56 protein-coding genes, 1 tRNA gene and 1 riboswitch (1 of these 58 only partly in view) are annotated in these 54,401 nt (G+C 61.3%); of the genes, 35 read left to right on the forward strand and 22 right to left on the reverse strand.

Annotated features, from left to right (window positions below; genetic code table 11):
* Positions 1 to 380: the 3' end of an alkane 1-monooxygenase gene (locus VFB05_RS27780; protein WP_325018477.1), read on the forward strand. The gene continues 787 nt to the left of window position 1, outside the view; only the last 380 of its 1,167 coding nucleotides appear in the window; its start codon lies off the left edge, out of view; it ends in the stop codon at positions 378 to 380.
* Between the two features lie 7 nt (positions 381 to 387).
* On the opposite strand, the gene VFB05_RS27785 is transcribed toward VFB05_RS27780, so the two are convergent.
* Entirely contained in the window at positions 388 to 1,188 is an 801-nt protein-coding gene (locus VFB05_RS27785) for an SDR family NAD(P)-dependent oxidoreductase (RefSeq protein ID WP_325018479.1), read from the reverse strand.
* A 275-nt stretch (positions 1,189 to 1,463) separates the two neighbouring features.
* Between VFB05_RS27785 and VFB05_RS27790 the strand changes: the two genes are divergently transcribed.
* Positions 1,464 to 2,543 (forward strand): hypothetical protein, encoded by a 1,080-nt coding sequence (locus tag VFB05_RS27790; RefSeq protein WP_325018481.1) that lies wholly within the window; start codon positions 1,464 to 1,466, stop codon positions 2,541 to 2,543.
* A gap of 12 nt (positions 2,544 to 2,555) precedes the next feature.
* Here VFB05_RS27790 and VFB05_RS27795 read toward each other — a convergent pair whose 3' ends face one another.
* Positions 2,556 to 3,614 (reverse strand): polysaccharide deacetylase family protein, encoded by a 1,059-nt coding sequence (locus tag VFB05_RS27795; protein ID WP_325018483.1) that lies wholly within the window; start codon positions 3,612 to 3,614, stop codon positions 2,556 to 2,558.
* Positions 3,615 to 4,017: 403 nt separating this feature from the next.
* Between VFB05_RS27795 and VFB05_RS27800 the strand changes: the two genes are divergently transcribed.
* From VFB05_RS27800 to phoB, 10 genes are all read left to right on the forward strand, one after another.
* Positions 4,018 to 5,424, forward strand: a complete 1,407-nt coding sequence (locus VFB05_RS27800; protein WP_325018486.1) for an OmpA family protein — start codon at positions 4,018 to 4,020, stop codon at positions 5,422 to 5,424.
* On the forward strand, positions 5,421 to 5,717 hold the full coding sequence (locus VFB05_RS27805; protein WP_325018487.1) for a hypothetical protein: 297 nt from the start codon (positions 5,421 to 5,423) through the stop codon (positions 5,715 to 5,717). Before VFB05_RS27800 ends, VFB05_RS27805 begins: the two co-directional genes overlap by 4 nt.
* Positions 5,718 to 6,145: 428 nt before the next feature.
* Positions 6,146 to 7,201: a lysylphosphatidylglycerol synthase domain-containing protein gene (locus VFB05_RS27810; protein ID WP_325018489.1), complete on the forward strand. Its 1,056-nt coding sequence runs from the start codon at positions 6,146 to 6,148 to the stop codon at positions 7,199 to 7,201.
* Positions 7,202 to 7,250: 49 nt separating this feature from the next.
* Positions 7,251 to 8,549 carry an ATP-binding protein gene (locus VFB05_RS27815; protein WP_325018491.1) on the forward strand — a complete coding sequence of 433 codons (1,299 nt, stop codon included), beginning with the start codon at positions 7,251 to 7,253 and terminating at the stop codon, positions 8,547 to 8,549.
* Positions 8,550 to 8,671: 122 nt separating this feature from the next.
* Positions 8,672 to 9,682 (forward strand): phosphate ABC transporter substrate-binding protein PstS, encoded by a 1,011-nt coding sequence (gene pstS / locus VFB05_RS27820; RefSeq protein WP_325018494.1) that lies wholly within the window; start codon positions 8,672 to 8,674, stop codon positions 9,680 to 9,682.
* A gap of 191 nt (positions 9,683 to 9,873) precedes the next feature.
* Complete coding sequence (pstC, locus tag VFB05_RS27825) at positions 9,874 to 10,866, forward strand: phosphate ABC transporter permease subunit PstC (RefSeq protein ID WP_325018496.1); 993 nt, start codon at positions 9,874 to 9,876, stop codon at positions 10,864 to 10,866.
* A gap of 1 nt (position 10,867) precedes the next feature.
* The gene (gene pstA / locus VFB05_RS27830; RefSeq protein WP_325018498.1) at positions 10,868 to 11,713 is read left to right on the forward strand and encodes a phosphate ABC transporter permease PstA; all 846 of its coding nucleotides are present in this window, start codon (positions 10,868 to 10,870) and stop codon (positions 11,711 to 11,713) included.
* Positions 11,710 to 12,546: a phosphate ABC transporter ATP-binding protein PstB gene (gene pstB / locus VFB05_RS27835; RefSeq protein ID WP_414643329.1), complete on the forward strand. Its 837-nt coding sequence runs from the start codon at positions 11,710 to 11,712 to the stop codon at positions 12,544 to 12,546. The genes pstA and pstB overlap by 4 nt, the downstream gene beginning before the upstream one ends.
* 93 nt (positions 12,547 to 12,639) lie before the next feature.
* Positions 12,640 to 13,356, forward strand: a complete 717-nt coding sequence (gene phoU, locus VFB05_RS27840; RefSeq protein WP_325018500.1) for a phosphate signaling complex protein PhoU — start codon at positions 12,640 to 12,642, stop codon at positions 13,354 to 13,356.
* Between the two features lie 68 nt (positions 13,357 to 13,424).
* Positions 13,425 to 14,126, forward strand: coding sequence for a phosphate regulon transcriptional regulator PhoB (phoB, locus tag VFB05_RS27845; RefSeq protein ID WP_072817918.1), 702 nt, complete (start codon positions 13,425 to 13,427; stop codon positions 14,124 to 14,126).
* A gap of 79 nt (positions 14,127 to 14,205) precedes the next feature.
* Here phoB and VFB05_RS27850 read toward each other — a convergent pair whose 3' ends face one another.
* Positions 14,206 to 14,715: a GcrA family cell cycle regulator gene (locus tag VFB05_RS27850; protein WP_325018505.1), complete on the reverse strand. Its 510-nt coding sequence runs from the start codon at positions 14,713 to 14,715 to the stop codon at positions 14,206 to 14,208.
* Positions 14,716 to 15,194: 479 nt separating this feature from the next.
* Between VFB05_RS27850 and VFB05_RS27855 the strand changes: the two genes are divergently transcribed.
* From VFB05_RS27855 to VFB05_RS27875, 5 genes are all read left to right on the forward strand, one after another.
* Positions 15,195 to 16,403, forward strand: coding sequence for an aspartate aminotransferase family protein (locus VFB05_RS27855; protein ID WP_325018508.1), 1,209 nt, complete (start codon positions 15,195 to 15,197; stop codon positions 16,401 to 16,403).
* Positions 16,400 to 17,338, forward strand: a complete 939-nt coding sequence (argF, locus tag VFB05_RS27860) for an ornithine carbamoyltransferase (RefSeq protein ID WP_325018510.1) — start codon at positions 16,400 to 16,402, stop codon at positions 17,336 to 17,338. Before VFB05_RS27855 ends, argF begins: the two co-directional genes overlap by 4 nt.
* A 289-nt stretch (positions 17,339 to 17,627) precedes the next feature.
* Entirely contained in the window at positions 17,628 to 18,641 is a 1,014-nt protein-coding gene (locus VFB05_RS27865; protein WP_325018513.1) for an Hsp33 family molecular chaperone, read from the forward strand.
* 89 nt (positions 18,642 to 18,730) lie between these two features.
* Complete coding sequence (gene dctP, locus VFB05_RS27870; RefSeq protein ID WP_325018516.1) at positions 18,731 to 19,732, forward strand: TRAP transporter substrate-binding protein DctP; 1,002 nt, start codon at positions 18,731 to 18,733, stop codon at positions 19,730 to 19,732.
* Between the two features lie 10 nt (positions 19,733 to 19,742).
* A complete protein-coding gene (locus VFB05_RS27875; protein ID WP_325018518.1) occupies positions 19,743 to 21,746 on the forward strand; it encodes a methyl-accepting chemotaxis protein in 2,004 nt (667 codons plus the stop codon).
* A 374-nt stretch (positions 21,747 to 22,120) separates the two neighbouring features.
* Here VFB05_RS27875 and VFB05_RS27880 read toward each other — a convergent pair whose 3' ends face one another.
* Both VFB05_RS27880 and VFB05_RS27885 read right to left on the reverse strand, forming a co-directional pair.
* The gene (locus tag VFB05_RS27880; protein WP_325018520.1) at positions 22,121 to 22,297 is read right to left on the reverse strand and encodes a hypothetical protein; all 177 of its coding nucleotides are present in this window, start codon (positions 22,295 to 22,297) and stop codon (positions 22,121 to 22,123) included.
* A gap of 70 nt (positions 22,298 to 22,367) precedes the next feature.
* On the reverse strand, positions 22,368 to 22,580 hold the full coding sequence (locus tag VFB05_RS27885) for a hypothetical protein (RefSeq protein ID WP_325018522.1): 213 nt from the start codon (positions 22,578 to 22,580) through the stop codon (positions 22,368 to 22,370).
* Positions 22,581 to 22,797: 217 nt separating this feature from the next.
* Here VFB05_RS27885 and VFB05_RS27890 point away from each other — a divergent pair, with 217 nt between their 5' ends.
* Positions 22,798 to 23,781 carry a L,D-transpeptidase family protein gene (locus VFB05_RS27890; protein WP_325018524.1) on the forward strand — a complete coding sequence of 328 codons (984 nt, stop codon included), beginning with the start codon at positions 22,798 to 22,800 and terminating at the stop codon, positions 23,779 to 23,781.
* Positions 23,762 to 24,856 (forward strand): sensor histidine kinase, encoded by a 1,095-nt coding sequence (locus VFB05_RS27895; protein WP_325018527.1) that lies wholly within the window; start codon positions 23,762 to 23,764, stop codon positions 24,854 to 24,856. Before VFB05_RS27890 ends, VFB05_RS27895 begins: the two co-directional genes overlap by 20 nt.
* 172 nt (positions 24,857 to 25,028) lie before the next feature.
* Here VFB05_RS27895 and apaG read toward each other — a convergent pair whose 3' ends face one another.
* Positions 25,029 to 25,421 carry a Co2+/Mg2+ efflux protein ApaG gene (gene apaG / locus VFB05_RS27900; protein ID WP_325018529.1) on the reverse strand — a complete coding sequence of 131 codons (393 nt, stop codon included), beginning with the start codon at positions 25,419 to 25,421 and terminating at the stop codon, positions 25,029 to 25,031.
* Positions 25,422 to 25,880: 459 nt separating this feature from the next.
* Here apaG and VFB05_RS27905 point away from each other — a divergent pair, with 459 nt between their 5' ends.
* Genes VFB05_RS27905 through VFB05_RS27915 form a run of 3 tightly spaced genes read left to right on the forward strand, consistent with a single transcriptional unit; the run spans position 25,881 to position 28,963 of the window.
* Positions 25,881 to 27,140 (forward strand): OpgC domain-containing protein, encoded by a 1,260-nt coding sequence (locus tag VFB05_RS27905; RefSeq protein ID WP_325018531.1) that lies wholly within the window; start codon positions 25,881 to 25,883, stop codon positions 27,138 to 27,140.
* The gene (locus VFB05_RS27910) at positions 27,137 to 27,925 is read left to right on the forward strand and encodes an SGNH/GDSL hydrolase family protein (protein ID WP_325018533.1); all 789 of its coding nucleotides are present in this window, start codon (positions 27,137 to 27,139) and stop codon (positions 27,923 to 27,925) included. Before VFB05_RS27905 ends, VFB05_RS27910 begins: the two co-directional genes overlap by 4 nt.
* Before the next feature lie 15 nt (positions 27,926 to 27,940).
* Positions 27,941 to 28,963, forward strand: a complete 1,023-nt coding sequence (locus VFB05_RS27915) for an SGNH/GDSL hydrolase family protein (RefSeq protein ID WP_325018535.1) — start codon at positions 27,941 to 27,943, stop codon at positions 28,961 to 28,963.
* Between the two features lie 103 nt (positions 28,964 to 29,066).
* Here the strand turns inward: VFB05_RS27915 and VFB05_RS27920 are convergent, their stop codons facing one another.
* The gene (locus VFB05_RS27920) at positions 29,067 to 30,272 is read right to left on the reverse strand and encodes an O-succinylhomoserine sulfhydrylase (protein ID WP_325018538.1); all 1,206 of its coding nucleotides are present in this window, start codon (positions 30,270 to 30,272) and stop codon (positions 29,067 to 29,069) included.
* A 72-nt stretch (positions 30,273 to 30,344) separates the two neighbouring features.
* Positions 30,345 to 30,424, reverse strand: a riboswitch (SAM riboswitch).
* Positions 30,425 to 30,532: 108 nt separating this feature from the next.
* On the opposite strand from VFB05_RS27920, the gene VFB05_RS27925 reads away from it, so the two are divergent.
* Positions 30,533 to 31,639: a 2'-deoxycytidine 5'-triphosphate deaminase gene (locus tag VFB05_RS27925; RefSeq protein WP_325018540.1), complete on the forward strand. Its 1,107-nt coding sequence runs from the start codon at positions 30,533 to 30,535 to the stop codon at positions 31,637 to 31,639.
* On the forward strand, positions 31,639 to 32,682 hold the full coding sequence (locus VFB05_RS27930) for a hypothetical protein (RefSeq protein ID WP_325018542.1): 1,044 nt from the start codon (positions 31,639 to 31,641) through the stop codon (positions 32,680 to 32,682). Before VFB05_RS27925 ends, VFB05_RS27930 begins: the two co-directional genes overlap by 1 nt.
* A gap of 15 nt (positions 32,683 to 32,697) precedes the next feature.
* On the opposite strand, the gene VFB05_RS27935 is transcribed toward VFB05_RS27930, so the two are convergent.
* Positions 32,698 to 34,029 carry a sorbosone dehydrogenase family protein gene (locus VFB05_RS27935; RefSeq protein ID WP_325018545.1) on the reverse strand — a complete coding sequence of 444 codons (1,332 nt, stop codon included), beginning with the start codon at positions 34,027 to 34,029 and terminating at the stop codon, positions 32,698 to 32,700.
* Between the two features lie 230 nt (positions 34,030 to 34,259).
* Between VFB05_RS27935 and VFB05_RS27940 the strand changes: the two genes are divergently transcribed.
* A complete protein-coding gene (locus VFB05_RS27940; protein WP_325018547.1) occupies positions 34,260 to 35,714 on the forward strand; it encodes an MATE family efflux transporter in 1,455 nt (484 codons plus the stop codon).
* A 31-nt stretch (positions 35,715 to 35,745) separates the two neighbouring features.
* Here the strand turns inward: VFB05_RS27940 and VFB05_RS27945 are convergent, their stop codons facing one another.
* The 4 genes from VFB05_RS27945 to VFB05_RS27960 form a co-directional block, all read right to left on the reverse strand.
* Positions 35,746 to 36,141, reverse strand: a complete 396-nt coding sequence (locus tag VFB05_RS27945; RefSeq protein WP_325018549.1) for an SRPBCC family protein — start codon at positions 36,139 to 36,141, stop codon at positions 35,746 to 35,748.
* Positions 36,142 to 36,252: 111 nt separating this feature from the next.
* Positions 36,253 to 36,612, reverse strand: coding sequence for a VOC family protein (locus VFB05_RS27950; protein ID WP_325018551.1), 360 nt, complete (start codon positions 36,610 to 36,612; stop codon positions 36,253 to 36,255).
* 57 nt (positions 36,613 to 36,669) lie between these two features.
* Positions 36,670 to 37,512: an AraC family transcriptional regulator gene (locus VFB05_RS27955; protein ID WP_325018553.1), complete on the reverse strand. Its 843-nt coding sequence runs from the start codon at positions 37,510 to 37,512 to the stop codon at positions 36,670 to 36,672.
* A 9-nt stretch (positions 37,513 to 37,521) separates the two neighbouring features.
* On the reverse strand, positions 37,522 to 38,100 hold the full coding sequence (locus VFB05_RS27960; RefSeq protein ID WP_325018555.1) for a methylated-DNA--[protein]-cysteine S-methyltransferase: 579 nt from the start codon (positions 38,098 to 38,100) through the stop codon (positions 37,522 to 37,524).
* A 716-nt stretch (positions 38,101 to 38,816) separates the two neighbouring features.
* Here VFB05_RS27960 and VFB05_RS27965 point away from each other — a divergent pair.
* Complete coding sequence (locus tag VFB05_RS27965) at positions 38,817 to 40,385, forward strand: porin (protein WP_325018557.1); 1,569 nt, start codon at positions 38,817 to 38,819, stop codon at positions 40,383 to 40,385.
* Between the two features lie 64 nt (positions 40,386 to 40,449).
* A complete protein-coding gene (locus VFB05_RS27970; protein WP_325018559.1) occupies positions 40,450 to 41,409 on the forward strand; it encodes a hypothetical protein in 960 nt (319 codons plus the stop codon).
* A gap of 120 nt (positions 41,410 to 41,529) precedes the next feature.
* Here VFB05_RS27970 and VFB05_RS27975 read toward each other — a convergent pair whose 3' ends face one another.
* Positions 41,530 to 42,120, reverse strand: a complete 591-nt coding sequence (locus VFB05_RS27975) for a hypothetical protein (protein ID WP_325018561.1) — start codon at positions 42,118 to 42,120, stop codon at positions 41,530 to 41,532.
* A gap of 172 nt (positions 42,121 to 42,292) precedes the next feature.
* Here VFB05_RS27975 and VFB05_RS27980 point away from each other — a divergent pair, with 172 nt between their 5' ends.
* From VFB05_RS27980 to VFB05_RS28005, 6 genes are all read left to right on the forward strand, one after another.
* A complete protein-coding gene (locus VFB05_RS27980; protein WP_325018563.1) occupies positions 42,293 to 42,760 on the forward strand; it encodes a hypothetical protein in 468 nt (155 codons plus the stop codon).
* Positions 42,761 to 42,896: 136 nt separating this feature from the next.
* Complete coding sequence (locus VFB05_RS27985; RefSeq protein ID WP_325018565.1) at positions 42,897 to 43,124, forward strand: hypothetical protein; 228 nt, start codon at positions 42,897 to 42,899, stop codon at positions 43,122 to 43,124.
* A gap of 33 nt (positions 43,125 to 43,157) precedes the next feature.
* A complete protein-coding gene (locus VFB05_RS27990; protein WP_325018567.1) occupies positions 43,158 to 43,634 on the forward strand; it encodes a hypothetical protein in 477 nt (158 codons plus the stop codon).
* A gap of 51 nt (positions 43,635 to 43,685) precedes the next feature.
* Positions 43,686 to 43,997, forward strand: a complete 312-nt coding sequence (locus VFB05_RS27995) for a hypothetical protein (RefSeq protein WP_325018569.1) — start codon at positions 43,686 to 43,688, stop codon at positions 43,995 to 43,997.
* Positions 43,998 to 44,176: 179 nt separating this feature from the next.
* Complete coding sequence (locus VFB05_RS28000; RefSeq protein ID WP_325018571.1) at positions 44,177 to 45,259, forward strand: DUF262 domain-containing protein; 1,083 nt, start codon at positions 44,177 to 44,179, stop codon at positions 45,257 to 45,259.
* Entirely contained in the window at positions 45,256 to 45,921 is a 666-nt protein-coding gene (locus VFB05_RS28005; RefSeq protein WP_325018573.1) for a hypothetical protein, read from the forward strand. Before VFB05_RS28000 ends, VFB05_RS28005 begins: the two co-directional genes overlap by 4 nt.
* Here VFB05_RS28005 and VFB05_RS28010 read toward each other — a convergent pair.
* From VFB05_RS28010 to VFB05_RS28020, 3 genes are all read right to left on the reverse strand, one after another.
* A complete protein-coding gene (locus VFB05_RS28010) occupies positions 45,914 to 47,065 on the reverse strand; it encodes a DNA cytosine methyltransferase (protein WP_325018575.1) in 1,152 nt (383 codons plus the stop codon). The two genes, VFB05_RS28005 and VFB05_RS28010, sit on opposite strands and share 8 nt — an antisense overlap.
* Entirely contained in the window at positions 47,028 to 47,513 is a 486-nt protein-coding gene (locus VFB05_RS28015; RefSeq protein WP_325018577.1) for a very short patch repair endonuclease, read from the reverse strand. Before VFB05_RS28015 ends, VFB05_RS28010 begins: the two co-directional genes overlap by 38 nt.
* A gap of 76 nt (positions 47,514 to 47,589) precedes the next feature.
* On the reverse strand, positions 47,590 to 47,994 hold the full coding sequence (locus VFB05_RS28020; protein WP_325018579.1) for a hypothetical protein: 405 nt from the start codon (positions 47,992 to 47,994) through the stop codon (positions 47,590 to 47,592).
* A gap of 182 nt (positions 47,995 to 48,176) precedes the next feature.
* On the opposite strand from VFB05_RS28020, the gene VFB05_RS28025 reads away from it, so the two are divergent.
* Positions 48,177 to 48,250 (forward strand) — tRNA-Gly (locus VFB05_RS28025).
* 19 nt (positions 48,251 to 48,269) lie between these two features.
* Here VFB05_RS28025 and VFB05_RS28030 read toward each other — a convergent pair.
* Positions 48,270 to 48,701: a nuclear transport factor 2 family protein gene (locus VFB05_RS28030; protein WP_325018581.1), complete on the reverse strand. Its 432-nt coding sequence runs from the start codon at positions 48,699 to 48,701 to the stop codon at positions 48,270 to 48,272.
* A gap of 470 nt (positions 48,702 to 49,171) precedes the next feature.
* Here VFB05_RS28030 and VFB05_RS28035 point away from each other — a divergent pair, with 470 nt between their 5' ends.
* A complete protein-coding gene (locus tag VFB05_RS28035) occupies positions 49,172 to 49,876 on the forward strand; it encodes a DUF1223 domain-containing protein (RefSeq protein WP_414643330.1) in 705 nt (234 codons plus the stop codon).
* A gap of 148 nt (positions 49,877 to 50,024) precedes the next feature.
* Here VFB05_RS28035 and VFB05_RS28040 read toward each other — a convergent pair whose 3' ends face one another.
* The 5 genes from VFB05_RS28040 to VFB05_RS28060 all read right to left on the reverse strand — a co-directional run bounded on the left by VFB05_RS28040 (position 50,025) and on the right by VFB05_RS28060 (position 54,277).
* Positions 50,025 to 50,348: a cupredoxin family copper-binding protein gene (locus tag VFB05_RS28040; RefSeq protein WP_325018583.1), complete on the reverse strand. Its 324-nt coding sequence runs from the start codon at positions 50,346 to 50,348 to the stop codon at positions 50,025 to 50,027.
* Between the two features lie 170 nt (positions 50,349 to 50,518).
* Positions 50,519 to 51,040, reverse strand: coding sequence for a DUF4142 domain-containing protein (locus tag VFB05_RS28045; protein WP_325018585.1), 522 nt, complete (start codon positions 51,038 to 51,040; stop codon positions 50,519 to 50,521).
* A 106-nt stretch (positions 51,041 to 51,146) separates the two neighbouring features.
* Positions 51,147 to 51,830, reverse strand: a complete 684-nt coding sequence (locus VFB05_RS28050; RefSeq protein WP_325018587.1) for an RNA polymerase sigma factor — start codon at positions 51,828 to 51,830, stop codon at positions 51,147 to 51,149.
* A 335-nt stretch (positions 51,831 to 52,165) separates the two neighbouring features.
* Entirely contained in the window at positions 52,166 to 52,516 is a 351-nt protein-coding gene (locus VFB05_RS28055) for a RidA family protein (protein ID WP_325018589.1), read from the reverse strand.
* Between the two features lie 102 nt (positions 52,517 to 52,618).
* Positions 52,619 to 54,277 carry an FAD-binding dehydrogenase gene (locus tag VFB05_RS28060; RefSeq protein WP_325018590.1) on the reverse strand — a complete coding sequence of 553 codons (1,659 nt, stop codon included), beginning with the start codon at positions 54,275 to 54,277 and terminating at the stop codon, positions 52,619 to 52,621.
* Positions 54,278 to 54,401: the final 124 nt, after the last annotated feature.

Here is a 54,401-nt window from a genome sequence, read left to right on the forward strand (position 1 = left end):
GGTACGCGCTCACCCAGGCCAACTACGTCGAGCATTATGGGTTGTTGCGCGAGAAGCTGCCGAACGGCCGCTACCAGGCGGTCGAGCCTCGCCACTCCTGGAACACCAACCATATCGTCTCGAACTTGATGACGCTTCACCTGCAACGTCATTCGGACCATCACGCCAACCCGATGCGGCCCTATCAGTCGCTACGCGATTTCGACGATATCCCGCGCCTGCCGAACGGCTACACCGGCATGTTCGGGCTTGCGGCGATCCCGCCGCTGTGGTTCCGCGTCATGGACCCGAAAGCGCTGGCCTGGGCGGGCGGCGACATCAGCAAGCTGAATCTGCGCGATGGCGTTTTGCCGAGCGGCGGCTTGGCGGCGAACAGCTGAGAACGTGTCATCCTGCGATCTCGAGCCCTGCGCTCGCGTAAACCACGCCGCCATCGATCGCAATGGCGTTGCCCACCACATAGTCGCCGGCACGCGCCGCGAGAAAGATCGCAAGTCCCGCCATGTCTTCGTCGGTGCCGATGCGCCCGGCCGGAATGCGCTTCGACAGCACGTCGCCATGGTCGCGCGCGGCGCGGTTCATGTCGGAGGCGAACGCACCCGGCGCAATCGCGGTGACGTTGATGTGCTCGTTGATCAGCTTGGTCGCCATGCGCCGTGTGAGATGGATGACCGCGGCCTTGCTCGCGGCGTAGGAGTAGGTCTCCATCGGGTTGATGAAAATGCCGTCGATCGAGGCGATGTTGATCACCTTGGCCGGCCGCTCGGCGCTTGCCGCGGCGCGTAGCGGCTTGTGCAACGCCTTGGTCAGGAAGAACAGCGACTTGACATTGAGGTTCATCACCTTGTCCCAGCCGCTCTCGGGAAATTCGTCGAACTCGGCGCCCCAGGCGGCGCCCGCATTGTTGACGAGGATATCGAGTTTGGGCTCGCGCTTCATGACCTCGGTGGCGAGCAACTCGCAGCCGGCATTGGTGGAAATGTCGATCGGCAGCGCGATGCACTCGCCGTCATAGGCCTTGGTCAATTCCTTCGCGGTCTCCTCGCAAGGTCCTGCCTTGCGCGCGGTGATGTAGACCTTGGCGGCGCCCTGGCTGAGGAATCCCGCGGCAATCATCTTGCCGATGCCGCGCGATCCGCCGGTCACCAATGCGACACGGCCATCAAGCGAGAACAGGTCGGTAAACATGGCTAGCGTCCCTCCATTGGCTGCGGACAAGTTTCTGGGCGCGGCCCCCAGGCGAGTCAAGAATGGAGGCGCGTCGCAGGCGCCTTTTGAGGGAGACGAAGGCCGCCAATGGGTTGCGAGCGTTTACCGCGCGCCGGCGCGGATGTTGCGCCTGCACCACACTCCCACGGTAATTGTCTTGCCCACCGATCCGCACAGCGCCGCCAATTGACCTGCGAACGTCCCTTGGGATTAGCTGGCGTTTTATTTCTATCTGTTTCTGGGTGGGGGCACTCATGAAAGCGATTTTCATTCTCGCTGGCCTCGTGGTCGGCATCGCCGTGTTGGCATCTCCTGCATTGGCGCAGGTCGCGCCTGTCTCGGGCGCGGAAGCCGGGCACCTGACGGCAGCCGGCACCGGCGCCATCCGGGAGGTGAGTGCCGGCCGGCGGCACTACGAATATTATAAGGATTTTTGCAAGGTTATCGAACGTGCCTCGCAAACCCTGATCGAGATCAGGGCGGCCTCCGATCGAGCCTTCCTCGCCTCTGATTTCAGCGGTAATTCAGAGGCGATACAGAAGACACAGCGGGCCTATTCCAAGAGCTTCGATAAGCTCGCCGACGAATTGCAATCGACGCTGAATCAATGGGTCTCGTACTACAACGATCCCCGATGCGATCCGCCGTATAATTCTCGTGTCAGCCTACCGAAGGAATGGACCGCACTGTCCGTCGGCACTTACCTCATCGCCATCAACCGCGCCAAGGAAGAGATCGTCGAGACGTCACGCGCCACGGGCGACAAGACGAACTCGTTTGCCCCGGTTGGCGATCCGCAAGGGTTCGGAGTGCAGGCGACCTACCTGTTCGCGCCTTGGAATAATGCGTTGCGTGTCGGTCCCTTTGCGTCGGTCGATGTGATGCATCAGACGGTCAATCAGAATTTTACGGGTGGCCAATTCCTGGGAACGACGACCCATTGGCTCGCCACCGCCGGCGGCAAGTTCGGCGGCGTGGTGACGCCGGATGTTTTCCTTTACGGCCTTGCCGGCGTCAGCTGGTTGAACCGAAACCTGAATGTCAATTTCGCAAGCGCCGCATCCAGCACCGTCAACACGCCGGGTTTCACGGCAGGTCTCGGCGGCGAATGGCATCCGCGCTCATGGCAGCTCGCCGGGCACCCGGTGACGCTGTTTGCGCAGTATCAGCATACGTGGTGGGAGACGGCGAATTTCTACGCTCCCGCCTCATCGCCCGCATTCAACTACGCGTTCACGCGCGGCGACGACACTGTGAAGTTTGGTGTGAACTTCTATTTCGGAGGGGCTCCGGCGACGCCGGACTATCCGGTGAAGGCTCCGATCACGAAGTAGGCGCTCGGCAAATCAAGCCGCGTCGACGCGGCGAAAGCCGTTCCACATTGCGGTGGCCGCGCCCGAGGTGAGCACGGGAAGGATTCGCTCGTCCTGGAAATTGCCGTTGAGCGACACCCTTGGCAGCGCGGTCGGATATTCGGCGCTCTCGGGGAAGATCATGCCGGGCCGCGTCGTCACCGCCGTTTTGAATCCGGCTTTCTTTGCCAGGGCAAATTCTCGCTTACCTGCCGCGAGCCTGTCGCCGTAGGGATAGGCGAAGTGCAGAACAGGGCGCTGGATCGCCTCTTCAATGCGCGCGCGGCTTGTCGTCATTTCCTCGGCCGCAATCTCGTCGGTCTGCAGGGCCAGATTGCAATGCGTCACCGTATGCGCGCCGATGCCAACCAGCGGCTCGGCGGCAAACGGCTTCAATTCGTCCCAGGACATGCAGAGGTCGCGGCAGATCGCTGCGTGATCGACGCCGTGACGCGCACAGAGCGCGCCGATCTCGCGGGCCAGATCGCCTCGACCGGGCAAAGCGCGCAGCCAGTCGTGCAGGCGGGCGAACGCGGCGCGCTTGGCTGAAAGCGTCGATGCGTCGAGACGCATCGCCGCGCCAGCCACTTCAACCTCGATCTGGGAAGCCTTGGCGACCACCATCTCCAGCGCGGTCCACCACAGGATTCCCGTCCCTTCCGCAAAATCGCTGGCGACGTGAACCGTGAACGGTGCGTCAAATTCGCGCATCACAGGAAGCGCGAAATCCCGGTTGTCGCGATAGCCGTCGTCGAATGAAAAGCAGGCGAAACGCCGCGAGAAGTCGCGCTCGGTAAACCTGCGATGCAATTCATCCATGGTGATGATGTCGATGCCGCGCGAGCGCAGATGAGCCAGCACCGCCCGCAGGAAATTCGGCGTGATTTCGAGATGGCTGTTGGGCTGAAAGGCGGCTTCGCGGGCGGGACGCACATGATGCAGCATGAAAACGCTGCCGGCGCCCGCGAAGATCGGGCCAAGCAGGCGATGCGCCCCGGTGAGATAAAACACTTCCAGGCCGGCGCGGATGACGTTGCTGCGTAACTGCTTCATCAGAGGTTTGCAGTGCGGCGTTGAATTTGAAGTTCCTATAACGGACTCGCGGCGAAACTGATAGGAACTTCAAATTCGCCGCATTGGACGGCCGATTGGGAAAGGGGATTTCAGGCTAGCGGCCGACTTCTGAAGAAACGATTAGCGGGCGCTTAGCCGCCCCGTTATTTCGGGTTTGACAGCCCCACAACGGTTTGTTTTCTCTCCTTTTCCCAGCCCGCTTTTGGCGGTTCCGGCGCAGCCTTTGAACGAGGTTCGAAGGAATTGCGCCAAACCAAAAAGCGATAACGGATCAGAGTGTTGCGCCTCCCCCTGTCTACCGAAATTCGCCGAAGGGGGCAGTTTGCAGAATTGTTGCGAATTTCGGAGAAAACGCAGGCAGTCTCGCCTCGTGGGATATCGGATGCGCGGACTAATCAAGTGGAGCAGCAAATGGTGGCCGGGCACGATACCGCTGGCCGTCCTTTGGGCTTTGGCCGCCTGGATCTCGACGCCGCCGCTGGAAGCCGAGCTTGCAAGCCGCTCGACCGCGGCGCTCAAGGACGTTCTGCTGGACAAAAGCCGGATTACCGTTGACGGCCGCGACGTGACGATCGCCGCCGACGCCTTCTCCGAGGAAGGGCGACGTAGCGCCGTAGCGGCGATCGAGGCCGTGCCGGGCGTTCGTCTCGTCAACGACGAAACCCGCCTTATCCCCGAAGCCAAGCCCTTCGTCTGGGCGGCCGAGCGCGACGTGGTCAGGGTCACCTTGAGCGGCAGCTCGCCCTTGCCGGCGAGCAAGGCCAAATTGCTCGAAGCCGCCCACGCCGATCTCGGCGGCGTCGAGGTGGTCGACCAGACCGGCCTGGCGCGGGGTGCGCCGCCGCGTTTCGATGAAGCCGCGCTCCTGCTTCTTCAACAGATCCCGAAGCTGAAAGACGGCAAGATCACCATCACGGACAACAAGGTCAGTCTCGCGGGGATGGCGCGCGATCTCGGCGGGCGGGAGGCGATTGCGACTGCGCTGAAAAGTCTTCCTGAAGGTTTTTCGGTCGCATCGAACGAGATCAAGGCGCCGCCCTATATTTTCCAGGCCTACAAGGATCCGGTGGCGCTGACACTGACGTTGACGGGCAACGTGCCCGACAACAATGCCCGTGCCGCGATCGTGGCGGCTGCGGGGCGCAAATTCTTCAACGAAAAGGTCGTCGACAATCTCAAAACCAGCCTCGGCGCGCCTTCCGGCTTTGCGAGCGCGGTGGCGCCCGCGCTGGGCGCCCTGTCGCGGCTGTCGACCGGGACGCTCGCCGTCACCGATCGCGAGGTCAAACTCTCGGGCGATGCGCTTTACGACTCAGCGCCCGGTCAGCTACGCGCCAACCTGACCAAGGATTTGCCCCAGGGCTTCCAGCTCAAGGCGGATATTTCGGTCAAGCCGGCGGCCGCGCCGGTGGATGCGACGGTCTGCCAGCAGCTGTTCACCGAAGTGCTTGGCAAGGGCACGATCCGTTTCGAATCCGGCCGTTCCAATCTTGACCCGGATTCGGCAGGCCTGCTCGACCACCTGGTCGAGACCGCGCTGCGCTGCCCGACCGTCAATATCGAGGTTGCCGGTCATACCGACGCCGACGGCGACAATGCCGCGAACCAGGCCCTGTCGGAAAAGCGCGCCCAGGCTGTGGTGGATTATCTGGTGAAGGCGGGTCTGCCCGCGAGCCGGTTCACTGCAGCCGGCTTTGGCAGCACCCAGCCGGTGGCCGACAACGACACCGACGAAGGCAAAGCACGCAATCGCCGCATCGAATTTGTGGTGAAGGATCAGCAGCCATGATTTTTCTCGCGACGTTCCATTGGGGCTGGCTGCTCGGCACGCTGCTGCTCGGCTTTGGGATGGGCTGGATTGCAGTGGTTCATCGCGGCCATGGCGTGTCGAAGCAGCTTGCGCGCTCGCTCGGCGCGCTGGTGGCTGTCCTTATCGCGGTCGCACTGGCGCGGGCGGTCCCGGGCCGGCCGGGTTACTGGCTGGACCTTGGCCTGATGATGTTTGCGCTCTATTTGATCGGGTGCCTGATCGGGTCGTTATTGCGCGACCGGGTGCTGCCCGGTCCATCGAGCGCGAGCTGAGGTTTAATATGGCCGGCAGACCCTGCAAGGTTGCGGGCCAATTGTTTTTCGAGCGCAGCGCGAACCGTCCAAAACGGGTGCCTGGATCGCAGGCGATCCGCGCCGCTTTTTAAGGCCTTGGGGCCTTCCAATATGTTGAAGGAGCTAGGCTATTAGTATCAAGCGCATTCCACTTCACCGCAAAACAAGCTACGAAATGAACTAGTGGAGTGGATTTGACATTCGCTACCCACCTGGCCCCGAGCTCGGAGGCGAATGTCAAATCCCAAACTCCACTAGAAACATATATTTGCGAGTGGTCCTCTGGTTCTAACATTCGCAAAATAGGCCGCTGAGAAGGGATGCGAATGTTAGAATTGGACCACTCGGGGACTGACTGGGGTGGGCATCGTATCCGCTCCGCAGGTGTGTGCGAGACCGAGGTCTAGATGCTGGAACCGATACGCCGGGCGATTTCGTTTCTGCGCCACAGGCAAGTTTTGCACAAACTGGGCGTCGCGATCAGCGTCACCGTCATCGGTATCGCGTGCTACGTGCTCTTTCGCATGCTCCGCGACATCGACACGTTCGAGGTCATCGAAGCGATCAAGAGCACCGAAACCCGGTCGATCGCGCTGGCTGCCCTGTTCGTGGCGGCGGGCTATTTCACGCTGACGTTCTACGATCTGTTTGCGGTGCGGGCGATCGGCCACAGTGACGTGCCCTACCGCATCAATGCGTTTGCGGCCTTCACCAGCTATTCGATCGGGCACAATGTCGGGGCCAGCGTCTTCACCGGCGGCGCGGTGCGTTACCGCATCTATTCGGCCTGGGGCTTGAATGCGATCGACGTCGCCAAGATCTGCTTTATTGCCGGCCTGACCTTCTGGCTCGGCAACGCCGCGGTGCTCGGGATCGGCATCGCCGTTCACCCGGAGGCCGCTTCCTGGGTCGATCAGTTGCCAGCGTGGCTCAATCGCACCATTGCGATCGCCCTCATCCTTGGCCTCATCGCCTACGTGGTCTGGGTCTGGAGGCATCCGCGCAATGTCGGCCGCGGGCCCTGGACGGTGGTCTTGCCCGGCGGGCCGCTGACGCTGCTGCAGATCGTGATCGGCATCGTCGATCTCGGTTTCTGCGCGCTCGCCATGTACACGCTGGTGCCGGACGATCCCAATCTCGGCTTCGTCGTGGTCGCGGTCATCTTTGTCTCGGCGACGCTGCTCGGCTTTGCCAGCCACTCCCCCGGCGGGCTTGGTGTGTTCGACGCCGCCATGCTGGTCGGCCTGTGGCAGATGGACAAGGAGGACCTTCTGGCCGGAATGCTGTTGTTCCGGCTGCTCTATTATATTGTGCCGTTCGTCATATCTGTAATCTTACTGACGTTTCGGGAGGTTATCGTCGGCGCCCGGTCGAAACGGCTGCGGCAGGCCGCCGCCAAACTGGCGGTCGAGCCGCCGCGTGAGGCCGTCTATGTCCGGGAGCGCGGGGAAGGCGGCGCCTGACCGGGTGGTCGGGAAGGGATGAGATTTTCGGACTCGGAACTGTAGCCTCATGGCAATAGACGATACGCCCTCGTTCTTCTTCTCGCCGTGGCCGGATCGTTTGCGGCATTCCGCGATCATCCTGCTCGCTGCCGCAATTTCGCTCGCTGTCGTGGTCGTGCTCGGCGAACTGTCGGTGGTGCGGGCGGTCGCGATCTTCGCCTGCATCGCCGCGGCCGCGCTGGTGCCGTGGCGCCTGCACGATAGCACCGCCTCGCGTGAGGAAGTCCGCGGCGTCAATCCGGTGGAATCGGCCGCCGTCGCCGCTGTCGTCGCAGGCATGCCGGATCCTGCGGTGCTGCTCGACCGCGCCGGCCGCGTCATTCACCTCAATGCCGCCGCGGCCCAGCTCGCGCCCGCCTTGCGTAAGAACGAGCTTGCCCAGTTTGCCCTGCGCTCGCCCGAAATCATCACGGCGCTGCGCGAAGCCATCGCCACCACCGAGCCGCGCCGCGCCACCTATCTCGACCATGTTCCGGTCGATCGCTGGATGGAGCTCGAGATCATCCCGGTCTCGGTGCCAACGACCTTCGGCGGCACCGACAAATGCATGCTGATGACCTTCCACGACCAGACGCCGCTGCGCCGGGTCGAGGAAATGCGCGCCGACTTCGTCGCCAATGCCAGCCATGAATTGCGCACGCCGCTCGCGGCGCTGTCCGGCTTCATCGACACGTTGCAGGGGCCGGCCCGCGAGGACGCCAAGGCGCGCGAGCGCTTTCTCGGCATCATGCATACGCAGGCGACCCGCATGGCGAGGCTGATCGACGACCTGCTGTCGCTGTCGCGGGTCGAACTGTCGGCCCATGTCCGACCGGACACGCTGGTCGATATCGTGCCCATTATCCGCCAGGTGGTCGACGGGCTCGAACCGCTGGCGCGGGAGCGCCAGGTCGATGTCGACGTCGATTTGCCGGAGGCGCCGGCCTGGATTGCGGGTGACCGCGAGGAATTGCTGCGGGTGTTCGAGAACCTGGTCGAGAACGCGCTGAAATATGGCGCCTCGGGCGGCAAGGTGATCGTCTCCCTGACCGCGGCGATGTCCAGCGAAGGCCAGGCGGAAATGCGGGTCCAGGTGCGCGATTTCGGCCCGGGCATCGCGCCCGAGCACCTGCCGCGGCTGACCGAGCGGTTCTATCGGGTGGACGTCGGCGACAGCCGCGCGCAGGGTGGAACCGGGCTCGGTTTGTCGCTGGTGAAACATATTGTTAACCGCCATCGCGGCCGGCTTTTGATCGAAAGTGTGCCCAAGAGCGGCGCGACTTTTACCGCCTGCTTTCCCCAGGCCCGGCCGCCGTCTTCGACTTAAGTCGAAGTAATTTCAACGGCTTAGGCCTGTCATCCGACTGTCATCAAACCTTCGTAAAAGCAGCAACGACGGGTCCTAAACGGACCGCGTGAGCGCATTCGCTTACGAGATGGAGACCAGCAATGAACTTCATGAAAACAATCGTCGCTGCCGGCCTGGTCGCCGCATCGACGTCGGCGTTCGCCGCCGACATTACCGGAGCGGGTGCGACGTTCCCGTTCCCGATCTATTCAAAATGGGCTGACGCCTACAAGAAAGAGACCGGAAACGGCCTGAATTACCAGTCGATCGGCTCGGGCGGCGGCATCAAGCAGATCGAAGCCAAGACCGTCACGTTCGGCGCCACCGATATGCCGCTGAAGGTCGAGCAGCTCAACAAGGACGGCTTGGTGCAGTGGCCCATGGTGATGGGCGCGATCGTTCCGGTCATCAACATCGAGGGCGTCAAGCCGGGTGAGGTCGTGTTCGACGGCGATACACTCGCCAAGATTTATCTCGGCACGATCACCAAGTGGGACGATCCCGCGATCAAGAAACTCAACCCGAAAGTGACCCTGCCGGGCGAGGCGATCGCGGTCGTTCGCCGCTCGGATGGCTCGGGTACCACCTTCAACTTTACCGACTACCTTTCCAAGGTCAGCGCGGACTGGAAGAGCAAGGTCGGCTCGGGCACGGCAGTGGAATGGCCGGCCGGCGTCGGCGCCAAGGGCAATGAAGGCGTTGCCGGCAACGTCGCGCAGACGAAAAATTCGATCGGCTATGTCGAATATGCCTACGCCAAGCAGAACAAGTTGACCTATACGGCGCTGGTCAACCAGGCCGGCAAGACGGTGCAGCCGAGCGTGGCAGCGTTCCAGGCGGCCGCCTCCAACGCCGATTGGGCGAAGGCTCCCGGTTACTACGTGATCCTCACCAACCAGCCGGGCGATGCGTCGTGGCCGATCACGGCTTCGACCTTCATCCTGATGCAGAAGGACCCGGTCGACAAGGCGGCCTCCGCGGAAGCCATCAAGTTCTTCAAATGGGCTTTTGCCAACGGCGGCAAGGCGGCCGAGGAACTCGACTACATTCCGATGCCGGCAAACGTGGTCAAGCTGATCGAGCAGACCATGTCGGCCGATATCAAGAGCTGATGCGTCTTGCGTGAGTTCGCTTTTCGCCCGGGTGCATTGCATCCGGGCGAAGGGCAAAAATACCTGCCGCCCGGCAGTTGCTTCAAGTGGCATCGCTTCTGAAACGGTACGTCGCTTCAGAATAAAGACCGCTATCGGCAAGGCGGCCTCGACCAACAGGCGATCAGGCAGAGGGTCTAAGCGTGGCAGAGATGGCGGTTCAAAGCGACGATACGATGGAAGTCGCAGGCCCCTACGACCGCGCCAAGGCCTTGAGCGCCTTCAAGGCCGGCGACGTCACCTTCTACTGGATCACCCGCGCTTGTGCGATCTCGGTCCTGCTCATTCTCGGCGGCATCATCATTTCGCTGATCATCGGTGCGTGGCCGGCGATGAAGGAATACGGCTTTGCGTTCCTGTGGACGCAGCGCTGGGCGCCGTCGGCCGATCCGCCGGTGCTCGGCGCGTTGGGCCCGATGTACGGCACCCTCGTCACTTCTTTCATCGCGATGCTGATCGCGATCCCCGTGGGACTCGGCATCGCGGTGTTCCTCACCGAGCTTTGCCCACAATGGTTGCGCCGGCCGATCGGCATCGCCATCGAACTCCTGGCCGGCATCCCCTCCATCATCTACGGCATGTGGGGATTTTTCGTGCTTGGCCCGTTTCTGGCCTACACGTTCCAGCCGTTCATGATCAGCCTGTTCGACGGCGTCCCGGTGCTCGGTTCGATCTTCGCAGGGCCGCCGTCCTACCTCAGCCTGTTCAACGCCGCCCTCATCCTCGCGATCATGGTGCTGCCCTTCATCACCGCGATCTCCGTCGACGTCTTCAAGACGGTGCCGCCGGTCCTCAAGGAGGCCGCCTACGGCGTCGGCTGCACCACCTGGGAGGTGGTTCGTAACGTGGTGATCCCCTACACCCGCGTCGGCGTCATCGGCGGCGTCATGCTGGCGCTCGGCCGCGCGCTCGGCGAAACCATGGCGGTGACCTTCATCATCGGAAATTCCTTCCGCATCTCGTCGTCGATCTTCGCGCCCGGCACCACGATCTCAGCGGCAATCGCGTCCGAATTCGCCGAAAGCGACGGCCTTCATCAGTCCGCGCTGATGTTGCTTGGCCTCTTGCTGTTCGTGCTGACTTTCTTCGTGCTCGCTGCGGCGCGGCTGTTGCTGCTGCGGCTGGAAAAAAAGGCGGGCAAGTAGCATGAACCCGACTTACGTCAAGCGCCGCCGCAGGGACATCATCGTCCGCACGCTGTGCGTTGGCGCGGCCCTGTTCGGCGTCACCTGGCTGGCGCTGATCCTTCTCACCTTGTTCGTCAACGGTCTCAAGGGCATCAATCTCGATGTCTTCACCCAGAGCACGCCACCGCCAGGTTCGAACGAGGGCGGTCTTCTGAACGCGATCACGGGCTCCATCGTCATGACCGGGATCGGCGTCGGCGTCGGCGCGCCGATCGGCCTGTTTGCCGGAACCTATCTCGCCGAATACGGCAGGAACGATCGCCTCACGACCGTGATCCGCTTCATCAACGACATCCTGCTCAGCGCGCCGTCGATCATCGTCGGTCTGTTCATCTACGGTATCGTCGTGGTGCCGATGCGCAGCTTCTCGGCGCTCGCGGGCGCGCTGGCGCTGGCGGTGATCGTGATCCCGGTCGTGCTGCGCACCACCGAGGACATGCTGCTGCTGGTGCCCAATCCGCTGCGCGAGGCCGCTTCCGCGCTTGGCCTGCCGCGTTCGCTCGTCATCAAGCGTATCGCCTACCGCGCCGCGCGCTCGGGCCTGATCACCGGCGTGCTGCTGGCCACCGCCCGTGTCGCCGGTGAGACCGCGCCGCTGTTGTTTACCGCGCTTTCGAACCAGTTCTTCAATCTCAGGCTGACGGAGGCGATGGCGAGCCTGCCTGTGACGATCAACAACTTCGTCCAGAGCCCGTACGCTTACTGGAAGCAACTCGCCTGGAGCGGGGCTTTGCTGATCACACTGACCGTACTCGCTCTCAACATTGGCGCGCGCATTCTCGGCGCCGAGAGGACCGCAAAATGACCGACCTTTCCGCCGCCGCCAGTGTTCCCTCGACACCGACGCCCTCGATGGCAGGTCATGCATCGGGCCATGCCGAGCCGCCGGCCAAGGTCACGGCGCGAGGCCTGAATTTTTACTACGGCGAGCACCAGGCGCTGAAGAACATTAACATCACGCTCGGCACCAATCGCGTTACGGCCTTCATCGGCCCGTCCGGCTGTGGCAAGTCGACGCTGCTGCGGATTTTCAACCGCATGTACGATCTCTATCCGGGGCAGCGCGCGACCGGCCAACTGATGCTCGACCAGACCAATATTCTCGACGCCAAGCTCGATCTCAACCTGCTGCGGGCGCGGGTCGGCATGGTGTTCCAGAAGCCGACGCCGTTCCCGATGACGATCTACGAGAATATCGCCTTCGGCATTCGCCTGTATGAGAAGATTTCCCGTTCGGAAATGGACGACCGTGTCGAGAAGGCACTGCGCGGCGGCGCGCTCTGGAACGAGGTTAAAGACAAGCTCAATGCCTCGGGCCTGAGCCTGTCCGGCGGCCAGCAGCAGCGGCTGTGCATCGCCCGCACGGTCGCGGTGCGGCCCGAGGTGATCCTGTTCGACGAGCCCTGCTCGGCGCTCGATCCGATTTCGACCGCCAAGATCGAGGAACTTATCCAGGAGCTGGCCGAAAAGTACACGATCGCCATCGTGACCCACAACATGCAGCAGGCCGCGCGCGTCTCCGACAAGACGGCCTTCATGTATCTGGGCGAATTGATCGAGTTCGACGAGACCAACAAGATTTTCACGTCGCCGAACGACCGGCGCACCCAGGACTACATCACCGGCCGTTTCGGCTAGCAGTCTGTTTTTCGAAGCGATCGTGCGTAAATCAGGGAATAAGATCACCTCCCGCGTCGTCCCCGACGGGGGGCGTGATCCAAGGAGAAAGAGATGGCCGCAGAACATACCGCCAAGGCGTTCGACAGCGATCTTCAGGAGTTGACGCGGCTCGTGGCCGAAATGGGCGGCCTTGCCGAGCGCATGATCGTCGATGCCGTCGATGCGCTGATCCGCCGCGACATCGCGCTCGGCCGGCGCGTGGTCGAGACCGACGTCGAGATCGACAGTCTGCAGCGCATCATCGAAGAGCGCGCCGTGCTCACCATCGCGCGGCGTCAGCCGATGGCCGTGGATTTGCGTGAGATCGTCGGCGCGATGCGCGTTGCGACCGACCTCGAGCGGATCGGCGACCTCGCCAAGAACATGGGCAAGCGGGTCGCGGCGCTGGAGAGCGACTTTCAGCCGCTCAAGCTGATCCGCGGCCTCGAGCACATGACCGATCTCGTGCAGTCGCAGGTGAAATCGGTGCTCGACGCCTATGCCGCTCACGACCTGCCGGCGGCGATGAACGTGTGGAAGGGTGACGAGGAAGTCGACGCGATCTGTACTTCGCTGTTTCGCGAGCTGCTCACCTACATGATGGAAGACCCGCGCAACATCTCCTTCTGTATTCACCTGATGTTCTGCGCCAAGAACATCGAGCGGATCGGCGACCATGCGACCAACATCGCCGAGACCGTATTCTACATGATCGAAGGCCAGCAAATTCTCGACAAGCGACCGAAGGGCGATATGACGACCTTCGCAACGACCGTGCCCGGCAGTTGAGTGCCGTTTCCGGGGCAGATGCATCAGACCAAGCAAACCAATTTCAAGGACGAAAGAAGGCTACGCACATGAGCGCACGCATTCTGGTGGTGGAAGACGAGGAAGCGCTGACAACATTGTTGCGCTATAACCTCGACGCCGAGGGGTATGACGTCGAAACGGTCGGGCGCGGTGATGACGCCGACACCCGCTTGAAAGAGCGGGTTCCCGATTTGATCGTGCTGGACTGGATGCTGCCGGGACTTTCCGGCATTGAGCTGTGCCGCCGTCTGCGCGCACGGCCCGAGACCAAGCAGCTTCCCATCATCATGCTGACCGCGCGCGGCGAGGAAAGCGAGCGGGTGAGAGGTCTTGCGACCGGCGCCGACGACTACATCGTCAAGCCGTTCTCGGTGCCGGAACTTTTGGCGCGCGTTCGCGGTCTGCTCCGCCGCGCAAGCCCGGAGCGGCTCGCCACAGTGCTCACCTATGGCGACATCGAGCTCGATCGCGAGAAGCGCCGCGTCGCCCGATCCGGCCGGCCGGTGGATCTCGGGCCGACCGAATATCGCCTGCTCGAATTCTTCCTCGAGCATCCCGGCCGCGTGTTCTCGCGCGAGCAACTGCTCGACAGCGTCTGGGGCCGCGACATCTATATCGACGAGCGCACGGTCGACGTGCATATCGGCCGCTTGCGCAAATTGCTCAATCCCGGCCGTGAGCAGGACCCGATCCGCACCGTGCGCGGCGCCGGCTACGCGCTCGACGATCGGTTTGCGAAGGTCGAATAGGTTTTTAGGAAATAACTTCGTCAATAAAAAAGAGCGCGCCCTCGGCGCGCTCTTTTCTTTCGCCTGTGTGGATCCGCGACTACCGCGTCGTCTTCGGCTGCTGGCGGCGGCGATCGCCGGTCGGCTGATAGGCGACGCGCGAGTGATGCGCGCAATAAGGCAGGCTCGGCAGCGCCTTGCCGCCGCAGAAAAAGAATTCCGGGCTTGCGGGATCGCCAACCGGCCAGTGGCAGGTGGCCTCGTTCAATTCGAGCAGCGACAGCCGCTGGCTCATCGGCACCACGTTGTCATAGGCAATCGGATCCGGCTCCAGTTCGACCTCGAAAGCATGGGCCAGCGCCGTGTTGCCGCGCGAAACCGGGCGAGACACCCGCATCATGTGCTGGGCGGGACGTGCCTTGCGCGGGCGCGGTGCAGCAGAAGAGGGGCTCTTGGCGCGGCCGGAAAGGCCCAGCCGGTGCACTTTGCCGATTACCGCATTCCGCGTCACATTGCCGAGCTCGGCGGCGATCTGGCTCGCCGAAAGGCCTCCTTCCCAGAGCTTCTTCAATTGCTCGACGCGATCGTCAGACCAGGTCAATACCGTCATCGCACTCTTTCCTTCGCGTCACGCCGGCCAGTTTCGGGGCAGCGCTGCGATGCCAATCGTCTTAAAAATCCCTTCCGGCAGAATCCCTTAGCCTTCGCCGGGCGCAATAAAACGCCCGAACGTTTACGCAAAACACTGATGACCTAGAGGAGTAACAACCGCCGCACGAGATGTCGTATCCGACGTCTTGAAAGCTACAATATCGCGTGACTCCCGCGCAAGAGTCGACGCGCGCGCGTCCACATGTTCCACCTTTTTTAACGATTGTGTTGCGCCGGAGAGACCGCAGATTTACGGGCAATCCGTTGACACAGTTCGCCACGCGCCTAGAATACTGTCCTACGTGCCGCCCTGAAAAGGCGGCACGTTCCGTTTCGACTTCCGGTCGCCCATCTGCTTGAGCCTTGCGGCCGCGCCAATGCGCGCAAGGAACGACCGCCTTTAACGCTAACGACTGCCTCTAACGTAAAAGTGTTGCCATGACCAAGAGCGCGACGTCGCATCTGCTTCCGGTATTCGCCCGGGTCGATCTCGGTTTCACGCACGGCGAGGGCGCTTACCTGTTCGCCACCAACGGCGAACGCTACCTCGACTTCACCTCGGGCGTTGCAGTGAACGCGCTTGGCCACGCGCACCCGCACCTCGTCAAGGCCTTGCAGGAGCAGGCGACAAAACTCTGGCACATGTCGAACCTGTTCAGGAGCCCCGATGGCGAGCGTCTCGCCGCGCGGCTGTGCGAGCAGAGCTTTGCCGACTTCGTCTTCTTCTGCAATTCCGGCGCGGAGGCGCTGGAAGGCGTCATCAAGCTGGTGCGCCACCATCACTTCTCCAAGGGTCATGGCGAGCGCTATCGCATCATTACCTTCGAAGGCGCCTTCCACGGCCGCACGCTGGCGACGCTGGCGGCGACGGGGACTGCGAAATATCTCGAAGGCTACGGGCCGCCGATGGACGGCTTCGATCAGGTGCCGCATGGCGATCTCGAAGCCGTCAAGAAGGCGATCGGCCCGCATACCGCCGGCATCCTGATCGAGCCGGTGCAGGGCGAGGGCGGCGTGCGCGCGACGCCGCATGCTTTCGCGAAGGCGCTGCGCGAGCTGTGCGACCAGCACGGCCTGTTGCTCGCTTTCGACGAAGTGCAGACCGGCATGGGCCGCAGCGGCGACCTCTTCGCCTACAAGCGCCTCGGTGTCACGCCCGATGTGATGTCGCTGGCAAAAGCGCTCGGCGGCGGTTTCCCGATCGGGGCAGTGCTCGCGACGGCCGAGGCGGCTGCCGGCATGGGGCCGGGTTCGCACGGCTCGACCTTCGGCGGCAATCCGCTGGCGGTTGCTGCCGCCAACGCCGTGCTCGACGTCATGCTCAAGCCCGGCTTCTTCGAACATGTGCAGAAGATGTCGCTGCTCTTGAAACAGAAGCTTGCCTCCGTCGTCGATCGCTATCCGGCGGTGCTTTCCGAAGTGCGCGGCGAGGGGCTTCTGATCGGCGTCAAGGCGGTGGTGCCGTCGGGTGATCTCGTCACCGCGCTCCGGGAAGAGAAACTGCTCACCGTCGGCGCCGGCGACAATGTCGTGCGTTTCCTCGCGCCCCTCATCGTTTCGGAGGGTGAGATCGGCGAGGCCGTGGCGTCGCTGGAGCGCGCCTGTGCCGCGCTTTCGGCGAAACAAGAGAAGGTGGCCGCGCAATGAGTAAGGCGCTGCGTCACTTCCTCGATCTCAACATGCTGCCGCTCGCGGAATTGCGAGAGGTGCTGGCGGCGAGCCGCGCCATGAAGGCAAAGCTGAAGGCGCAGCAGAGCGGCGGGCCGCCGGCCGACAAGCCGCTTGCCGGCAAGACGCTCGCAATGATCTTCGAAAAGCCCTCGACGCGCACGCGCGTGTCGTTCGACGTCGGCATGCGCCAGCTCGGCGGCGAGCCGATCATGCTGACGGGCGCGGAAATGCAGCTCGGTCGCGGCGAGACCATCGCCGACACCGCGCGCGTGCTGTCGCGCTACGTCGACATCATCATGATCCGCATCCTCAATCACGAGGCGCTGCTGGAGCTCGCTGCGCATGCCACCGTGCCAGTCATCAACGGGCTGACGCGCCGCTCCCATCCCTGCCAAGTGATGGCGGATGTGATGACGTTCGAGGAACACCGCGGGTCGATCCAGGGCCGCACCGTGGCCTGGAGCGGCGACGACAACAACGTGCTGGCGTCCTGGGCGCATGCGGCGGAGCGCTTCAAGTTCAAGCTGAACGTGGCGACGCCTGCCGAACTCGCGCCCGGCAAGACGATGCGCGACTGGATCAGGGCGACGCAAGCGCCGATCATGCTGACCAACGATCCGGAAGTCGCCGTGCGCGGCGCCGATTGCGTGGTCACCGACACCTGGTTCTCGATGGGCGACAAGGACGGCGAGCATCGTCACAACCTGCTGCGGCCCTATCAGGTCAATGCGCGGCTGATGTCGCTCGCCAAGCCCGATGCGATCTTCATGCATTGCCTGCCGGCGCATCGCGGCGACGAAGTCACCGATGAGGTCATCGATGGTCCGCAATCGGTGGTGTTCGACGAGGCCGAAAACCGCCTGCATGTGCAGAAGGGCATTCTGGCCTGGTGCCTTCAGGCGGTGGGATAGGTCTTCTATTTTCGTCGTCCCTGGCAAGCGAAGCGCGACCCGGGATCCATAACCACAGGTCGGTGTTCGGGGCAGAGAAATCGGCTCCAGCTTTCGGGCCTCTGGATTGCTTCGCCGCTTTTGCCCCCTTGCGCAAACGCCTTGCGTTTGTGGCAGACAATGATGGGGACCACTGAGCGCAAAACGTAGGCCTGTGGTTATGGGTCCCGGCTTTCGCCGGGACGACAACAACGAGTGTTACGACATTCGCCCCTTTCGCTTCACGCCCTCAGACCCCAGATAGAGCGCCATGCCCTCCAATTCCCCCGACATCAAAATCCAGGAAACACCGGTCCGCGCGCCCTCGCAGGTGCCGCTTGACGATGCCGTGCTGCCCTTCGAGGTCGCCTCGCTCGACCTGCGCGGCCGGCTCACGCGCTTAGGCCCCGGGCTCGACGATCTGCTTGCCAAGCACGATTATCCGGCGCCGGTCGCAAAACTGCTCGGCGAGGCAATTGTGCTGACGACCCTGCTCGGCACGTCCTTGAAATTCGACGGCCGCTTCATCCTGCAAACCCAGACCGACGGTCCGGTGTCGTTTCTGATCGTGGATTTCCAGGCGCCGGATCGGCTGCGCGCCTATGCGCGGTTCGACGCCAGCCGGATCAAGGACGGCCAAAACTCCGGCCAGTTGCTCGGCAAGGGGCACCTGGCGATGACCATCGATCAGGGCGCCGAGATGAGCCGCTATCAGGGTCTGGTTGCGCTTCATGGCGGCTCACTCGAAGACGCCGCGCATGAATATTTTCTGCGCTCCGAACAGATTCCGACGCGCGTGCGGCTCGCGGTCGGCGAGGAATGGCGTGGCGGCGAGGGCGGTGCGCGGCGCCGCTGGCGCGGCGGCGGCATGCTGTTGCAATTTCTGCCGAAGGCGCCGGAGCGCGCGCGGCAGGCCGACCTTCATCCCGGCGATGCGCCGGAGGGCACGCTCGCGCACACCGTTGCCGAGGATGACGCTTGGGTCGAGGGCCAGTCGCTCATCGCGACCGTCAAGGATGTCGAACTGATCGATCCGGACCTGTCGGGCGAGCGGCTGTTGTACCGGCTGTTTCACGAGCGCGGCGTGCGGGTGTTTCAGCCGCTGGTGCTGCACGCACAATGCTCCTGCTCGCGCGAGGCGGTCTCCGCCATGCTCAACAGTTTCGATCCCAAGGATCGCGCCGAGATGGTGAAAGACGGCAAGGTGGTCGTGACCTGCGAGTTCTGCTCGTCGGTCTACCAGTTCACGCCGCACGAAGCCGGCGTGGAAGAAGGTGCGGGCTGATACGCACTTCGGAACACTAGCCGCCGCGTTATCGGTTTTTTTACCCTGTTGGCCGTCTATTACGCATCGCGTCGCCCGCGGGGAATGACATGCGTAACAAGATAACGAGACGGCATTTCGTTGCCGGTTCGGCTGCGGCCGCCATGGGCCTTTCCAGCCGTCGCGCTTATTCGGCCGTTCAGCCGCAGGTCTTGCGGATGGGCTTCATCAACCCCCGGGATTCCCAGTTCGGTGCCGGTGCGGTCGAGTTCGCGACCTATGTCGAGAAAAATTGCGGCGGCCGGCTGAGGATTGAGCTCTATCCTGCCGGCGAAACCGGCGGCGAGCTGGAAATGTGCCAGGACGTCGCCTCCGGCACGCTTGAGATGACCTTTACGTCGTCTGCGGTGTTCACCGCGATCGCGCCAGAGCTTTCGATCTTCGACATCCCCTTCCTGTTTCGCGATCTTGGCCATGCCCGCGCTGTGATGGACGGCGAAATCGGCAAGGCGGCCTTGGCGCGGCTCGAGCCCAAGGGCATCATCGGGCTTGCCTGGGGAGAAAACGGACTTCGTCATCTCACCACCTTCGACCGCGCCGTTCGCCGGCCCGAAGACCTCAAGGGCCTCAAGCTGCGCGTGCCGCAATCCGAGGTGATGGTTTCGAGCTTCAAGGCGATCGGCGCCGACGTGCACTCGCTGGCTTTCCCCGAACTTTACGGTGCGTTGTCCTCGGGCTCGTTTCAGGCCCAGGAAAATCCGATCGCGACCATCGTTGCGACGAATTTCGACAAGGTGCAGCACTATCTGTGCCTGACCGGGCACGTTTACTCGCCGGCGGCCTTCCTGATCTCGCCACGAATTTTTGAGCGCCTTTCGCCGGAAGATCAATCCGCGCTCCGCGCCGCTGGCGTTGCCGGAAGCAAGGCCAGCCGCGCCTATCTCGATCGGGCGGAAAAAACCGGTCTCGATGAGCTGCGCCGCCGCGGCATGAAAGTGGTCGAGGATATCGACCGCCCGGCCTTCGTGGCCTCGCTCGCCGGTCTTGAAGGTCAATTCCAGAAGCAGTTTGGCAAAGACAAGATCGACGCCATTCGCAGCTTCGGCAAATGAGGCAAAATCGATGTCGCTACTATCTATCGCGAACCGGATCAGCCTCAATGGCCGCCTGATCGGCGGCTTCGGGCTCCTGATAGTGCTGAGTGTGGGCACGTCGATCTTCTACAATGTCCGGATCCGCGACGTTCGGGACAATGTCGCCCGCATTGAACACGCCTCGGCGGCGACCGACACGGTCAGCAGCTTCACGCGCGACCTTCTGCTCCTGCGTCGCGTCATCGTCGACTATTTCCGCTCCGGCTCGGCTACGGACCGCGCCAAGTCGCTCGCGGCGTTCGAGCCGCTCGACAAGTCGATCGATGCCGTGCGCGAAGCTGTCGGTCCGCGCGGCGACATGCTGCGCTCAGCCCTTGCCGACTACCATGCTACGTTCAGCAGACTGGATGAGGAGGTCAAGAAGCGCCAGGCCGCGTTTACGAGCATCAACGCGAGCGGCATCCGCCTCACCAACACCCTGACGACCGTAACGCTTGAACTTGGTGCCGCAAGCGAAGCGGCGCTTGCCCCGGCCCAGCGGCTCGAACAGGCGGTCCAGGCGCTTCGCGCCGTCGTCTATCGTTACATGGGAGCGCCCTCGGCCAGCGATCTCGATATCATCCCCGCGGAACGCGAACGGATCGCGAAGGAGCTTGCTGCGGTCAAGGCTCTGCCTCCGGTCGATCCGGCGCTTTCGAAGATTATCGCCGCATTGCCGGCGCAGGCCGAAAAGATGCTGGCCGCATCCGATCAGCTGATCGGCGCGGCCGCCTCGACGGAGCAGGCCTTTGCGGTTCTGGTCAAGGCCGGCATCAAGCTCGGCGACGATGCGGAGGCGCTGCGCAGCGAATATCAGAAGAGCCGCAGCGAGGCCATTTCGACCGCCGGGCAGATTGCCGAGGCGGCCTCGACGGCTGGCACAATCGCCGCGGTCACGGGCGCCGTGCTGGCCGCCATTCTCGCAGGCCTGATCACGGTGTCGATCTCGTCCCTGATCAAGCGGATGACCCGAACGATGTCGCAGCTTGCGGGAGGCGATCTTTCGGTCGAGATCGAAGGCGCCGAGCGGGGCGACCAGATCGGCAACATGGCGCGCGCGGTCAACATCTTCAAGGACAATGCCGTTCGCATCGCCGAGGTCGAATCCGAGAAGAACCGCCTCGCGGCCCAGACCGAGCAGGATCGCAAGGCGGGCTTGAGAGAACTTGCCGCGCGGTTGGAACGTGCAGTCAAGGATATCGCCGACTCGGTGAAGCAATCGGCGCAGCGCATGCACGATGGCGCCGCGACCATGAGCGGCGCGGCCGAGCGGACCAAGTCCCAGTCGGGTACCGTGGCGGCAGCGTCCGAGCAGGCGTCGGCCAACGTTCAGACCGTCGCCGCTGCGGCCGAGGAGTTGACCGCCTCGATCCACGAGATCGGTCAGCAGGCGCAAAATTCGGCGACCGTTGCGCGGCGCGCCGCCGAGCAGGCGAGCCGGACCACGGCGACGATGGAAGGCCTGTCCGAGGCCGCCGACCGCATCGGCGAGGTGATCAACCTGATCAACAGCATCGCCTCGCAAACCAACCTGCTGGCGCTCAATGCGACGATCGAGGCTGCGCGCGCCGGAGAAGCCGGCAGAGGCTTCGCCGTCGTCGCTTCGGAGGTCAAGAACCTTGCGTCGCAGACGGCGCGCGCGACGGAAGATATCGCGGCCCAGATCTCGTCGATCCAGGGCGTGACGCGGGAAGCCGCCGCCGCCATCAAGGGCATTGAATCCGTCATCATGGAAATCAACCAGATCGCGTCGTCGACTGCGAACGCCGTCGAGGAACAGGGCGCTGCCACGGCCGAGATCGCGCGCAACGTCCAGCAGGCCGCGGCGGGCACCGGCGAGGTTTCCAGCAACATCGCAGGCGTGCTCGAGGCGGCGGCCGAAACCGATGAGCATGCGCGTATTGCGCTGGAAAATTCCAACGAATTGACCGGCCAGGCCGACCGGCTCTGGCAAGCGGTCGTCGGCTTTGTCGAGGACGTGAAGGCGGCCTGATCGATCGCCGAGCCACTATCGACCACGGCGTCAGGCTAGTGTCCCGATTCCGAAGTTCGTATCATATTTCGGAGCCACGTTTCGAACTTCGAAAATCGAAAGGACACTCGTGGTCCGATTCTAACATTCGCATCCCTTCTCAGCGGGTACTTTTGCGAATGTTAGTATCAAAAGACCACGAGCAAACATATGTTTCTAGTGGAGTTCAGGATTTGACATTCGCTTTCGGACTCGCGACTGGGTGGGTAGCGAATGTCAAATCCACTCCACTAGCAAAGCTATTGATCTAGTGTGGCTTTGGTTCAGAAGTCCGCATGAAGAACCCGCGGCAGCAGTGGTGCGGACTTCTGAACCGCCACACTGGTGACGATGATTCAATCGTCCTCATCCTCCATATGCCCCAGACAGTCCACGACCCTGCCGTTCTGCATGACCGGCACGTAGACACATGAGCGGCCCTCGGCGTCGACCAGCCGGATCGCTTGCGGCATCTGGTCGGGATATTCGCCGCCATGATCCATCGTTTCAAAACGCAGCCCGCTGCCGTCCAATTCCGGATCCTGCGGCCGTTGTTCGGGGGCGAGCGGAGCGAACCTGTTTATCAGTCTCATTGCTGGTGACTTACTGGCGACGATGACGAAATTGAGGGGGCTGAAAAGCACGCGGCGCTTTGGCGGAGACAGTGGGATTTTCCTGGTTTGGATTCTGAAGTGCGACCAGCTGCACAGCCGCCTGTGCGGACCGGCGCTCCATATACAATTGCCCCGCGACCAGCATTCCTGCCGCGAAGATGAGCGTGACCATCGCGCTGGCCAACTGCGACATCTCGTCCATGATACCCAGCCTCTTACGCCTTGTCGGAATCGCTAACTCGCGAGCGATCAGCGTAGTTCCGGGCATGCGCCGATCCTCCTTAGTCTAAGGCGACCCGCGCACGCGGCGATCGTGATGCGGCGCACTCAATCCTCGCGTTCGGGGAACAGGCGGAAGCCGCGACCGTTTCATTGTCACGGCAGAGGATGCAGAAGGGGCCGCGAAGGTGACCGGGAGAATGAATGGATTTGGCGTCGCGCTGATTGTCGTCCTGACACTTGGCGCTGCGCTCGGCGCCGAGATGGATCCGGCAGCGATCAACAACGCCGAGCCGCCCGTGAAGAGGCTCTCGAATGACAAGCCAACACCGTTTGGCGTTCGGCTGGAAGTTCTGCTTGATCGCGCACACTTCTCGCCCGGCGAGATCGACGGGAAATTCGGAACGAACGCGAAAAAGGCGCTCCGCGCCTACGCGGAGGCGCAACAGCTGCCGGGTTCGGATGAGGCGACCGGGGAGATCTGGCAAAGGCTTCGGACCGACGACCAGCCCGTGCTTGCGAATTATACCCTGACGAAAAAAGACATCACCGGCCCGTTTCTCCGCAGGCTCCCGTCAAGGATGGAGGCCATGAAAGGCATTCCGAGGCTTGACTACACCAGCGCAAAAGAAGGGCTCGCCGAGAAATTCCATATGAGCCAGCAGCTGCTCTCGATGCTCAACCCCAGGCAGCGGTTCGATCGCGCCGGCGACACCATTGTCGTTCTTGCGACCCGTGCTGAGCAGACCTCGCCGCCGGCGAGAGCGGAAAGGGTCGAGGTCGACAAGCATCGGCAGACCGTGGAGCTGTTTGACAAGTCGAACGCGCTGATCGGATTTTTCCCGGCGACCGTCGGCAGCAAGGACAAGCCGTCGCCGTCGGGCACGTTGAAGGTGACAGAGATCGACCAGAACCCGACCTATCACTACAATCCGCGTTTTCACTTCAAGGGCGTGCATTCCCGAAAGCCGTTCACCATCAATCCCGGCCCCAACAATCCGGTCGGCGTCGTCTGGATCAACCTGTCCGGCGACGGCTACGGCATTCACGGCACGCCGTCGCCCGGCAAGATATCGAGAGCTGAGTCCCACGGCTGCGTACGGCTGACGAACTGGGACGCCGAACGCGTGGCAGCGAGCGTCGGAAAAGGCACGCCTGTGAATTTTGTCGACGATCCGCGCTGACACGCCGGCGGGGATCGCTGGCTGCAGGCCCGGTCCGGACCGATTTGTTCCATGCTTATCCCGCGAAAATGCAGCCCGGCTGGCCGGAACGACGCATCGCGGCGCGCGGTTGATTGGGATGAACAAGCTTTACCCGTTGCTGCTGGAGCATCGACTGCCTGTTCCTCTGCGGTACGGCATCGCCGCCGCCATCATGTTGATCTGCGCGATGTTGCAGATGGCGTTGCAGATGCTGACGGGATATCCGAGCTATTTTCTGCTGCTGCCAGGCATTTTCCTGTCGGGACTGATCTTTAACCGCGGGACTGGCCTCCTGGCCGCCGCGATAGCAGCCTGCGTCAGCATTTACCTGAGCTATCGGGCCGATGATGGCTCGCTCTATCTTGTCGAGAACGGTCTGTTTGTCGTGACCGCTGTGGGTACGGCGCTGGTCGCCGAGTTCCTGCGCGCCGAGATGAAGCGGGTGATGCAGGCGGACAAGACCAAGTCTGTGCTGCTTCAGGAAATGGCGCATCGCACCAAAAACAATCTGGCCGTTCTCAGCGCGATGATCCGCCTCCAGGCCAAAAACGCGGAGCCAGACGTCGCGGCGGCGCTGGAGGCGACGGCGCGTCGAATCCACGTGACGTCGCAGGTTTACGACCACCTCTCGCACAGCCAGGACTCGCGGCTCGTCGGCATGCGCTACTTCCTGAATGGCGTCGTCGACAAGATCTTCCTGTCTCTGGCGCCTCCCGGACCGATCGCGTTTGAAGTGCTCAGTGATGATGTCGCTCTGCCTCATAGTCAGGCGCTGGCGATCGGCATCATCACCAACGAGCTCGTGACGAACGCATTGAAGTATGCCTTTCCCGAGAACCGGCCCGGTCAAGTCACCGTCGAGCTGTCGGTAGCCAAAGACATCGCCTTGAACATTTCTGATAATGGTGTCGGCCACAATTGCGAGGATGATCCATCCGGCCTCGGCTCGCGGATCGTGATGCTGCTGACCCAGCAGCTCGGCGGCACGCTGTCCTATGCAAGGCTGCAGCCCGGCCTGTCCGCCCAGCTCCGCGCGCCGCTGCGCGATAGATGATCGAATCGCGGGGAGGAGAAGGCGGGGCTTTGCGCCGCGGCTTCATCCTTCGAGACGCATCGCAAAGCGCGATGCTCCTCAGGATGAGGTCGGACCAAGCGGCGACTCAAGACCCTCATGGTGAGGAGGCGCAGAGCGCGCCGTCTCGAACCATGAGACGGCCATATTGATATCAATTCAACACCCGCTTCGCCTCGGGACTATCGAGTGAGAACGTCGGCACGTCGATCTCGAACTTCTCGCCGCTTGCGCTCACCATCTGGTAGCGCCCGGTCATGATGCCCGATGCGGTCGGGAGCGGAACGCCAGAGGTATATTCAAAGCGTTCGCCCGGCGCGAGCGTCGGCTGCTCGCCGACCACGCCCTCGCCACGCACTTCCTGTTGCCGGCCGGTGGCATCCGTGATGATCCAGTGCCGCGTGCGCAGCTGCACAGTTTCACGGCCGGAATTGGTGATCACGATGGTGTAGGACCAGAAATATTGCCGATTTTCCACGGAGGAACGGTCCGGGAGGAAATTCGGCTCGACGGTCACTTCGATGTCACGGGTCACGGCGCGGTACATGCAGTCTCGACTATCTCTCAAGTTACGTTTCATCCTACCCGATCGTTTCGCCAGAACCAATCGCGAGCCCGCCAAGAGCGAATGTCAAATCCGGAACCACACTGGAAACCTCAGTTTCCCGGTTCTGACATTCGTAGACCAGCGCGCCGCGAAATCATACGAATGTCAGAAGGAGACACCAGTGCGACCCATCGCGGTTTCACCACAGTTGGGGGCTAACGCGCGGCTTTCGCACGGCGCGCCGGACTGTGCTATCTTTACTGGTGTCCCGGTTCTGACATTCGTATCATGTTGCTGCGGGCACTCTTACGAATGTCAGAACCAAAGGGTTACGAGGAACTATATGATTCTAGTGTGGCTTTGACTCTGACGTCCTTTGAAGAACTCGCGGCGACACTGAAAGGAACGTCAGAGTCGCCACACTAGCTGACCTTGCCGACCTTATCGATGGTTTGAGAGATGACCTCGGTTGCCGATCAGATTTCCGGACCATCACTCGCGGCCGATGCAGGCGTTATTGCGGGCAGTGCGCCCGCGCGCGCCGAGGCGCCCGCGATTGCGAAGCCTGCGGCCGGCGAACGCGAGCTGCGGCTCGATTTGTTCCGCGGGCTTGCGCTGTGGCTGATCTTCATCGATCACCTGCCGCAGAACCTTCTGACCTGGCTCACCATCCGCAACTACGGATTTTCCGACGCCACAGAAATCTTCATTTTCATTTCCGGCTATACCGCTTCCTTCGTCTACGGCCGGGCGATGCGCGACGTCGGCTTTGTGGTGGCAACCGCCCGCATCCTGCGGCGGGTCTGGCAGATCTATGTCGCGCATGTGTTCCTGTTCACGATCTTCCTTGCCGAAATCTCCTACGTCGCCACCAGCTTCGAAAATCCCCTCTACAGCGAAGAAATGGGGATCATGGATTTTCTGAAAGAGCCTGACGTCACGATCGTGCAGGCGCTGCTGCTCAGATTCCGTCCCGTCAACATGGACGTGCTGCCGCTCTACATCGTGCTGATGCTGTTCCTGCCGCTCATCCTGTGGCTGATGCGGAAAAGTGCCGACCTGACATTGGGGCTGGCGATCCTGCTTTACGCCGCGACCTGGCATTTCGATCTTTATCTGTCGGCCTATCCGAGCGGCTTCTGGGTATTCAATCCCTTCGCGTGGCAATTGCTGTTCGTGTTCGGCGCCTGGTGCGCGCAGGGCGGCGCGCAGCGGATGTCGCGCATCCTTACTTCGCCGGTCACGCTGTGGATTTGCGTGGCCTATCTCTTGTTCTCGTTCCTCGTCACGCTGACCTGGTACGTGCCGCAGCTCAGCCACTTCATGCCGAAGCGGCTCGAGCAATGGATGTATCCCATCAGCAAGACCGACCTTGACGTGTTGCGTTTTGCTCATTTCCTGGCGCTGGCGGCCGTGACGGTGCGCTTCCTGCCCAAGGACTGGCCGGGCCTGCGGTCGCCCTGGCTGCGACCTTTAATCCTCTGTGGCCAGCATTCCCTCGAGATATTCTGTCTCGGCGTATTTCTCGCTTTCGCCGGGCATTTCATCCTGGCGGAGTTCTCGGGCGGAACCGGGTTGCACTTTGTTATCAGTATTTCCGGAATCCTGATTATGACGGCCGCGGCGTGGCTTTTCTCGTGGTACAAGCACTCTGCCGACAAGAGTGGCCGAGCCAAGGCTACCGGCGGCAACGCCGATATGGCGGGAGGGGGCGCATGAAGTTCGTCTCAGGGGCAATCCTGAGTGTGAGCGTGCTGGCCGGCGTTCTGGCCGGCGCTGGTGCGCGCGCTGACGATCCGCCCGCCGCGCCCGCTGCGCCTCCAGCGTGCGAAGTTCCCGATTATTTCCTCTCCGGCGATACTGCGCTGCCGAAGGTCGCGGAAGTCATCAAGGCAGGCGGTCCGCTGAATATCCTTGTCGTGGGCAGCCGGTCCTCGACGATCAGCGTCGCTGGGAACCACACGGAGGCCGCCGCCTATCCCAGCCAGTTGCAGGCCGCGCTGAAAGAAAAGCTGCCGGCGATCGAGATTAATTTATCCGTAGAAATACTGGCCAAGAAGACCGCTGAGGAGGTGGTGCCCGGCCTTTCGAAATTGGTCGAGAGCAAGAAGCCTACCTTGGTGATCTGGCAGACCGGAACCGTCGATGCTATGCGCTCGGTCGATCCGGATGATTTCCGCGCCGCGGTCGACGGAGGCGTCGTGGCGCTGCGGGATGCCGGAGCCGACACGGTATTGGTTAATCCGCAATACAGCCCCCGCACGGAGTCGATGATTTCCGCCGCGGCGTATCTTGATAATATGCGTGTCGTCGCGCAGGAGCATGAGGTGCCGCTGTTCGACCGTTTCGCGCTGATGCAAAAATGGTCCGAGGACGGAGAGTTCGATTTGTTTACCCCAGTTCACAGCCCCGAGCTTGCGAAGCGGGTTCACAGCTGCCTCGGACGTGCATTGTCGCAATTCATTATGGCCTCGGCTCACCCGAAGCCGCCGCAGGAGAATTGAGAAAGTCTGCCGTTGATGACGTCTCGGAGATATTGCCGCCCTTTTTGCCTCACTGCCTTTGTGCTGCTGATTGCAGCACCGGTGGCCGTTTGCGCCGAGAATACGCCACAGGCGGCTGTTTCCGATAGCGCCAAGACCGATGCTGTGAAGCCGGCCGCGTCCGCCGCGGAGCAATCCGCACAAGCCGTCGGCGCGCCAGCCGACAATGCCGGTAGCGCGGCGCCAGCCAATCAGGCTCCGCAGGACAAGCCGGCGCAACCAGCGAGCCTCACTGACAAGGCGATCGACAAGGTGAAGCAGGCCGCGAAATCGGCCAGCGATATTTTCAATCGCGTGCCGTGCCTCCCGCCGAAGGGCGTGGCGCGAGCGTTCTCGCTGCCGCATGTCGCGCACAAGCTCGCCGCGGGGGAACCGGTGACGATCATTGCGTTCGGATCGTCCTCGACGCAGGGCTATGGCACCTCGTCGCCGGAGTTCACCTACCCCAATCGCCTCGCGGCGCAACTGCATCGGCGGTATCCCGCGGCCAATATCACCGTCGTCAACCGCGGCCGCGGCGGTGACGATGCGCAGCAAATGATGGCGCGGTTGCAGTCCGAGGTGATCGACGTGAAGCCTGACCTCGTGATCTGGCAGGTCGGCACCAATGCCGTGCTCCGTAACGAGGATCCCGATGCTATCGCGCAAAACGTTCAGGACGGCGTGGCCCGCATTCAGGCCACCGGCGCCGATGTCGTGCTGGTCGACCTGCAATATTCTCCGCGGGTGACCGAGCATCCCGAGAACGCCAGCAAGATGGTGAAGCTGATCCGCCGGGTCGCCCAGCTTCGGCACATCGGCGTGTTTCCGCGCTTCGAAGTGATGCGGCAGTGGCATGAGAGCCAGGCCTTGCCGATCGATACGTTCGTCATCGCCGACGGCCTGCACATGAACGATTGGGGCTATGCCTGCTTCGCGCAGATCCTCGGCGACGACATCATTCGCTCGGTCGGGCAGATCAGGCTCGGCGTGGCTGCTCCGATCAACCGCTCGATGTGACGCCGTCGACCTCGTCATTGCGAGGAGCGAATGCGACGAAGCAATCCAGAGCTATCAAAAAGACTGGATTGCTTCGCTTCGCTCGCAATGACGCGATAGGTCGTTACGCTTTTTCCAGCGCTGTGTGCAAATCCTCGATCAGGTCGTCGGCATGTTCGAGGCCGGCGGAGAAGCGGATGAAGCCGTCGCTGATGCCGAGTTCGGCGCGCGCGTCCGGCGAAAGCCGCTGATGCGTGGTGGTCGCCGGATGCGTGACGAGGCTCTTGGCATCGCCGAGGTTGTTGGAAATGCGCGCCAGCTTGAGCCCGTTGAGCGTGCGGAACGCAGCCGCCTTGCCGCCCTTGACCTCGAAGCCGACCAGCGTCGATCCGGCGCGCATCTGCTTCTTCACCAACGCTGCCTGCGGATGGTCCTCGCGGCCGGGATAGATCAGGCGTGAAACCTTCGGATGCCGCGCCAGCGCATCGGCGATCTTCGCGGCATTCTCGGTCTGCGCGCGAACGCGCACGGCCAGCGTCTCCAGGCCCTTGAGCAACACCCAGGCATTGAATGGCGACAATGACGGTCCGGTCTGGCGCATGAAGTTGTGCAGATGTTCGGCGATGAAGGCCTCCGACGACAGGATCATGCCGCCGAGACATCGGCCCTGGCCGTCGATGTGCTTGGTCGCGGAATAGACAACGACGTCGGCGCCCAACGCGAGCGGGCTTTGCCAGATCGGCGTCGCGAAAACATTGTCGACGATCAGCCGCGCGCCGGCGGCATGCGCGATTCCCGCAATCGCGGAGATATCGAGCACGTCGAGCGTTGGATTGGTGGGGCTCTCGAGGAAGAAGCTCCGGGTCGTCGGCTTGACCGCGCGTTGCCACTGGTCGAGATCGAGACCGTCGACCAAGGTGGACGAAATGCCGTAGCGCGGCAGCAGGTCTTCCACCACATAGCGGCAGGAGCCGAACATCGCCTTCGCCGCGACAACATGATCGCCGGCCTTCAAGGGCGCGAGAATGGCGGTCGTCACTGCCGCCATGCCGGTTGCGGTCGAGCGGCCGGCTTCGGCGCCTTCGAGCTCGATCATGCGCCGTTCGAACATCGCAATCGTCGGATTGGAATAGCGCGAATAGATGTAGCCGGGGTCTTCGCCCTTGAAGCGCGCCTCGCATTGCTCGGCGGTGTCGTAGACATAGCCCTGGGTAAGAAACATCGCTTCCGACGTTTCGCCGAATTCCGAGCGGATGGTTCCGGAATGAACCAGCCGGGTTTCGGGGCGGTAGCGGGCAGGGGCGGACGTGTGAGACGCGGGCTTCGACATGTGACCTCCGTCATGACCGCTTTCGAAAGCGGCCACAAAAAAACCGGCCTGGAGAAACTCCATAAGGCCGGGATCACATTGTCCCCGGCCTGTTTAGCGACTTATTTAACGTGGCTGCAAGCCGGCCGGCTCAAATCACCACGGGATAAGTCATGCTCTATTCCCTCGCGCCCTTTCCGTCAAGGCGACCATCGGCTAACCGGTAAAAGGCCTTATTTTCAGGGGTTATTGGCCTGGATATCCTGCAAGGATCGCACTCCGTGAGCTTTACGCTTCCGCCCGGCGCCAACGGCATCCTGCCCGACCGCATGATCGCGGCGATGGCGGACGCGGGCCTGATCCTCCCTGCCTATCCGTTTGTCGAAAGCCAGATACAGCCGGCGAGCCTCGATCTGCGTCTCGGCGACATCGCCTATCGGGTGCGGGCGAGCTTTCTGCCGGGCCCCGGCGCTACGGTGGCCGAGCGCATCGATGAACTGAAGCTGCACGAGATTTCGCTCTCGGACGGCGCGGTGCTGGAAACCAACTGCGTCTACATCGTGCCGCTGCTTGAGTCGCTGGCATTGCCGCGGGAGATCGTTGCCGCCGCCAATCCGAAAAGCTCGACAGGACGGCTCGACGTTTTCACCCGCGTCATCGCGGACGGCACGCGCCGCTTCGACATGATCGGCGCCGGCTATCACGGTCCGCTTTATGCCGAGATCAGTCCCAAGACGTTTCCGGTCTTGCTGCGCGAAGGCTCGCGGCTCTCGCAGGTTCGCTTTCGCACCGGCGAGGCGATCCTCAATGCGGACGAACTCGACGCGTTGCATACGTTGGAAAAGCTGGTTGACGTCGACAAGGCCGACCTCACCAATGGCGTCGCGCTCAGCGTCGATCTCTCCGGCGAGAAGGCCGGCGGCTTTGTCGGCTATCGTGCCAAGCGCCACACCGGCGTGGTCGACGTCGATCGCCGTGGCGGCTACGCGGTCGATGATTTCTGGGAGCCGATCGCAGCGCGGCCCGATGGCAGTCTCATCCTCGATCCCGGCGAGTTCTACATCCTTGCCTCGAAGGAAGCCGTCCAGGTGCCGCCGGATTACGCCGCCGAGATGGTGCCGTTCGATCCCCTGGTCGGCGAATTCCGCGTGCATTATGCGGGCTTCTTCGATCCGGGCTTCGGTTATGCCGGCGCCGGCGGCAAGGGCGCGCGCGCGGTGCTGGAAGTGCGTTCGCGCGAGGTGCCGTTCATTCTCGAGCACGGCCAGATCGTCGGCCGTCTCGTTTACGAAAAAATGCTGTTGCGGCCCAATGCGATGTATGGCCAGCGCATCGGCTCCAATTATCAGGCGCAGGGCTTAAAGCTCTCCAAGCATTTCCGGGTGTGATGGATAGCGCCGCGCAAGAGGCGCAGTGGAAAAGATGGCGCTGCGTCGCCGATCTCTACCACGCCTGCTTCACCGGCTTGATCCTGACCGTGGTGACGCGGCGCGGCACCGCCGATGCCGCCGAATTTGTCTTCCGCGTGTTTCGCCGCCAGCAGCAGGAGCGCTTCCTGCCCGGGCTCGAGAAGCTCGGCCTCAAGGGTCTGCCGCCGGCCGTTGCCGCCGCGCAATACCATTATCTCTCCAACTGGATCGGCGGCGTGCATGTCGAATACATGTATGAGAGCGATCGCAAGGCCTGGATCCGCTATCCGGTGCCGCGCTGGATCTGGAAGGGCACCGCGATCTGCGGCGTGCCCAGTGAAGTTTCGCGCGCGATGCTGCGCGGCTGGCACGCCAATAACGGCGTCGCGCTCGGCAATCTCAAGCTCGGCTTTGTCTGCACCAAGCAGAGCGTCGACGGCCAGGACGGTCTCGAAGGCTATTATCACGAATACGACCATCCGCTCGACATAGATCAGCGGTTGGTGTTCGCGCGTCATCTCGAAGCTCCGCTGTTCGATCCCACGGCTGCACCTGCGCTGCCGGTCGCGAACTGGCCGAAACCGCGGCTGGAAAAGGCCTATCGCAACTACGCGATGGAATACGTCCGCACCGCCGCGCCGGTGATGGTGCAACTGTTTGGCCCCGAAGATGCCGGTTACCTCCTTCATCTCACCGGCAAGCTGATCGGCATGCAGTCTTACGATGAGGTCGCGCTGGCGCTTGGCGGCGAGCACGGCGGTGCGCGCGAATGTTCTCACTTGCTGATGTCGCTGCTCACGGCGCAGGACGACGCTGCCGAACTCAATGAATCACAGGGCGGCTTCGCGATCAGCCAGCAAAGCTGGAAGCTGATGGACGAAGTCAGCGATTTCCATCCGGCCTGCAGCCGCATCCTCCATGGCGTGTTCGAAGGTCTTGCCGCCGGCTGCGGCCGCCACATCGCGGTCGATATTGCGACAGCAGCCGGCGGGCGGCCGCCTTTCCTGTGGTCGATCGCGTAAGCGTCGGATCGCGGCTCAGCGCCTCGCCGGCGTCACGCGCCAGATGATATTGCCGACGTCATCGGCCACCAGCAGCGCGCCGCTCTTGTCGATCGCAACGCCCACGGGGCGGCCTTGAGCCTCACCATCGGCATTGAGGAAGCCGGTCAGGATGTCGCGCGGCTGACCCGACGGCTTGCCGCCCGCGAACGGCACGAAGATCACCTTGTACCCGGAGCGCGGCTTGCGGTTCCATGAGCCGTGCTGGCCGATGAACGCGCCGCCCGCCATATCGGGCGGAAACAGGTTGCCGGTGTTGAAAGCCAGGCCCAGCGAGGCCGTATGCGCGCCGAGCGCGTAATCCGGCGCGACCGCCTTGGCGACGAGATCGGGACGCTGCGGCTCGACGCGGGTATCGACATGTTGGCCGTAATAGCTGTAGGGCCAGCCGTAGAAGCCGCCGTCCTTCACCGATGTCATGTAATCCGGCACCAGATCGTTGCCGAGTTCGTCGCGCTCGTTGACGACGACCCACAGCGCGCCACTCTGCGGCTGCCATGCCGGTCCGTTGGGGTTGCGAAGGCCGGAGGCGAACAGGCGCGTCTTTCCCGTGATGCGATCGACCTCCAGCACGGCGGCGCGACTGGTTTCCACGTCCATGCCGTTTTCGCCGACATTGCTGTTGGAGCCGACGGTCGCATAAAGCTTTGACCCGTCGCGGGAGGCGACGAGGTCCTTGGTCCAGTGGTGATTGAGCGGGCCCGCCGGCAGATCCGCGAGCTTGACGCCCGGCGCGGTGATTTTGGTATCGCCGGTGCGGTAAGGAAATCTCACGATCGCGTCGGAATTGGCGACATAGAAATCGTTGCCGACCAGCGCCATGCCGAACGGCGAATTCAATCCTTCGAGAAAGGTGGACTTCGTCTCGGCGGTGCCGTTGCCATCGGCATCGCGCAAGAGCGTGATGCGATTGGCGCTTGTCGTGTAGGCGCCGGCGCGGGTCATGACCATCTTCGCAATCCAGCCCATGACGCCGCGTTCGTCGTCAGGCCTTGTCGGCGCGTTGCTCTCTGCCACCAGCACATCGCCATTCGGCAGAACGTAGATCGTGCGCGGGTGGTCGAGCGCGTCGGCGAATGCATTGACCGTCATGCCTTCGGCGGCGACGGGTCTTGCGCCCGCAGCCCAGCCGATCGCTTTCGCAACGTTGACGGTCGGAAGCAGCGACTTTTCCGGCGCAACCAATGTCGGGTTGGGGCCGAACGTCTGTCCGACCGTTGAGGTTTCCTGATCGTTGCAGGATGCGAGCGGCAGTGCGATGCCCGCAACACCGACAACAAGTACAAGTTTACGAATTGGCTGGCGCATGAATGTCCCCCGGCGGTCGCGGCAGGTTACGGTAATCCGCACCCCGGACAAAGGCATGACTTCGGATAATCGCTGCGAGATCCGCCTTCAGGCGTTCACCTTCCTCGTTGCGGAATGACGGCGATTTGAGCAGGCCCCCCTTGCATGTCGCGCAGATGGAATCGCGCGAGACCGTGCTAGGAACCCCAAGAACCCCAAAGACCGCGCAACAGGGTGCGGCGACAGCGGACATGGCCGATATCTCCGTCGCAGAAATCCCCGTAGACGAAAAAGAGCGCCCGCTGCCGCCGCCAGCGCCGGCGGTTCAGAATGCGCTGATCGACGCGCCGATCCTGTCCACGCTGCTGCGTCTGGCTTGGCCCAATGTCATTGCGCTCAGCGCCGGCACCTGCGTCGTGATCGCGGAAACCTCCTATATCGGCCGGATCGGCGTCGAGCCCTTGGCGGCGATGGCGCTGGTGTTCCCGTTCGTGATCCTCACCATGACGATGTCGGGTGGCGCGATGGGCGGCGGTGTTGCGTCTGCGATTGCGCGTGCGCTCGGCAGCGGCGATACCGATCGCGCCTCGACGCTCGCCTCGCATGCGCTATTGATCGGGCTCGTCTTCGGGCTCACGTTCACCGCCGGTATTTTGATCTTCGGCCCGACGCTTCTGGAAATGCTCGGCGGCCGCGGCAAGGTGCTGGCGCATGCGGGGGCCTACATGCAGGTGTTCTTCGCCGGTGCCACGCTGCCATGGCTGATGAATTCGATGGCGGGCATCCTGCGCGGCACCGGTAACATGAAATTGCCGTCGCTGATGATCCTCTGCGCCGCGGCTCTTCAGATCATCTGCGGCGGCACGCTGGGCCTCGGGCTCGGTCCTGTCCCGCAATTCGGCATGCGCGGGGTTGCGGCCGGCGCGTTGATCGCCTTTTCGGTTTCTATCGCAGTGATGGCCTGGTACCTGTTTTCCGGACGGGCTCGCGTCGTGCCGAAAATCGCCGGCTTGAAAATTCAATGGGCGATGCTGGCCGACATCCTCAAGGTCGGGCTCGTCTCGTGCTTTTCGCCGCTGCAGTCGGTCTTGACGATCAGCATCTTCACACATCTGCTGGCGCGCTTCGGCACCGAAGTCCTCGCCGGCTACGGCATCGGCGCCCGGCTCGAGTTCATGCTGACGTCGCTGGCCTTCTCGTTCGGGATTGCATCCGTGCCGATGGTCGGCATGGCGATCGGCGCCGAAAAGATTGCGCGCGCGCGAAAGGTCGCGGCGACGGCGGGTGTGGTTTCGTTCGTCTCGGTCGGCTTGATCGCGACCTTGATCGCCATCGTTCCGGAGGTCTGGGTCAACCTTTTCACGAGCGATCCCGGCGTGCGCGCTGCGGGCAAGCAATATCTGTCGACGGCCGCGCCGATGTACGCCTTCATCGGGCTAGCGATGTCGATGTATTTCTCCTCGCAAGGCGCGGCCAGGATGCTTGGCCCGGTGCTGTCGCAGTCGGCGCGGCTCGCTTTCATTGCGGGTGGCGGCTGGTGGCTGGTGACGCGCGATGCGACGGCAGCGGATTTCTTCATCCTCGCCGCGGCGTCGATGGTGCTTCTCGGCGTTCTGTCGGCTGGAAGCGTATTCCTGACGCGATGGGGTCCGAAGACCGAGCCGGTCGTGCCGATCCAGCCGGTGCTGTCCGGCGCGATCGACTAGTTCGGAATCGGGACACTAGAGCCGCGCCGCGCTAACGTCCGAGGTGTTTCCGCATCGCTTCAATCGCGATATCCATCTGGCTTGCGATGTAGGGTGCGATGTCGTTCGGCAGCACGTCGACGACCCAGCTCATGCGAGTGTGGCCGTCGCCGTCAGCGAAGACCTGTACACAGCCGTTATAATGCCGCACGCGCTCGCCGCCGATGATGGCGTAGACCAGCCGTCTCCGCGTATCGTCGCAATCCACCAATTCCTCGCGCGCCACGACGCCGTTGTGAAAGGTCAGGATGCGCACGGTCCCCTCAAGACGGCTGTCGACGACAAAGCCGGGGTTCAGCCGTTGATGCACCGCGCCGAAGTCACGCACCGCATCCCAGACAACGTCGCTCTGCGCGTCGATCATAAAGTCCTTGTGAACCGAAGCCATGAATCGAGTCCTCGCTGGTTGTCATTCCGGGGCGCGAGCACAAGCGAGCGAACCCGGAATCTCGAGATTCCGGGTCTGGTGCTGCGCACCATCCCGGAATGACATGGGAGATTAGGTACAAACCGCTTCGACATTGTTGCCGTCGGGATCGATCAGGAACGCGGCATAATAGGTCGGGCTATAGTCCTTGCGCGCTCCCGGCGCGCCGTTGTCGCGGCCGCCGGCTTTCAGGCCTTCGGCATGGAATGTCCCGATTGCCGCGTGATCGGGGGCGCGGAACGCGATATGGGCTCCGGTGGCGGCTTGCCCATTGTGCAGATGTAGCCATAGCGCAGGCTCGCCCTTCGGTCCGAATCCCGCACCGCTTGCATCTTTGGAGCAGAGGACGTAGCCGAGCGGCGCCAGCGCCGCCACATAGAATTTGATGCTGGCGTCGAGATTGCTGACTCTCAGCCCAACGTGATCGTACATGGTCGGCTCCATCTGTTTGTCGGCGGCTCAATGGCCGCGAGATGGAGATGACCCTAGTCAGTTCAGCGCCAGGCTCTCTTGGAGAATCTTGCGCTTTCCTCGCGCGGCATCGCGGAAGGCGGTCGGCGAAGCGCCGGCGGCGCGGTGGAAGGTGCGCACGAAATTGGAGAGGTCCTGAAAGCCGACATCATAGGCAATGTCGGTGATGGCGATATCCTCGTCGGCCAGTAGCCGCGCCGCATGGCGCAGCCGCGAGCGCACCAGATATTGATGCGGGGTGACGCCGAGCACCTTGGAAAACAGGCGCAGGAAGTGGAACGGGCTGAGGCCGGCCTGGTTTGCGGCGTCGTCGAGGTCGATCGGGCGATGCGAATTCGCCTCGATCCATTGCGCGGTTTCGACCGCGCGGCGGCGATCGCGGGTCTTGATCGCGGCCGCCTTGCGTGTCCGGTCGGACACCGCATCGACGAAGCGGCTGGCGAAAACATGCCCGACCTCGTCCAGTCCGATATCGCTGCGGCCATCTGCTGCCGTTTGCGCCAATTCGCCGAGCACCATCAATTCGGGTAGCGGCGGCGCCGCGCCGATCCGCCAGGCGTCGGCCCGGCCACCGATCGTCTCGACCAGCTCCGGCTCAAGAAAGAACGACAGGCACTCGTCGCCGCAGATGTGGTGGTCGTGGGTGCAGACATATTCGTCGCCCGGAAAGCCGACCAGCACGGAGCCGGTCACGAGATCGAACGACCGCCCGCGGCTTTGGCAGCCGAAGCTGCCTTTGCGCACGTAGGAGACGGAATGGCAGGCAAACTGCTCCGTGAACGGCTTCTCGCCGGGGGTAGCGGTGCAACGGAAATCGGACACCGAGATCGAGCGGTGCTTGAGCAGGGTGGTGCGGACCATGGAAGAAAGTTAGTGGGGCAGCCGCGGCGGCGCAACCGGTAGCAAGACGTCTAACAGGGTTTTGCTCGCGGGGCTGCCGGTTCCTTCGATCGACAACAGCCGCCGCTTCGAGATCAACCCGCCATGGGCGGACATCTTGTCGGTATAGCTTCCGGCCTCCAGCACGCGATGGCAGGGCACGATGACCACAAAGGGATTGCGGCCAATGGCCTGGGTGACCGGGCGGACCGAGCTTGGGGTCCCCATCCGGCTCGCGATCTCGCTATAGGTCACGGTTTGCCCGCGCGGAATTCGCCGTGTGACTTGATAGGTTCGCTGGTCGAAGGCGTGGATGCCGCTCATGTCGAGGGTGATGTCGGCGAGGTCGGCCGCCTCTCCGCGCAGCAGCGCGACGATACCCTCGATCGCCACGTCGACATTGGGTGTCGGGCGTGTCTCGCGGGCCTCGGGATAAAGCTGAAAAAGCCGCCTGCGGGTGTCGATCTCACGGGCTTCCGGCAGCTGTACGCCGACAATGCCCGACTGGCTCCATGCGATGCCGCACCGGCCGATCGCCGTGTCGAAAATGCTGTACGCCCGCCCCAACATACGCCTCGCCCCCGAGAAAGCATCATAGCACCGCTTCTGCCGGCCGCATCTAAAATGTGACAATTCGGTTAAAGCGGATCGGGACGGCGCATTCGATGTTGGCCCTGCGGCAAACTGTGCGTTGCGGGACCACGGCTGCGGCATCGCAAGGCGCGTCATGACCATTCGCCGGCGCGTCATCACCAGCGACGAAACGGAGACGACTTCAAATTTTCCGCGGGAGCGGACACGTGCCAATCAACTAATATTCAGTTCGCGCAGTGCGACCGCTTTGCTAGAGGTCGCGCACCGGACCTCCCCCGTCCGGAACAACCTGGCAAGGCCGTCAAGCGACCATACTCCGCTTGGCGGCCTTGCTGTTTGCGCGCGCGTAGCGAGCCGCGCGCGATCAAAATCGAATTGCCGCGCGGGCAGTGATACATCGGCGCCAGGGTCCCGCTTCAACGCGACGAAGTCTGCTTTGCAAACGTTTTACGACGCTGCGGAGAAAGATTCGTCGCATTGTCTGACTTGATGGTGATCGCTCGCGTGATCGTTCTCACAACTTCGTTGAAGTGCCTTATTTCAAGGCGTTTGCGAGGCGTTGTGGCGAGTGCGCTACAGAAATTTTTCTTAAAGCAGAGCAGAAGCGCGCGCGTGAGGATCCCGTCCGGGACTCTCGTTTTGTTCGTTTTCGCGGGGGCGTATCTGCCGCGATCGTTGTTTGAGGGACCAACATGAAGAAGACTTTCATATCGGCCGCGGCCGTGCTGGCTTTCGCCACCACGATGGCTCACGCCGACGAACTTTCGGATATCCAGGCCCAGCAGAAGCAGTTGCGCGAGCAGATGAGCAAGCGCCTTGCCGATCTCGAAAAGCGGCAGAAGGCGCTCGAAGCCCAGAAGGCCGCTGTGCCGACCATCAGCCCGGTCGACGCGATGGCCGCCGACCTGCCTTACAAGGCCGCCGTCAAGGCGAAGCCGCCGGAGAACGATGACATCTGCATCAAGGGCATTTGCGTCTACGGCAACTTCGACATGGGCGTCACCTATCAGAACCACGGCGCGCCGCTGAGCCCGCTCGCCGTCGGCCCGCTGAACTATCTCGTCTCGAAGAACTCGAACGGTGCGTATTTCGGCGCCGGTCCCAACCAGCTCTCGACCTCGTTCATCGGCCTGCGCGGCAAGCAGGAAATCGGCGACAACCTGTACGCCATCTTCAACCTGCAGACGCAGTTCGACCCGACGAGCGGACAGGCATCGAGCGGCATCGGTTCGGTTGCCCAGAACAACGGGCAGCCCATCACCGGCTTCCAGAATGCGTTCAGCGATTCATCCAAGGCCGGCCAGATGTTCAACAACGCCGCCTATTTCGGCGTGAGCTCGCCGACCTATGGCACGTTCACCATGGGCCGCCAGAGCGCGCTGACTTCGGATCTCGTCACCAACTACGATTCTCTCGCGGGCTCCAACGCCTTTTCGCTGCTCACCTACCAGGGCGCCAATGGCGGCGGCGGCGACACCGAAAACCGCATCTTCGACAACTCCTACGAATATCGCGTGAACATCGGCCCGGTGCGGCTCGCTGCTGAAGCGCAGCTGCGCAACGGCGGCAATAGCGGCACCGGCAATGCCTTCGAAGGCAACATCGGCTTCGACTATATGGGCTTCTCGATGGACTTCGTCGGCGGCAAGATCTATGACGCCGTCTCGGCCTCGCCCTTGACGTCGGCGCAGATTGCGGCGGCCACCGCTTTCGCCGTCGGCACCGGCCAGGTCGCGGGCACCGTGTCCGACAACACCGTGTTCCAGGTCGGCGCGCGCTATGTGATCGGACCGTGGAAGCTGTTTGCGGGTTACGAGCATGTCAACTTCACCAATCCGAGCAACCCGCTCGCGGCCGGCGCGTTCCTCGAGGGCGGCTACATCCTGACCAACCCCAACAACGCCAACTTCCCGAACGACAGGATCCTGCAAACGGCCTGGATCGGCGTGAAGTACTCGATCACGCCGAATCTCGACATCGCCGGCGCCTATTACCACGAGTGGCAGAACAGCTTCGCGGCCGGCGCCAACGCAGGTTGCTCTTCGGTCGTGTCTTCACAGTGCTCTGGCACGCTGGATGCGGTCTCGCTGGTGGTGGACTGGCGCTTCGCCCGGCACATGGACATGTATGCCGGCGCGATGTGGTCGCAGGTCCAGAACGGCCTTGCCAACGGCTTCCTGCAGACGACGGCCACACCAGGCAACACCAGCAACAAGGCCAACTCGGTCGATCCCGGCATCGGCCTCCGTTACCAGTTTTGATCAGTTGACACTGATGATCTGACAAACAGGGCAGGGACATTCGAGGGCGCGAAAGCGTTCGAGAATGTCTCCGCGGCCGACTGATATTTCGGTCTTAGCGGCGATTATCCCGCAAGCCGCCGCCAATCCGGCGGCGGCTTTCGACTTAGTAGGACTTTGCGCCTTCGTTAAGGTCCGCTACGATTGTGGGCATGGAGTATCACAACGTATGAATGATCTTACGCTTCTATCTATCGCCTTGGCAGCGATTGTCGCTGGGATTACTGCGTGGCTTGGCGGTCTGCTTGCTCAGAAGCTTTTTGGTCCAGGCAAAGCAAGGAGCATCATTTCGATTATTTTCGGAGTTGGCTCAATCCCGATCACGAATAATACGCTCGTACCAATGCTCCAACAAGAAGCGGGGCCTTACGAAGCGATCAGTGTGATGAAGCGATCCCCGGTCTTCGATGTAATCTTCAAATATCACCCCGATGCAGAGGTCGACACCGCACAAAAGTTGAAAGATATCATGTCCGGCCCAAGTGCAGGGAGGAGCGCTGCCGCTCGCGCAATCGGTGCGGCGCTTTCAGACAAATACGTGAACATGCACATCTTGATGGCGTCCGATAATGCTGTCCGAAACCTGCTTGTGGCCGAAGAAGCGATCGTTGGTTCGATTAGGTCGCAACCAGACGCTTGTGTGGCACTCTATCTAGGGAGCCCAAACGCTCCCATCGAGAAGGTCTCAAAGGAATCGCTGGACGCGAAAATAAATGCCAGAGCGAACGTTATAAAGACAGCCATCACGCAGCCATCGCCACCATTGACGTCCGTTACAGCGGATGTGCTCGGAAAGGTTTTGGTGCGCGCGTATCAAGCCAAAGGCTTCGAACTAAATAAGATAAGCAAGCTGGAAAATGTTGGCGCGTTACCTTCAAATGAAGGATGCGAGGTCGGATATCATTTTCTGTCGGCTATGGCCTCGCTTGATCCCAAGGAGGCTTCAACGGTCTACAAGGGGCTCTTGATCTTATCAAAACAATGAAGCGACTTGGATGGCTTATCCGTTGCTGGTGGTCCAGGTTCGCCCGCTCTTTACCCAATGAGCCGTCCCCGCCTTGATCCCGCCGCGCCATGTAGCGAGCGGTCGCCGCATCGCCCTCAATTATGGAGTTACCTCGTTCAGGAACGTACGCATGGCCTTGCGGTACCGAAAGAGCATCGGAAATCCAATAATCAGCTCATCTCCCACACTTGGAATTGGATCGACGAACGAGATAATTGCTATCGATTGTTTATTCCAGCGACCGCGAGCGTGGGTAAGCACGTTCCGGGCCGCAATTAGTTCGAGGCAGCCTTGCTTTGCCCATTCAAATTTTGGGTCAAGGTGTGTTGCTAGCTTCTCGATTTTCGACTGTGGAAACACCCCGGCGGTCTCACTGCGCGCGGCAAGAATGTCATCCATCATCTGGTCGAAGATAACTACCAAGTCTTGAACCAGCATGCAGATTACTTGCCGAACGACTTCTTCAAAATGAATGTTTGGGTTGCGCCGAAATTTGACGGCGCTCCTTCCAAAGGGCTCGGATGCGAGCACGGACGAATACGAGGCCTCCGGCTCTAGCCAAGTGCCGGCCTCCAGAATGCTCTTCGGCAAACTTGGCATGTTTCCAAATTCAATGGCCTTCGCAATCCGCAGCGAGTGTATCAAAGTGTAGAGGGTGGTGGTCCACGCGTTTACGCGCCCCCAATCCATTAGCGTGCCTCCCGTCGTTGAAAGTATCGCTCAAGTTGCATAACATGCGGCTGCTCTCGATGGGATATTACAGCGCGCGCAAAAGTGGAAGAGCTGGCTGCATCTGAAACACATGAAGAGCAGTTCAAGTTCTTGCGCCGTAAGATCATTGCGGCGAAGCAGGAGAGGACCAATGGAAGACCTTGAGTTGTATCTGGTCGATATTGTCGATCCGACGTTCAAGGACTTTGAGGAGCACCCGACTTCGAGGCGGCACGCCTTCCTTGCTTGTGTGGTCACATGCCATGCAGTGGACTATCTCGCCTATCCGAATGATCCCCGGTCGCTACGTCAACAATTCGAACATCAGTCGGAGGCATTCAAGATCGTCAATGATGTTGGCCACGCGTTCAAGCACGTGGTTCAGGGCCGCCCGAGTGCTCCTCGAATGATGCAGTCCGACGTTATCGAACGGCCGCCCTTTTATTGGGGAATTGGCGTATGGGGCTTGTCGCGCTGGGGGGATGAAGTCGGAGGCGTAACGCTTGACAGCGATAGGACTGTTGACTTGCTCGAAACCGTGCGTACGGCTGTCGCTTTCCTGTGGTCGAAGGTGGAAGCTTCTCGGCGGCAACTCGATGAACCGCCTCTCATCGGATGAGCCCTCAGTATAGCGGCGCTACTGCCCCCAGCGGCGGCCTTCACGTAAAGCGGAAATAATCGCCAAAACTCGATAGAACGCTGTTGTCGCACAGGTTGAAAGTCATGCAATATGCCCGTCCGGGAAGGAGGCATACATGACGAAAGAAAGAGACCAATTGGCGGGAACGCTTAACGGTCAATATCAAAGTGGTACGGCATCAAAGGCAGAGGTTATCAGCGCACTTGCGCAGTATGATGCCGCGCATGCAACAAAAGTGATGGCAAGGTATTCACTCGCATCAACGATTGTCGCTGCGGTATCGGCGATCTCGTCCGCGGCGGCGGCCTACTTCGCATACGCCAGCCTGCACGTCGTTCACTAGCAATTCCAGAAACGGATTGGGGGAGTAAGGAACATGTTCGGCGACTACGAGTGGGAGTACTCGCCTCTCGCAAAGGCGGGCAATTGGTTTTGGACCAAGGCCGTTGACCCCATCCTTTGCCGGATTGCTGGAGATGGTTATTCGGCACTCAGGACAATCCGGGGCATAATCCAAATCATCATTCTCGTCGCAATTTTGCTTTTGCCGATAAGCGTCTTCTATAAGCCAAGCCACATGTTAACTGCGTCAGGCTTGCTGTTCGACATCGCAGGCGTGCTGCGGCTATTTCTTCTGGAGGAAATAAACAGCTCGTTGGAGCACTTCCGCGAAACTAGACCAGACAATCTTCCGTCAGTCGCAATGCGTGAACTCATCATGCCGGAAGCTGCGGGCCCGTACCAAGAGGATACTTCCGATGATGCCTTTATCCATCGCTTCTATTATGCAAAGCGGGCGGTGTTCTTTCTATTTCTTGGCTTCGTCCTCCAAATGATCGGCGACCTTGTCTGAACCTTCCTTTACTCAAAGAGTGTAGCCATCCAGCATCATGGTGAGGTCAAATTGAGCAAGGTCGCGGACGGCTTCGGCGAAATGGTGTGGAAGATTGACGGCTATGACGGCACTGAGCAAATCTTTGAACAGCGTATTCCGTTAAACAACGCGTCGTCCGAGAGGATTGCCGGAATATTGAAGGATCTCGCGTCCAAGCATCTGACGCCGGGTGAGATTTCTGCGGGCCTCGCCGATGTTCGCTCGGATGCGCAGCACGGCAATCGCATCATACTGATGGCTGGTCAGGACCCTTACTACGTCGCAGCTTTGTTTCGAAGCGACGAGTTAGAGGGAGACGCAGACAGTCGATTGGCGGAGTGACGTTGACGATGGCCTGACAGAAAGGTCGTTCCATGCGACGGCCTTGGCAATCTGCTAGGTTGCTCTTCAACGCCGTGGTGTCGTTATTGGGCAGGGGCCGAGCGAGCCATAGGTATACACCCGGTGCTCTTGCCCTCCCGCTCCGGTTGCGGTTGGATGCGGCAGCATAGGGAAATTGGATGAGCGACTACGAAATTCAGAAAGGCTTTAGTCTCCTCCCCTCCGAAGAGGAGATTACGGCGGTCATCGAGGCGGCCCGCAGGGATGTTCGCTATCTCGTAACCGACTACCCCGTGGAATTGCTAGTCCAAAAATTTAAGGAAGAGCCCGAACAAGAGGGCGACATCTACATTCCAGAATACCAAAGAAAGCTCCGATGGTCTGAGCAAGCTCAGTCTTATTTTATTGAAAGCGTGATACTGAGAATTCCGGTCCCTCCAATCTTTTTCTATGATGTCAAGGGACGCTTGGAAATCGTGGATGGGTCCCAACGGGTCCGGACCTTGGCACGCTTCGTCAATAATGAATTCGCTCTGGGTGACCTCGATAAGCTGGATATTCTGTCAGGTTTCAAATACGCCGATTTCCCGCTCACAATTCGTAAACGCCTTTTCAACACTCCAATCCGCTCATTCGTTCTGGACGAAGGCACCGACGAGAGTACTCGTATCGAGCTGTTCAGACGGTTGAACACTACAGGCAAGACACTGCACGATGCAGAGATCAGGAAGGGTGCTTTCCGCGGCAAATTCTTGGACCTGATCTTGGAGTGCGCCGCGACGGATATCTTCAAAGACCTTTCGCCCAAGATCACCAAAGCCGCTGATCCGGAAAGCGAGCGGCAGGAGCTAGTCACTCGCTTCTTCATATACTCGGATCACTACACAGAATTTAAACACGACGTTCGCCGATTTCTGGACCTGAAAGTAATTGGACTGAACAAGACCATTACCGACGCGCAGGTCCACCAGATGCGAGACGAATTCTTGCGCACCATGACATTCGTGACGGACAACTATCCCAAAGCTTTTTACCGAGGTGGTAAAGGTGGCACGCTGCCCCGCGTTCGGTTTGAGGCTATCGCGGTAGGAACTTGCTTAGCACTAAGGCAAAAGCCAAACCTTAAACTGACTTCCGACCCCGATTGGATTTTTGGCGATCAGTTGAATGCGCTAGTTAGGACGGACGCCAGCAATAGCGGGCCGCGATTGCGCGCTCGTATCGAATTCGTGCGAGATCGATTGCTGGCGCAAAGCAAATGATTGAAGCGGACTTTCGTGCTCGAATTGCTGGAGTGTCATATTATTTGCGGTCTCTCCACGAGCTAGAAGCGCGGCACCGCACGCCCGGCAAGGGTTTTTATCGAGCGGCGGCGACGCTCGCGGCATCTCGCGCCGCGAGCTTCATCATGATTTATAATTGTGTGGAGTTCGCCACTAGGGAGACTGTCGTCAGCGTTAGAAAGAGTATGCAAAATGACAGCAGCTCCTTTGCGGAGCTGATCGCCTATTGGCAGCAAGATATCGTGCACGCGCATTTCAAGAAGAAGTTGCAGGACGGCGTCAATCACGGTGCACTGTTGCAGGAGTTTGTTGAATTTGTCCCGGGAGTAAAGAGCTGGTTGCAGAAGGAGGAAGCCGTACCCTTTGCAGGCAATATCGATCACACGAAGCTGATAAAATTTGCCCGGGACATTGGTGATAGTAGATGGCGGCCGCCCAGTGGGACGTTGGGCGGGTCGGATTTAGCAATCGTAAAAACCGCTAGGAATGAATTAGCACATGGCGAGGAAACGTTCGAAGATATAGGTGGTAATTATTCCGTCGCAGATATCGCAGATAAGCTCGTCCGCGTAAGATCGTTCATGTGTTCGTATATTAGGATGATGCAGCGGTACGAGGCGGGCCGATCTTATGTTAGCTGACGAAATTTCTCAGGTCGGGAATAAAGTTGGGATGCGTTTTCAAACTGCTTTTTTCGATGCGAGATAAAAAGCCCGACGCGGCCCGGGCCGAAAGCTCTGCCGCATCATTCAATTGAAAATCTTCCAAAGTTCCAATAGTGGGCGCGTCCGAGCCCTCGTGCTCGAAGCAGAAATATAGGTGGGGTTTGTCTTTCTCGCCAAATGCAGCGTTAGCAGACTTTGTGAAGGTCCGACTTACGGGCGCTTCGTATTTTACTTCTTCGTTTTTCAAGAAACCCCGACCAATCCATTCGACTACGGGCACACTGACAGCATTGCCAACGAGCTTCCATCTCCCCCGCTTTTTCTTGCTTTTCAAAGCGCCAACGGCGGTCCAACCAGAAGGGAAGCCTTGCATTCGTTCAGCATCCGATATTCCGGGCGTCAAAAAGGACCGCGAACGCTTGTCCCAAATCGCAGGTGGGGATGGGATGGAGAGCGACGAGCCCCCTTTCAATGGTGGCACCGCGCCGGGTGACCAGCCAAGTCCTGTGTTTCCTTCTGTCCAGTAGAAGCCAAACATATCGGCGGTAGGCTGATCGATATTCGCTGCTTCGCTCGCTCCTCGGAAAAGTATCGTTTGCGGCAATACTTTGCGCGATCCCAGAATGAAAACTCTGCGGCGGCGCTGCGGAACGCCGAATTGTCTGCTGTCCAAAATTCGATAAGCCCAACGATAACCCAGCCGTTCAAGGTTCGTGGTGACGTACTTCAATGCAGCTCCGCCGTGAAGGTGCAAGGAAAACGCGACGTTCTCAAGCAACACATATTCCGGCTTGTGCTTGCTTGCCTCGATAACTCGGAAAACTTCCGAAATTAATCCTGAGCTACGGCCGTTGAGCCCCGCAGTCCTTCCGGCTTGGCTTAAATCTTGACACGGCCATCCAGCAGTCAAGATATCGCAAACTGGTAGCTGCTTTAGCGCGCGGACGTCCCTGCGAATGGTGATGCCGGGAAAACGGTGATGCAGAACTGATCTTGCAAGGTCATCGCTCTCGCACATGAGAACCGTTTCGTGGCCAGCCCGAGACAGGCCCAGCTCGAAACCGCCAATGCCACTGAATAAGCTAACGACCCGCATTCGAAGCCCCACGTGGTCGGTCATTTAGCACGTTCGCTGCGAGAACTCGAGTTCTCTTTTTGATAGATGAGTGGATAGGTTTTGCCAGGGTCGCAGCAGCTTGAACTGTCGGCACCTCACATTCCCACACCACTATCACTTTCCAGCCTGCGGCTTCCAAGGATGCCTTTGCTCGCTGATCTCTCGTCACATTTTTCTTGAATTTTTGAAGCCAAAAGTCAGTGCGCGTTGCTGGGGTCGTGGATTTTGTGCAGCCCTTATGCCGATGCCAGAAGCATCCATTGACGAAAACGGCCACCCGCGCACTGGAAAACACAAGATCAGGAGTGCCGGGCAAGTCGCGACGATGGAGGCGAAAGCGAAGCCCCGCCTTGTGAAGGGCTCGTCTCAAGTTGATCTCCGGCTTGGTATGTTGACGACGAACTGCGGCCATCATTGACGAGCGTTTTTTGGGGGAAACGATATCGGCCACTTCGATCTCCTGTCGAAGAGATCGATACTGTCTCATCATAAAATTTACAATTGCTGACGGCGAAACGGCAGACCAACTACAAGGGCCAATCCGGCCAACAACCATCCTCCTCATGTCGGCCTGTTCGATTAGTGCAGGTGTTGTCGAGCAGTCGCTGTCCAACGTCTTTCCAGACGGCATGCGGTTCATAGAACCGCACGGCGTCAGCCTTTTGAATTTCGACGATGCGAGAACAACGACGGCACTCGACGCGGAGCACATGTCGGGGAATTTCTGACAGGCGGCATTGTTGGATCGGCAGCCACGGTTTTCCGGCGGCGCGCGGATCGTGCAGCACGGCATCCCATAATTGATCCGGCATCGGATCGCTCTGGGCTGGGTCGGGCGCTTCGGCCGGTTGGATACCGGCAGGCTCGCGCGCCAGCTTTTCCACTTGCTTTCGGGAAGGCATCCGCCAGCTCGCCGGTCGGTCATTCGTCATGTCTGATTAGAACAAAACATGAACATTTTGTCCAGTGGCAACGAGCACACTGGCGTTCCGCAAATCGTGCCTCATTGGCTTGTCGCAGCGGGCGAGAGCGGGCTATGAAAGGGGCCCGAACGAAACAGGCGACCAACAAGGCGACCAAATCTTCGGAAAGTATGCGCTAAGCTTCTGATTTTGCGGGCGTAGTTCAATGGTAGAACGGCAGCTTCCCAAGCTGCATACGAGGGTTCGATTCCCTTCGCCCGCTCCAACCCCGCTTCGGCCTCGCCTCAGCCCGACCCCACATTCAATCCGCTTTCGCCGGCGATGTCGTGCGACAGCTTGCGCGATTTGAATTTCCACCCTTCGGCCGTCTTGACGACCGTATCCTCATGGGTGCCGGCGACCGCGATGGCAGGGCCGGTTTCGCAATCGCGCGCCACCATGAAATTCGAGACCACCGAAGCGCGGTCGCCAAAGAGTTCGATGATGACGTTGCCGGTGAAATGCTTGCGCCTCTTGCCGGGCGCCGGCTCCGGCACGAGGCCGCGCAGCAACTTCTCGATCGCAGCGGGTCCGCGCCCCGTGCCGTTGCGCGAGATCCATTCGCCGTCCGAGGTGAACAGGCCGGCGAATTCGCGTAAGCGATAGCCGTCAAGCAGGAAGCAATAGCGCGCCAGCAACTGGCGAATGGCCTGCTGGTCTTCCAGTGAGGTGGACATTCGTTCAACTCCGGCACGCGAATCCCAAACAACGAATGTCAGGATTCAGACCACACTGACTTGATTCTCGCCAGCGCGGGATGCGGTTTGATGGAACCGTCATGCCCGCGCATAGCCGTTTGAAGAACGGCGTCGCTTCCGCTCGCCTATGTCGAAGAACGGCGTCGCTTCCGCTCGCCTATGCCGAAGAACGGCGTCGCTTCCGTCCGCCTATCCGCGGGCATCCACGTCTTAATTCCACGGCAAAACAAAGACGTGGATGGCCGGAACCCGTCCCCGCCAAGGCTCCGCCGGGGCCACGATCTCACTCGGCCCGCCGAAGCTCAAGCGAAGGCGGCAAGTCCGGCGTGACGGTGAATAGGGCGCTCGCGGCCAGGCATTCTCCACCGATGTCGGAAGCGTGAAGGCGGCGGCGCGTAACAATGCATGTCCTCTTTGCGAAGAGCCTGACGAACCCAAGGAGGATCCCCATGTTCTCGCGCCTTGTTCTCCCGTCCGTACTGCTCGCAGGCCTCTTGCCGATCATGGCCCATGCCGCTGATCGGCCTGTCGTCGTCGAACTCTTCACCTCTCAGGGTTGCTCGTCCTGCCCGCCGGCCAATGCCTATCTGAACGAGCTCGCGAAGGGCCGGCGCGACGTATTGGCGCTCGCCTTCCACGTCACCTATTGGGATCGCCTCGGCTGGAAGGACCCGTTCTCGCTTGCAACGGCCACCGACCGCCAGGCCGTCTATGGCCGCCGCTTCGGTGATGGCTCCTATACGCCCGAGATCGTCGTCGATGGCGCGACAAGTGCGGTCGGCTCCGACCGCGAGCAGGTCGGTTCGGCGATCGAGCACGCCGGGCGCGACGGGCAGACAGCGGCCGCGGTCAAGATGACCAAAAACGGTGAACAGGTTTCGATCGACGTTGGCGCAGGCTCAGGCCAGGGAAGGATCTTGCTGATCGGCTTCGATCATGAGCACGTCACCGCGATCCATCGCGGCGAGAATAGCGGCCGCACGCTGACCGAGGCCAACGTGGTCCGTTCGTTCCGCAACGTCGGCCAATGGTCAGGTGCGGCGCTGCGCCTCAACGAGCGCTTCCCCGAAGGGCAGGACGCAGCCGTCGTGATCGAGGCGCCCGATGGCCGCATCATCGGCGCCGGCCGGCTTGGGGCTGGCGGCTCGACGTAACCAATCGTTGATCTCACCGCGTCATTGCGAGGAGCGGAAGCGACGAAGCAATCCAGCGATTCCTCAGCCCTCTGGATTGCTTCGCGGAGCCTGTCATCGGGCGCGCGTTCGCGCGACCCGTTGGCTCGCAATGACGGCTGTACCACAGCTACGGTGTAACCGTCAGCGTCGCCTTCATGTTGGGATGAAAGCGACAGTAATACTCGAACGTGCCGGCCTTCTTCAAAACCAGGCTGCCGCTTTTGTTGGGCGGCAGCATCACGTCGAAGTCGCCGTCTTTCGCGGTCGCGGTGTGAGCGAACGGGTCCTTGTTGACCCATTCGATGGTGTCGCCGACCTTGGCCGAAACCTCGCCAGGTGCGATTTCGAGCTTGTCCATCGTGATCTGGACGGTGGCAGCCAGCGCCGAGACGGATACGCCGGACACGAGTCCTGCGATGATCGCGGCGAAAATCCATCTAGTGCCGCCCATTTGAAGTTCCTCCACTGCTCGTTGCGAAGTCCGAGAGGAACTTCAAATGGAAAAGCGGCACTAAGAGTCGACATCTTCTAGTGTCCCTTTGGCTCTGACATTCGCAAGCGAACTCGCAGCGACGGGATACGAATGTCAGAACCGGGACACTAGCCTTCATTGGATGCCTCCTACTTCAGCTCCGCCGCGACATGTTCTGCGTGCTGCTCGTGGCCCTGGAAAATCTTCAACCCCGTCTGCAACAGGCTCTTCAGTTCCGGATTGCTGGCGGACGGGATCAGCGTGGTCTCGAGCGCGCTGTCGACCGCCTTGTGATAGGCAACTTCGTTGGCGACATAGGCCTTGTCGAACGCAGCGCCGTTAAGCTTGCTGAGTTCGTCAAGCTTGGCGGCAGCGTTCTTTGACAGCGTCTTGCTGGTGTCGTTGTCTTCAGGCGTGACGTTGAGCTTCTTGACGAGGTCGAGCGCCTGCTTGTTCACGGCCTCATGGTCGCGCACCATGTCTTCGGCGAAGGCCTTGACGTCCTTGTTGCTTGCTTTCGTCAGCGCCTGTTTCGCCGCCGCGATGTCGATGAGGCCTGCGGTGTAGGCTATATGGGCGATCTGCGGATCGGTCGGCTTGGCGGCTTGCGCGAGAGCTGCGGCGCTCACGAGGCTCAACGCGGCAATCGCCGCGCTCAATCGGATGAACATGATTTGCCACTCCTGTAGGCCGAGGCTTGAGCCGCGGCATTGTGATTGCACAGGAGTTGGATGGAGCGTTGTTAAAAAGGTTCCTGAAAAATTACGCTAGCAAACGCTAAGCTTCGAAGCCGAGACGCTTCAACACGGCTTCGGTCAACCGTTCACATCGCTTGCCGGCAAATGGAAAGGCTTCCATCGCCACGGGACCGATCTTGCGCTCGACATTTTCACGCAGCATCGCGCGGGCGCGATGCAGTCGCGTCTTCACCGTCTCTGGCTTGAGGTCGAGAATCTCGGCGGTCTCCTCGACATTCATGCCTTCGACCACGCGCGTGATGAAGACGAGACGAAACGGCTCGGGAAGCTCGTCGATCGCGCGCTCGACGACATGCTGGATTTCGCGTTGAGCCATGGTCTTTTCCGGGTCGGCGGGAACAGAGAGGGGAAACTGGATGATCTGGGCTTCAATGGCGCCCGGCGGCAGCGACGCCAGTTCGACGCTCGGCCGCTGGCTGCGCAACCGGCCCAGGGCCTCGTTCATGGCGATGCGCGAGAGCCAGGTGGAAAGGCTCGAGTCGCCGCGAAAACTGTCGAGATGGGTGAAAGCCCGGACGTAGGTTTCCTGGACGACATCCTCGGCCTCTGCGTCGTTGCGCAGGATGCCGCGGGCGAGCCGGTACAGAAGGCGATTGTTGTCCTTGATGATGGCGCGGATCGCCGCCTCATCGCGGCCACGGGCGCGGGCAACGAGGTCGTCGGCTGGCGCTTGGGTCGTTTTCGATGTCTTTGCCTGGCGCATGGTGCAATCCCGGAACATGATTCTAGGGATTGGATGACGGATTTCCCAGAAGGTTCCCAAATTTTTGCGAACAAAAACGGCCGGCAAAAGCCGGCCGTTTGGTTAAAGCGCGGGTCGTTTGAAAAGTCGCCGCAAGCTGGTGACGCCGAGGTTTATCGCGCGTGGTTACGCTGTTTGTTCTCCCTCCGCTGCGAGGGGGAGGGTTAGGGTGGGGGTCGATTTATAGAGGAAGCTGCGACTAGAAAAGTGACCCCCTCCCGGCTCGCTTTAAGGCGCAAGGCGCGTTTTAGCTCGCCGACCTCCCCCCTTGCAGGGGGAGGTGAAGAAATCCAGCACTACTTCGCCGCCGTTACCATGATCTCGACGAGATATTCGGGCGCGGCGAGCTTGGCCTCGACGGTAGCACGCGCCGGCGTGTTGCCCGGTGAAACCCAGGCGTCCCATGCCGCGTTCATCTCGGCAAAGTTCTTCATGTCGGTGATGTAGATGTTGGTCGACAACAGCTTCGACTTGTCGGTGCCGGCCTTCGCCAGATGACCGTCGATGATCGACAGGATCTCCTGGGTCTGCTTGGTGACGCTTTCGCCCTTGGCCTTGTTGGCGACAACACCGGCCAGATAGACGGTATTGCCGTGGACGACGACCTGGCTCATGCGCGGTCCGGTATCGAAACGTTGAATGGTCATTTTGATCTCCCTTATTGATCTCTCTTGGAGTGACGCCGCCACTTAGCCCGTCGGAGCGCGCGCCGCTACGGTCTTGTTGCAGCGAAGACCTGCGTTTGGTGACTACAAAATAGCCTTCGCCGCCGCGCGCCCCGCATTGCGGCCCGAGAACAGGCAGCCGCCGAGGAACGTCCCTTCCAGGGCGCGATAACCGTGCATGCCGCCGCCGCCGAAGCCGGCTGCTTCGCCCACGGCATAGAGCCCGGGCATGATCTGGCCGTTCTGGCCGAACACGCGGGAATCCAGATCAGTCTCGAAACCACCGAGCGTCTTGCGGGTCAGGATGTTGAGCTTGACCGCGATCAGCGGGCCATGCGCGGGGTCGAGAATCCGGTGGAGGGCCGCAGTGCGGATCAGGCGATCGCCGATATAGCGGCGCGCATTGTGGATGTTGATGATCTGGGTGTCCTTGGCGTAGGCGTTGCCGGTCTCGCGGTCGCGCGCCTCGATCTGGGCCTTGATCGAATCGAGCTTCAAAAGGTCGTTGCCGGCGAGCGCATTCATGGCGCTGACGAGGTCAGCCAGGTTGTCGCGCACGATGAAGTCCGCGCCATTTTTCTTGAAGGCCTCGACCGGCGCCGGCGCGCCCTTGTTGGTGGCGCGGCGCGCGGTCATCACCCAGCTCCTGCCGGTGAGATCCGGATTCTGCTCGGAGCCGGAGAGCGCGAATTCCTTCTTGATGATGCTCTGGGTCAGGATGAACCACGAATAGTCGTGGCCGGTGGAAAGGATGTATTCCAGTTGGCCGAGCGTGTCGGAACCGGGAAAGAGCGGCGAGGGCAGCCGCTTGCCGGTCGCGTCGAACCACATCGACGACGGCCCGGGCAGAATGCGGATGCCGTGAAGCGGCCAGATCGGCGACCAGTTTCTGATGCCCTCGACATAATGCCACATGCGATCGCGGTTGATCAGCCGCGCGCCTGACTTCTCCATGATGCCGATCATGCGGCCGTCGACATGGTCGGGCACCCCGGAGATCATATTTGCCGGCGGCTTGCCCAGCCGCGACGGCCAGTTTTGTCGTACCAACTCGTGGTTGCCGCCGATGCCGCCGGACGCGACGATCACCGCCTGCGCGCGCAGCGTGAATTCGCCGATCGCTTTCCGTGAACTGCTCATGCCGCGCGCGACCGGATCGCCTTCGAGGATCGCGCCGCTGACGCCATCAACCGCGCCGTTCGTCATCGTCAGCGTGTCGACGCGGTGGCGGAATTTGAATGTGAGCGTGCCTTCATTTTCCGCCGCGCGGGCGCGCCGCTCGAACGGCTCGACGATGCCGGGGCCGGTGCCCCAGGTGACATGAAACCGCGGTACGGAATTGCCGTGGCCCATGGCGTCATAGCCGCCGCGTTCGGCCCACCCGACCACCGGAAAAATACGGTGGCCCATCGCCCGCAACCAGCTCCGTTTCTCGCCGGCCGCGAAAGCGAGATAGGCCTCCGCCCAGCGCCGCGGCCAGAGGTCTTCGTCACGGTCGAAGCCGGCGGTGCCCATCCAATCCTGATGCGCCAGCTCGTAATTATCCTTGATTCCCAACCGCCTCTGCTCGGGCGAATCGATCAGGAACAGTCCGCCGAACGACCAGAAGGCTTGTCCGCCAAGGCTTTGCTCGCCTTCCTGGTCGACCACGGTGACGCGCTTGCCGGCGGCCGCGATCTCGGTTGCAGCGACGAGGCCGGCCAGTCCTGCGCCCACCACGATGACGTCCGATTCGCCTGCCATCGCGTTTCCTCAATTTGCTGGAATGAGTGAAGCCCGTGGTCGCCCGGATGGTCAATGGCCAACCGAAATGATGAATGGTCAATGGGCCGCTGGCCTACCGGCGTTCACCGAAAGTCTTGTTCCG

Source organism: Bradyrhizobium sp. (assembly GCF_035652035.1).
Classification (GTDB): domain Bacteria; phylum Pseudomonadota; class Alphaproteobacteria; order Rhizobiales; family Xanthobacteraceae; genus Bradyrhizobium.

Bases quoted from the DNA above. Each gene is read 5' to 3' on its own strand.
- VFB05_RS27785 (WP_325018479.1), bottom strand. From the start codon at position 1,188: ATGTTTACCGACCTGTTCTCGCTTGATGGCCGTGTCGCATTGGTGACC.
- VFB05_RS27790 (WP_325018481.1), top strand. From the start codon at position 1,464: ATGAAAGCGATTTTCATTCTCGCTGGCCTCGTGGTCGGCATCGCCGTG.
- VFB05_RS27795 (WP_325018483.1), bottom strand. From the start codon at position 3,614: ATGAAGCAGTTACGCAGCAACGTCATCCGCGCCGGCCTGGAAGTGTTT.
- VFB05_RS27800 (WP_325018486.1), top strand. From the start codon at position 4,018: ATGCGCGGACTAATCAAGTGGAGCAGCAAATGGTGGCCGGGCACGATA.
- VFB05_RS27805 (WP_325018487.1), top strand. From the start codon at position 5,421: ATGATTTTTCTCGCGACGTTCCATTGGGGCTGGCTGCTCGGCACGCTG.
- VFB05_RS27810 (WP_325018489.1), top strand. From the start codon at position 6,146: ATGCTGGAACCGATACGCCGGGCGATTTCGTTTCTGCGCCACAGGCAA.
- VFB05_RS27815 (WP_325018491.1), top strand. From the start codon at position 7,251: ATGGCAATAGACGATACGCCCTCGTTCTTCTTCTCGCCGTGGCCGGAT.
- pstS (WP_325018494.1), top strand. From the start codon at position 8,672: ATGAACTTCATGAAAACAATCGTCGCTGCCGGCCTGGTCGCCGCATCG.
- pstC (WP_325018496.1), top strand. From the start codon at position 9,874: ATGGCGGTTCAAAGCGACGATACGATGGAAGTCGCAGGCCCCTACGAC.
- pstA (WP_325018498.1), top strand. From the start codon at position 10,868: ATGAACCCGACTTACGTCAAGCGCCGCCGCAGGGACATCATCGTCCGC.
- pstB (WP_414643329.1), top strand. From the start codon at position 11,710: ATGACCGACCTTTCCGCCGCCGCCAGTGTTCCCTCGACACCGACGCCC.
- phoU (WP_325018500.1), top strand. From the start codon at position 12,640: ATGGCCGCAGAACATACCGCCAAGGCGTTCGACAGCGATCTTCAGGAG.
- phoB (WP_072817918.1), top strand. From the start codon at position 13,425: ATGAGCGCACGCATTCTGGTGGTGGAAGACGAGGAAGCGCTGACAACA.
- VFB05_RS27850 (WP_325018505.1), bottom strand. From the start codon at position 14,715: ATGACGGTATTGACCTGGTCTGACGATCGCGTCGAGCAATTGAAGAAG.
- VFB05_RS27855 (WP_325018508.1), top strand. From the start codon at position 15,195: ATGACCAAGAGCGCGACGTCGCATCTGCTTCCGGTATTCGCCCGGGTC.
- argF (WP_325018510.1), top strand. From the start codon at position 16,400: ATGAGTAAGGCGCTGCGTCACTTCCTCGATCTCAACATGCTGCCGCTC.
- VFB05_RS27865 (WP_325018513.1), top strand. From the start codon at position 17,628: ATGCCCTCCAATTCCCCCGACATCAAAATCCAGGAAACACCGGTCCGC.
- dctP (WP_325018516.1), top strand. From the start codon at position 18,731: ATGCGTAACAAGATAACGAGACGGCATTTCGTTGCCGGTTCGGCTGCG.
- VFB05_RS27875 (WP_325018518.1), top strand. From the start codon at position 19,743: ATGTCGCTACTATCTATCGCGAACCGGATCAGCCTCAATGGCCGCCTG.
- VFB05_RS27885 (WP_325018522.1), bottom strand. From the start codon at position 22,580: ATGGACGAGATGTCGCAGTTGGCCAGCGCGATGGTCACGCTCATCTTC.
- VFB05_RS27890 (WP_325018524.1), top strand. From the start codon at position 22,798: ATGAATGGATTTGGCGTCGCGCTGATTGTCGTCCTGACACTTGGCGCT.
- apaG (WP_325018529.1), bottom strand. From the start codon at position 25,421: ATGTACCGCGCCGTGACCCGTGACATCGAAGTGACCGTCGAGCCGAAT.
- VFB05_RS27905 (WP_325018531.1), top strand. From the start codon at position 25,881: ATGACCTCGGTTGCCGATCAGATTTCCGGACCATCACTCGCGGCCGAT.
- VFB05_RS27910 (WP_325018533.1), top strand. From the start codon at position 27,137: ATGAAGTTCGTCTCAGGGGCAATCCTGAGTGTGAGCGTGCTGGCCGGC.
- VFB05_RS27915 (WP_325018535.1), top strand. From the start codon at position 27,941: ATGACGTCTCGGAGATATTGCCGCCCTTTTTGCCTCACTGCCTTTGTG.
- VFB05_RS27920 (WP_325018538.1), bottom strand. From the start codon at position 30,272: ATGTCGAAGCCCGCGTCTCACACGTCCGCCCCTGCCCGCTACCGCCCC.
- VFB05_RS27930 (WP_325018542.1), top strand. From the start codon at position 31,639: ATGGATAGCGCCGCGCAAGAGGCGCAGTGGAAAAGATGGCGCTGCGTC.
- VFB05_RS27935 (WP_325018545.1), bottom strand. From the start codon at position 34,029: ATGCGCCAGCCAATTCGTAAACTTGTACTTGTTGTCGGTGTTGCGGGC.
- VFB05_RS27940 (WP_325018547.1), top strand. From the start codon at position 34,260: ATGGCCGATATCTCCGTCGCAGAAATCCCCGTAGACGAAAAAGAGCGC.
- VFB05_RS27945 (WP_325018549.1), bottom strand. From the start codon at position 36,141: ATGGCTTCGGTTCACAAGGACTTTATGATCGACGCGCAGAGCGACGTT.
- VFB05_RS27950 (WP_325018551.1), bottom strand. From the start codon at position 36,612: ATGTACGATCACGTTGGGCTGAGAGTCAGCAATCTCGACGCCAGCATC.
- VFB05_RS27955 (WP_325018553.1), bottom strand. From the start codon at position 37,512: ATGGTCCGCACCACCCTGCTCAAGCACCGCTCGATCTCGGTGTCCGAT.
- VFB05_RS27960 (WP_325018555.1), bottom strand. From the start codon at position 38,100: ATGTTGGGGCGGGCGTACAGCATTTTCGACACGGCGATCGGCCGGTGC.
- VFB05_RS27965 (WP_325018557.1), top strand. From the start codon at position 38,817: ATGAAGAAGACTTTCATATCGGCCGCGGCCGTGCTGGCTTTCGCCACC.
- VFB05_RS27970 (WP_325018559.1), top strand. From the start codon at position 40,450: ATGTCTCCGCGGCCGACTGATATTTCGGTCTTAGCGGCGATTATCCCG.
- VFB05_RS27975 (WP_325018561.1), bottom strand. From the start codon at position 42,120: ATGGATTGGGGGCGCGTAAACGCGTGGACCACCACCCTCTACACTTTG.
- VFB05_RS27980 (WP_325018563.1), top strand. From the start codon at position 42,293: ATGGAAGACCTTGAGTTGTATCTGGTCGATATTGTCGATCCGACGTTC.
- VFB05_RS27985 (WP_325018565.1), top strand. From the start codon at position 42,897: ATGACGAAAGAAAGAGACCAATTGGCGGGAACGCTTAACGGTCAATAT.
- VFB05_RS27990 (WP_325018567.1), top strand. From the start codon at position 43,158: ATGTTCGGCGACTACGAGTGGGAGTACTCGCCTCTCGCAAAGGCGGGC.
- VFB05_RS28000 (WP_325018571.1), top strand. From the start codon at position 44,177: ATGAGCGACTACGAAATTCAGAAAGGCTTTAGTCTCCTCCCCTCCGAA.
- VFB05_RS28005 (WP_325018573.1), top strand. From the start codon at position 45,256: ATGATTGAAGCGGACTTTCGTGCTCGAATTGCTGGAGTGTCATATTAT.
- VFB05_RS28010 (WP_325018575.1), bottom strand. From the start codon at position 47,065: ATGACCGACCACGTGGGGCTTCGAATGCGGGTCGTTAGCTTATTCAGT.
- VFB05_RS28020 (WP_325018579.1), bottom strand. From the start codon at position 47,994: ATGACGAATGACCGACCGGCGAGCTGGCGGATGCCTTCCCGAAAGCAA.
- VFB05_RS28030 (WP_325018581.1), bottom strand. From the start codon at position 48,701: ATGTCCACCTCACTGGAAGACCAGCAGGCCATTCGCCAGTTGCTGGCG.
- VFB05_RS28035 (WP_414643330.1), top strand. From the start codon at position 49,172: ATGTTCTCGCGCCTTGTTCTCCCGTCCGTACTGCTCGCAGGCCTCTTG.
- VFB05_RS28040 (WP_325018583.1), bottom strand. From the start codon at position 50,348: ATGGGCGGCACTAGATGGATTTTCGCCGCGATCATCGCAGGACTCGTG.
- VFB05_RS28045 (WP_325018585.1), bottom strand. From the start codon at position 51,040: ATGTTCATCCGATTGAGCGCGGCGATTGCCGCGTTGAGCCTCGTGAGC.
- VFB05_RS28050 (WP_325018587.1), bottom strand. From the start codon at position 51,830: ATGCGCCAGGCAAAGACATCGAAAACGACCCAAGCGCCAGCCGACGAC.
- VFB05_RS28055 (WP_325018589.1), bottom strand. From the start codon at position 52,516: ATGACCATTCAACGTTTCGATACCGGACCGCGCATGAGCCAGGTCGTC.
- VFB05_RS28060 (WP_325018590.1), bottom strand. From the start codon at position 54,277: ATGGCAGGCGAATCGGACGTCATCGTGGTGGGCGCAGGACTGGCCGGC.